This is a genomic window from Wenzhouxiangella sp. YN1, assembly GCF_056324145.1.
On record NZ_JBJNIO010000125.1, the window covers coordinates 115,343 to 170,867 of the forward strand.

The 55,525-nt window shown below is 65.8% G+C and carries 54 protein-coding genes and 1 riboswitch (2 of these 55 cut by a window edge); of the genes, 27 read left to right on the top strand and 27 right to left on the bottom strand.

The features are described 5' to 3' along the window. Positions 1 to 254, bottom strand: partial view of a c-type cytochrome gene (locus ACEWQZ_RS05250; RefSeq protein ID WP_476482019.1) — the 5' portion only. Its footprint begins 97 nt before the window's first position; the window shows 254 of its 351 coding nt (coding positions 1–254); its start codon is at positions 252 to 254; its stop codon lies beyond the left edge, outside the window. A 237-nt stretch (positions 255 to 491) separates the two neighbouring features. Between ACEWQZ_RS05250 and ACEWQZ_RS05255 the strand changes: the two genes are divergently transcribed. After that, positions 492 to 1,556 carry a COX15/CtaA family protein gene (locus ACEWQZ_RS05255; protein ID WP_476482020.1) on the top strand — a complete coding sequence of 355 codons (1,065 nt, stop codon included), beginning with the start codon at positions 492 to 494 and terminating at the stop codon, positions 1,554 to 1,556. A gap of 6 nt (positions 1,557 to 1,562) precedes the next feature. On the opposite strand, the gene ACEWQZ_RS05260 is transcribed toward ACEWQZ_RS05255, so the two are convergent. Beyond that, on the bottom strand, positions 1,563 to 2,264 hold the full coding sequence (locus ACEWQZ_RS05260; protein ID WP_476482021.1) for a Crp/Fnr family transcriptional regulator: 702 nt from the start codon (positions 2,262 to 2,264) through the stop codon (positions 1,563 to 1,565). A 168-nt stretch (positions 2,265 to 2,432) separates the two neighbouring features. Between ACEWQZ_RS05260 and ACEWQZ_RS05265 the strand changes: the two genes are divergently transcribed. Continuing rightward, positions 2,433 to 4,451, top strand: a complete 2,019-nt coding sequence (locus tag ACEWQZ_RS05265) for a pyridoxal phosphate-dependent decarboxylase family protein (RefSeq protein WP_476482022.1) — start codon at positions 2,433 to 2,435, stop codon at positions 4,449 to 4,451. Positions 4,452 to 4,492: 41 nt separating this feature from the next. Further along, positions 4,493 to 4,993, top strand: coding sequence for a hypothetical protein (locus ACEWQZ_RS05270; protein ID WP_476482023.1), 501 nt, complete (start codon positions 4,493 to 4,495; stop codon positions 4,991 to 4,993). Here ACEWQZ_RS05270 and ACEWQZ_RS05275 read toward each other — a convergent pair. Continuing rightward, on the bottom strand, positions 4,966 to 6,141 hold the full coding sequence (locus tag ACEWQZ_RS05275) for an NnrS family protein (RefSeq protein ID WP_476482024.1): 1,176 nt from the start codon (positions 6,139 to 6,141) through the stop codon (positions 4,966 to 4,968). The genes ACEWQZ_RS05270 and ACEWQZ_RS05275 overlap by 28 nt on opposite strands. 95 nt (positions 6,142 to 6,236) lie before the next feature. On the opposite strand from ACEWQZ_RS05275, the gene ACEWQZ_RS05280 reads away from it, so the two are divergent. From ACEWQZ_RS05280 to ACEWQZ_RS05300, 5 genes are all read left to right on the top strand, one after another. Further along, positions 6,237 to 6,536, top strand: coding sequence for a hypothetical protein (locus tag ACEWQZ_RS05280; RefSeq protein ID WP_476482025.1), 300 nt, complete (start codon positions 6,237 to 6,239; stop codon positions 6,534 to 6,536). Between the two features lie 32 nt (positions 6,537 to 6,568). Then, positions 6,569 to 7,813 carry a threonine ammonia-lyase gene (gene ilvA, locus ACEWQZ_RS05285; protein ID WP_476482026.1) on the top strand — a complete coding sequence of 415 codons (1,245 nt, stop codon included), beginning with the start codon at positions 6,569 to 6,571 and terminating at the stop codon, positions 7,811 to 7,813. A 66-nt stretch (positions 7,814 to 7,879) separates the two neighbouring features. Then, positions 7,880 to 8,191, top strand: a complete 312-nt coding sequence (locus ACEWQZ_RS05290; RefSeq protein WP_476482027.1) for a hypothetical protein — start codon at positions 7,880 to 7,882, stop codon at positions 8,189 to 8,191. Positions 8,192 to 8,295: 104 nt separating this feature from the next. Further along, the gene (locus ACEWQZ_RS05295; protein WP_476482102.1) at positions 8,296 to 9,045 is read left to right on the top strand and encodes a succinate dehydrogenase iron-sulfur subunit; all 750 of its coding nucleotides are present in this window, start codon (positions 8,296 to 8,298) and stop codon (positions 9,043 to 9,045) included. A 119-nt stretch (positions 9,046 to 9,164) separates the two neighbouring features. Then, positions 9,165 to 9,533 (top strand): DUF488 domain-containing protein, encoded by a 369-nt coding sequence (locus tag ACEWQZ_RS05300; protein WP_476482028.1) that lies wholly within the window; start codon positions 9,165 to 9,167, stop codon positions 9,531 to 9,533. 280 nt (positions 9,534 to 9,813) lie between these two features. Here the strand turns inward: ACEWQZ_RS05300 and ACEWQZ_RS05305 are convergent, their stop codons facing one another. The 3 genes from ACEWQZ_RS05305 to ACEWQZ_RS05315 form a co-directional block, all read right to left on the bottom strand. Beyond that, a complete protein-coding gene (locus ACEWQZ_RS05305) occupies positions 9,814 to 10,122 on the bottom strand; it encodes a hexameric tyrosine-coordinated heme protein (RefSeq protein WP_476482029.1) in 309 nt (102 codons plus the stop codon). Between the two features lie 106 nt (positions 10,123 to 10,228). Further along, the gene (locus ACEWQZ_RS05310) at positions 10,229 to 12,976 is read right to left on the bottom strand and encodes a hypothetical protein (RefSeq protein ID WP_476482030.1); all 2,748 of its coding nucleotides are present in this window, start codon (positions 12,974 to 12,976) and stop codon (positions 10,229 to 10,231) included. A gap of 342 nt (positions 12,977 to 13,318) precedes the next feature. Further along, entirely contained in the window at positions 13,319 to 13,624 is a 306-nt protein-coding gene (locus ACEWQZ_RS05315; protein WP_476482031.1) for a zinc-finger domain-containing protein, read from the bottom strand. Positions 13,625 to 13,804: 180 nt separating this feature from the next. On the opposite strand from ACEWQZ_RS05315, the gene ubiM reads away from it, so the two are divergent. Beyond that, on the top strand, positions 13,805 to 14,992 hold the full coding sequence (ubiM, locus tag ACEWQZ_RS05320; protein ID WP_476482032.1) for a 5-demethoxyubiquinol-8 5-hydroxylase UbiM: 1,188 nt from the start codon (positions 13,805 to 13,807) through the stop codon (positions 14,990 to 14,992). Positions 14,993 to 15,198: 206 nt separating this feature from the next. Here ubiM and ACEWQZ_RS05325 read toward each other — a convergent pair whose 3' ends face one another. Then, positions 15,199 to 16,314 carry an META domain-containing protein gene (locus ACEWQZ_RS05325; RefSeq protein ID WP_476482033.1) on the bottom strand — a complete coding sequence of 372 codons (1,116 nt, stop codon included), beginning with the start codon at positions 16,312 to 16,314 and terminating at the stop codon, positions 15,199 to 15,201. Positions 16,315 to 16,414: 100 nt separating this feature from the next. Then, the gene (gene fdxA / locus ACEWQZ_RS05330; protein WP_476482034.1) at positions 16,415 to 16,738 is read right to left on the bottom strand and encodes a ferredoxin FdxA; all 324 of its coding nucleotides are present in this window, start codon (positions 16,736 to 16,738) and stop codon (positions 16,415 to 16,417) included. A 93-nt stretch (positions 16,739 to 16,831) separates the two neighbouring features. On the opposite strand from fdxA, the gene ACEWQZ_RS05335 reads away from it, so the two are divergent. Next, positions 16,832 to 18,286, top strand: coding sequence for an FAD-binding oxidoreductase (locus tag ACEWQZ_RS05335; protein ID WP_476482035.1), 1,455 nt, complete (start codon positions 16,832 to 16,834; stop codon positions 18,284 to 18,286). Beyond that, positions 18,277 to 19,536 carry an FAD-dependent oxidoreductase gene (locus ACEWQZ_RS05340; protein WP_476482036.1) on the top strand — a complete coding sequence of 420 codons (1,260 nt, stop codon included), beginning with the start codon at positions 18,277 to 18,279 and terminating at the stop codon, positions 19,534 to 19,536. Before ACEWQZ_RS05335 ends, ACEWQZ_RS05340 begins: the two co-directional genes overlap by 10 nt. Before the next feature lie 202 nt (positions 19,537 to 19,738). Here the strand turns inward: ACEWQZ_RS05340 and ACEWQZ_RS05345 are convergent, their stop codons facing one another. From ACEWQZ_RS05345 to ACEWQZ_RS05365, 5 genes are all read right to left on the bottom strand, one after another. Continuing rightward, positions 19,739 to 20,032, bottom strand: a complete 294-nt coding sequence (locus ACEWQZ_RS05345; RefSeq protein ID WP_476482037.1) for a type II toxin-antitoxin system RelE/ParE family toxin — start codon at positions 20,030 to 20,032, stop codon at positions 19,739 to 19,741. After that, positions 20,029 to 20,253 (bottom strand): addiction module protein, encoded by a 225-nt coding sequence (locus tag ACEWQZ_RS05350; protein WP_476482038.1) that lies wholly within the window; start codon positions 20,251 to 20,253, stop codon positions 20,029 to 20,031. Before ACEWQZ_RS05350 ends, ACEWQZ_RS05345 begins: the two co-directional genes overlap by 4 nt. A 119-nt stretch (positions 20,254 to 20,372) precedes the next feature. Then, positions 20,373 to 21,608 (bottom strand): efflux RND transporter periplasmic adaptor subunit, encoded by a 1,236-nt coding sequence (locus ACEWQZ_RS05355; protein ID WP_476482039.1) that lies wholly within the window; start codon positions 21,606 to 21,608, stop codon positions 20,373 to 20,375. Between the two features lie 6 nt (positions 21,609 to 21,614). After that, the gene (locus ACEWQZ_RS05360; RefSeq protein ID WP_476482040.1) at positions 21,615 to 23,978 is read right to left on the bottom strand and encodes an ABC transporter permease; all 2,364 of its coding nucleotides are present in this window, start codon (positions 23,976 to 23,978) and stop codon (positions 21,615 to 21,617) included. A gap of 7 nt (positions 23,979 to 23,985) precedes the next feature. Further along, the gene (locus ACEWQZ_RS05365; RefSeq protein WP_476482041.1) at positions 23,986 to 24,714 is read right to left on the bottom strand and encodes an ABC transporter ATP-binding protein; all 729 of its coding nucleotides are present in this window, start codon (positions 24,712 to 24,714) and stop codon (positions 23,986 to 23,988) included. Between the two features lie 288 nt (positions 24,715 to 25,002). Between ACEWQZ_RS05365 and ACEWQZ_RS05370 the strand changes: the two genes are divergently transcribed. From ACEWQZ_RS05370 to ACEWQZ_RS05380, 3 genes are all read left to right on the top strand, one after another. Continuing rightward, positions 25,003 to 26,496 (top strand): UbiD family decarboxylase, encoded by a 1,494-nt coding sequence (locus ACEWQZ_RS05370; protein WP_476482042.1) that lies wholly within the window; start codon positions 25,003 to 25,005, stop codon positions 26,494 to 26,496. Between the two features lie 322 nt (positions 26,497 to 26,818). Beyond that, on the top strand, positions 26,819 to 28,378 hold the full coding sequence (locus ACEWQZ_RS05375; protein WP_476482043.1) for a tetrathionate reductase family octaheme c-type cytochrome: 1,560 nt from the start codon (positions 26,819 to 26,821) through the stop codon (positions 28,376 to 28,378). Between the two features lie 3 nt (positions 28,379 to 28,381). Further along, positions 28,382 to 28,987 (top strand): cytochrome b/b6 domain-containing protein, encoded by a 606-nt coding sequence (locus ACEWQZ_RS05380; protein ID WP_476482044.1) that lies wholly within the window; start codon positions 28,382 to 28,384, stop codon positions 28,985 to 28,987. 70 nt (positions 28,988 to 29,057) lie between these two features. On the opposite strand, the gene ACEWQZ_RS05385 is transcribed toward ACEWQZ_RS05380, so the two are convergent. Next, complete coding sequence (locus tag ACEWQZ_RS05385) at positions 29,058 to 30,167, bottom strand: GGDEF domain-containing protein (RefSeq protein ID WP_476482045.1); 1,110 nt, start codon at positions 30,165 to 30,167, stop codon at positions 29,058 to 29,060. A gap of 155 nt (positions 30,168 to 30,322) precedes the next feature. On the opposite strand from ACEWQZ_RS05385, the gene ACEWQZ_RS05390 reads away from it, so the two are divergent. Further along, a complete protein-coding gene (locus ACEWQZ_RS05390) occupies positions 30,323 to 31,531 on the top strand; it encodes an aminotransferase class V-fold PLP-dependent enzyme (protein WP_476482046.1) in 1,209 nt (402 codons plus the stop codon). Between the two features lie 34 nt (positions 31,532 to 31,565). Here the strand turns inward: ACEWQZ_RS05390 and ACEWQZ_RS05395 are convergent, their stop codons facing one another. Further along, a complete protein-coding gene (locus tag ACEWQZ_RS05395) occupies positions 31,566 to 31,832 on the bottom strand; it encodes a type II toxin-antitoxin system RelE family toxin (protein ID WP_476482047.1) in 267 nt (88 codons plus the stop codon). Next, positions 31,816 to 32,049, bottom strand: a complete 234-nt coding sequence (gene relB, locus ACEWQZ_RS05400; RefSeq protein WP_476482048.1) for a type II toxin-antitoxin system RelB family antitoxin — start codon at positions 32,047 to 32,049, stop codon at positions 31,816 to 31,818. The genes ACEWQZ_RS05395 and relB overlap by 17 nt, the downstream gene beginning before the upstream one ends. Positions 32,050 to 32,272: 223 nt before the next feature. Between relB and ubiU the strand changes: the two genes are divergently transcribed. Beyond that, positions 32,273 to 33,268: a ubiquinone anaerobic biosynthesis protein UbiU gene (gene ubiU / locus ACEWQZ_RS05405; protein ID WP_476482103.1), complete on the top strand. Its 996-nt coding sequence runs from the start codon at positions 32,273 to 32,275 to the stop codon at positions 33,266 to 33,268. After that, the gene (locus ACEWQZ_RS05410; protein WP_476482049.1) at positions 33,265 to 34,134 is read left to right on the top strand and encodes a U32 family peptidase; all 870 of its coding nucleotides are present in this window, start codon (positions 33,265 to 33,267) and stop codon (positions 34,132 to 34,134) included. Before ubiU ends, ACEWQZ_RS05410 begins: the two co-directional genes overlap by 4 nt. A gap of 6 nt (positions 34,135 to 34,140) precedes the next feature. Here ACEWQZ_RS05410 and ACEWQZ_RS05415 read toward each other — a convergent pair whose 3' ends face one another. The 9 genes from ACEWQZ_RS05415 to modA form a co-directional block, all read right to left on the bottom strand. Beyond that, positions 34,141 to 35,181: a ThiF family adenylyltransferase gene (locus ACEWQZ_RS05415; protein WP_476482050.1), complete on the bottom strand. Its 1,041-nt coding sequence runs from the start codon at positions 35,179 to 35,181 to the stop codon at positions 34,141 to 34,143. Then, positions 35,178 to 35,756, bottom strand: a complete 579-nt coding sequence (mobA, locus tag ACEWQZ_RS05420) for a molybdenum cofactor guanylyltransferase (RefSeq protein ID WP_476482051.1) — start codon at positions 35,754 to 35,756, stop codon at positions 35,178 to 35,180. Before mobA ends, ACEWQZ_RS05415 begins: the two co-directional genes overlap by 4 nt. Positions 35,757 to 35,918: 162 nt before the next feature. Further along, entirely contained in the window at positions 35,919 to 36,368 is a 450-nt protein-coding gene (locus tag ACEWQZ_RS05425) for a molybdenum cofactor biosynthesis protein MoaE (protein ID WP_476482052.1), read from the bottom strand. Between the two features lie 2 nt (positions 36,369 to 36,370). Continuing rightward, on the bottom strand, positions 36,371 to 36,628 hold the full coding sequence (locus ACEWQZ_RS05430) for a MoaD/ThiS family protein (RefSeq protein WP_476482053.1): 258 nt from the start codon (positions 36,626 to 36,628) through the stop codon (positions 36,371 to 36,373). 59 nt (positions 36,629 to 36,687) lie between these two features. Beyond that, complete coding sequence (gene moaC, locus ACEWQZ_RS05435) at positions 36,688 to 37,185, bottom strand: cyclic pyranopterin monophosphate synthase MoaC (protein ID WP_476482104.1); 498 nt, start codon at positions 37,183 to 37,185, stop codon at positions 36,688 to 36,690. A 106-nt stretch (positions 37,186 to 37,291) separates the two neighbouring features. Further along, a complete protein-coding gene (gene moaA / locus ACEWQZ_RS05440; RefSeq protein ID WP_476482054.1) occupies positions 37,292 to 38,269 on the bottom strand; it encodes a GTP 3',8-cyclase MoaA in 978 nt (325 codons plus the stop codon). Next, positions 38,259 to 38,411: riboswitch (molybdenum cofactor riboswitch) on the bottom strand. (Overlaps the previous gene by 11 nt.) Positions 38,412 to 38,473: 62 nt before the next feature. Further along, positions 38,474 to 39,559: a molybdenum ABC transporter ATP-binding protein gene (modC, locus tag ACEWQZ_RS05445; RefSeq protein WP_476482055.1), complete on the bottom strand. Its 1,086-nt coding sequence runs from the start codon at positions 39,557 to 39,559 to the stop codon at positions 38,474 to 38,476. Then, entirely contained in the window at positions 39,556 to 40,233 is a 678-nt protein-coding gene (gene modB / locus ACEWQZ_RS05450; RefSeq protein WP_476482056.1) for a molybdate ABC transporter permease subunit, read from the bottom strand. The genes modC and modB overlap by 4 nt, the downstream gene beginning before the upstream one ends. 4 nt (positions 40,234 to 40,237) lie before the next feature. Further along, a complete protein-coding gene (gene modA, locus ACEWQZ_RS05455; protein ID WP_476482057.1) occupies positions 40,238 to 41,026 on the bottom strand; it encodes a molybdate ABC transporter substrate-binding protein in 789 nt (262 codons plus the stop codon). A gap of 318 nt (positions 41,027 to 41,344) precedes the next feature. Here modA and ACEWQZ_RS05460 point away from each other — a divergent pair, with 318 nt between their 5' ends. The 10 genes from ACEWQZ_RS05460 (at position 41,345) to moaB (ending at position 54,201) form a co-directional block, all read left to right on the top strand. Beyond that, complete coding sequence (locus ACEWQZ_RS05460; RefSeq protein WP_476482058.1) at positions 41,345 to 42,400, top strand: tellurite resistance/C4-dicarboxylate transporter family protein; 1,056 nt, start codon at positions 41,345 to 41,347, stop codon at positions 42,398 to 42,400. A gap of 123 nt (positions 42,401 to 42,523) precedes the next feature. Next, the gene (locus ACEWQZ_RS05465) at positions 42,524 to 43,843 is read left to right on the top strand and encodes an MFS transporter (protein WP_476482059.1); all 1,320 of its coding nucleotides are present in this window, start codon (positions 42,524 to 42,526) and stop codon (positions 43,841 to 43,843) included. 16 nt (positions 43,844 to 43,859) lie between these two features. Further along, complete coding sequence (locus tag ACEWQZ_RS05470; protein ID WP_476482060.1) at positions 43,860 to 47,609, top strand: nitrate reductase subunit alpha; 3,750 nt, start codon at positions 43,860 to 43,862, stop codon at positions 47,607 to 47,609. Further along, positions 47,609 to 49,207, top strand: a complete 1,599-nt coding sequence (gene narH / locus ACEWQZ_RS05475; RefSeq protein WP_476482061.1) for a nitrate reductase subunit beta — start codon at positions 47,609 to 47,611, stop codon at positions 49,205 to 49,207. The genes ACEWQZ_RS05470 and narH overlap by 1 nt, the downstream gene beginning before the upstream one ends. Beyond that, positions 49,204 to 49,893 carry a nitrate reductase molybdenum cofactor assembly chaperone gene (narJ, locus tag ACEWQZ_RS05480; protein WP_476482062.1) on the top strand — a complete coding sequence of 230 codons (690 nt, stop codon included), beginning with the start codon at positions 49,204 to 49,206 and terminating at the stop codon, positions 49,891 to 49,893. Before narH ends, narJ begins: the two co-directional genes overlap by 4 nt. A gap of 2 nt (positions 49,894 to 49,895) precedes the next feature. Further along, positions 49,896 to 50,603 carry a respiratory nitrate reductase subunit gamma gene (gene narI, locus ACEWQZ_RS05485; RefSeq protein ID WP_476482063.1) on the top strand — a complete coding sequence of 236 codons (708 nt, stop codon included), beginning with the start codon at positions 49,896 to 49,898 and terminating at the stop codon, positions 50,601 to 50,603. A 34-nt stretch (positions 50,604 to 50,637) separates the two neighbouring features. After that, positions 50,638 to 51,459, top strand: a complete 822-nt coding sequence (locus ACEWQZ_RS05490; RefSeq protein WP_476482064.1) for a peptidylprolyl isomerase — start codon at positions 50,638 to 50,640, stop codon at positions 51,457 to 51,459. 241 nt (positions 51,460 to 51,700) lie between these two features. Then, positions 51,701 to 52,129, top strand: a complete 429-nt coding sequence (locus tag ACEWQZ_RS05495; RefSeq protein ID WP_476482065.1) for a hypothetical protein — start codon at positions 51,701 to 51,703, stop codon at positions 52,127 to 52,129. 271 nt (positions 52,130 to 52,400) lie between these two features. After that, on the top strand, positions 52,401 to 53,621 hold the full coding sequence (locus tag ACEWQZ_RS05500) for a molybdopterin molybdotransferase MoeA (RefSeq protein WP_476482066.1): 1,221 nt from the start codon (positions 52,401 to 52,403) through the stop codon (positions 53,619 to 53,621). A 34-nt stretch (positions 53,622 to 53,655) separates the two neighbouring features. Then, a complete protein-coding gene (gene moaB / locus ACEWQZ_RS05505; RefSeq protein ID WP_476482067.1) occupies positions 53,656 to 54,201 on the top strand; it encodes a molybdenum cofactor biosynthesis protein B in 546 nt (181 codons plus the stop codon). A 142-nt stretch (positions 54,202 to 54,343) separates the two neighbouring features. Here the strand turns inward: moaB and ACEWQZ_RS05510 are convergent, their stop codons facing one another. Then, on the bottom strand, positions 54,344 to 54,901 hold the full coding sequence (locus ACEWQZ_RS05510) for a protein tyrosine phosphatase family protein (RefSeq protein WP_476482068.1): 558 nt from the start codon (positions 54,899 to 54,901) through the stop codon (positions 54,344 to 54,346). Between the two features lie 60 nt (positions 54,902 to 54,961). After that, on the bottom strand, positions 54,962 to 55,525 hold the 3' portion of the coding sequence (locus ACEWQZ_RS05515) for a bifunctional diguanylate cyclase/phosphodiesterase (RefSeq protein ID WP_476482069.1). 2,142 nt of this gene lie beyond the right edge of the window; only the last 564 of its 2,706 coding nucleotides appear in the window; the start codon falls outside the window, past its right edge; its stop codon occupies positions 54,962 to 54,964.

A 55,525-nucleotide genomic window follows, 5' to 3' on the forward strand; every position in this document is an offset into this window, starting at 1 on the left:
GCGGCGCCGCCGTCCTTGATGACGGTGTGCAGATGCTCGTCATCGACCGAGGCCTGCCATTCGGCGTCGCTCATGTCGCGCGGCGAGGGATTGAGCGCGGCCGATGCCGGGCCATCGCCCTGTCCGCTCGGGCCGTGGCAGGTGGCGCAGAGCTGCTTGAACTTTGCTTCACCGGCTTCGGCGTCGGCGGCCAGCGACGAGTGGGCCAGCAGGGCGCCGGCGGAAAAAACGATTGCAGTCAACAGAACACGCATTTTTGACTCTCCTGTGGGTCTTGGTTGTTGCGTCGGCTTATTCTAGGGCCGATCGTTCCGCTTGCGCTGAATCAAAGCTGAATCAGCCACAAAGATGGATTCATTATACCGCTATGAGAGGCAGCCGGAAGGACCTGGCAGCGATGCACCCGGCCGCGCGCTGACCGCTCAGCATCTATACTGTCGCTCGGGCTGATGCACCGCAGTGCCCGCCACAAGAACAGAATGACACACAGCATGAATCTGATCGAAAGACATCATCAGCGTCGCGTCGGCATCTGGCTGCTTATCTGCTGCCTGGTGCTGTTTTCCCTGATCATGCTCGGCGGCGCCACGCGCCTGACCGGTTCGGGGCTGTCGATGGTCGAGTGGCAGCCGGTAACCGGCGTTCTGCCGCCCACCGGCGAGGCCACCTGGATGCGCGAGTTCGACGCCTACCGGGCCAGCCCGGAGTATCAGAAGGTCAACCGCGGCATGTCGCTTGACGAGTTCAAGGTGATCTACTGGTTCGAGTTTGGCCACCGCATGCTGGCGCGTTCGCTCGGCCTGGTCTTTGCCCTGCCGCTGGCCTGGTTTTTCTGGCGCGGCTGGATTCCGCGGCGCCTGCGCTGGCCGCTGATCGGCATCCTTGGTCTGGGGGCGCTGCAGGGCTGGATGGGCTGGTTCATGGTGCAAAGCGGGCTGGTCGACATCCCGCGCGTCAGCCCCTACCGCCTGGCCGCCCATCTGAGCCTGGCGATGCTCATTTTCTCGCTGATGTTCCGCCTGGCGCTGGGCCTGCTGATGCCGGCGGTGCACCGGCCGCATCCGCTGCGGCGCTGGACCATCGCCCTGCTGTTCATGGTCCCGCTGACGGTGTTCGTTGGCGCCTTTGTCGCCGGCCTGCACGCCGGCCTTGTCTACAACGATTTTCCCTTCATGGCCGGGCGGCTGGTCCCCGAAGGCATCCTGGGGCTGGAACCATGGTGGCGCAACTTCTTCGAGAACACCGCTACCGTGCAGTTCATGCACCGGCTGCTGGCGCTGTCGACGCTGGCGGTGGTTCTTGCGGCGTGGCTGCGCCAGCGTGGGCGGGCACCGGATGCCGGCAGCCGGCGCGCGTTTCACATTCTGCTGGTGGTCTTGGGCGTGCAGGTGGCGCTGGGAATCACCACGCTGATGCTCTATGTGCCGGTGGTTCTGGGCACGCTCCATCAGGGCGTGGCGGTGCTGGTACTGGCGGCGCTGATTGCTGCCGATTATCGCGTCAGCCACGCGCCGCAGCCGGTACATTCGGGCCGTCTGGCGCCGGCGCCGGGCTGAGGCGAGTCAGACCGTCAGCGTGCCGCGGGCGGCCTGCTCGAGCCGCGCCGCGTCCCTGATCGTGATGTAGCGTGCGTCCATGTCCAGCGCGCCCTCCTGCTGCAGAGCCGCCAGGCTTCTCGACAGGGTTTCGGGCTGCACTGCCAGCAGCCCGGCAATGTGCTTCTTGCTCGCCTCCAGGCGAAAGCTTGTCGGCTCGCCGCGGTCGCGATACTGGTCCAGCAGATAATGGGCCACGCGCAGATGGGCGTTCTGCAGCGCCAGCGATTCGATCTGGTTGATCTTTTCGTGCATGCGCCGGCTCAGCGTGCCCAGCAGGCGGAAGCAGGCCTGCGGATCGTTGTTCAGGGTCTCGACCAGGTCGTCGGCATCGAACCCGATCAGCTCGCTGGGTTTGAGGGCGGCACAGTGCACGGGGTAGACCCGCTTGGACATGAACAAGGTGGCCTCGGCGAAGCTGCGCCCCGGATTGATGATGGCGATGATCTTCTCCTGGCCCAATTCCGACAGGCGGTAGAGCTTGAGCTGGCCGCGCCGGCACAGCCAGATCCGGCGGGCCGGGTCGCCGTGGTGAAACAGATGCTCGTTGCGCTCGACGGTCACGATGCGGGCCTTGTCCAGAACGCGCCCGGACTCGGCCTCGTTGAGGCCGGCCAGCAGCGCAAACTGCTGCAGCTCGTCGACGCCGGGCTGTTGGGTCTTGCTCATGGCAGGATGCTCTTGTACGGCCCGTCGGGCGAGCCGATATTGACGTATAGTGAGTAAAGCAGCATCTGTCATGCCTCTTATTGATCACGATCAAAGATCGGTCGGGCCAAGTTCGGCCGCCCCATGAATCCGGAAACAATGCACTCGAGAACAGTGAACTGACGAGCAATGAACGACAAACAACAAGATGAAGCCGAGCTGATCGACTGGCTCAGCCCGCTGTTTCTCGGCGCCTACGCCGAAAACAACGAGCTGTTCGAAAAGGTTCTGGTGGAGCTGCTGCGCGACCATGTCTACTGGCGCCGCAACATCCACCCCGAAGACCGGCCGCAGATTCCCGTGCTGGCCGACACCGGTCCGGAGTACCGGCGCTTTGTCGGCCGCATGAAAAGCGAACTCCATGGCCTGACCGCGCGGCTGAAGAACTCCGCGCCGTTCTTCAACCCGCGCTACATTGGCCACATGGCCTCGGACCTGCTGCTGCCCGGCCTGATCGCCCAGCTGGTCACGACGCTCTACAACCCGAACAACGTCACCGACGAGTCCTCGCCGGTAACCCTGCCGCTGGAGCTCGACCTGGGCCGGCAGCTCGCTGCCATGTTCGGCTACAACACCGACCCCGAAGTCGAGCCCTGCGCCTGGGGCCACGCCACCTCCGGCGGCACCATCGCCAACGACGAGGCGCTGTGGTATTTCCGCGCCGTGCGTTACTGGCCGCTGGCGGCCGCCCGGGCGATGCGCGAGGCGGGTTTCGATCCCGGCGAGTTGCCAGGCGGGCCGAGCGACTTCCTTCAGGCCAGCGCGCCCGAGCTGTTCAACCTGTCGATCGACCGCGTCATCCGGCTCCGCCGCGATCTGCTGGCCGCCGTTGACCGCAAGCTCGATCAGCGCGCCGCGCGTGATCTTGCCGAAGCCATCGAGAACGAGCGCGTCGAGTCCCTCGGCATGGCCGAGTTTCACCTGCGCCACCCGGAGCTGGGCACGCCGGTGGTGCTGGTGCCGGATACCGCGCATTACTCCTGGGAAAAGGCGCTCAAGCTGCTCGGCCTGGGCAGCGCCCAGCTGGTGCCCGTGGCCGTCAACGAGCGCATGCGCCTGGACGCCGACGCGCTCGACGACAAGCTCGCGGCCCTGCACGAGAGCAAGCGCCCGGTGCTGGCGGCAATCGGCATTCTCGGCACTACCGAGTTCGGCTCGATCGACCCGGTCCACGAGATCGTCGCTGCGCGTCAGCGCTGGCGCCGCCGCGGGCTGGATTTCGCCATCCACATCGACGCGGCCTGGGGCGGATATCTGGCCAGCATGTTCCGCCACCCCGACGGCACCCTGATCGACCGCGACGACATGCGGCGCGACTTTCACTACTTTCCCACGCCCCGCGTCTATCAGGCCTTCGCGGCGCTGCGCCACGCCGACTCGATCACCGTCGACCCGCACAAGCTGGGCTATGTGCCCTTCGGCTGCGGCGCCTACGTGGCACGCGACCGCGGCATGACCGACTTCATCAGTCAGAAGGCCGCCTACGTGTTCGACGAATCCGAAGCCACCGCCGATTCGGAATACGAGCGCCGCTTCCGCAACCTGGGTCAGTACATTCTCGAAGGCTCCAAGCCCGGTGCGGTAGCCGCCGGTGCCTGGCTGAGCCATCGCGTGCTGCCGCTCGATGCCGAGCACATGGGCCGGCTGTGCGGTGAGACCATTCGCAACTGCGAATACTTCTTCCGCCACATCGACCGGCTGCGCGACGAGCTCGCCGGCATTGCGCGGGTGGTGCTGCCTTTCGTGCCCGACACCAACCTGGTGTGCCTGGCCATCAACCCCGCCGGCAATCGCTCGCTGGCGAAAATGAACGCCTTCGGCCGCCGCCTCTACGCTCACCTGGACGTCGGCGAGGAGATCGACATCCGCACGCGCGAGTTCTTCGGTTCACGCACGCTGGTCCAGCGCAGCAAGCTCAGCAGCCAGGCCGCCGAACACATCATGACCGAGCTCGATCTGGACCCCGCCAGCTTTACCGAGGCGCCGGACGACTCCGGCGACCAGGCCGACAGCATCTTCCTGCTGCGCCACACGCTGATGAACCCCTGGCTTTCCGGCCGCGACGAAGGCCTGAACTATCTCGATCGCTACAGCCGCTATCTCGCCGCGCTGGTCAAGCGTGAGCTGGCCGATGCCGATGTCGGATAGCCGGTGAATACTACCCCGATGAAACTGCAAGGAGTCTTGACATGAAAAGCGCGATTCACGGCCTTACCCTGCTGATCCTGACGCTGGCGCTGTGCATGCCGGCAGCCGCCGAGAAGGCCGACCACGAACACGAGCACGACCAGGCGCATGATCATCAGGCGATGCAGACCGGCGCCGATCTTGATCTCGAGCGCCCTGAAACCGGCCAGTGGGCCACGGACGCATCGCTGCGCCAGGGCATGGCCGGCATCAGAGACGCCTTCGAGCCGGCCCACGATGCCTACCGCAATGACGAGTTCGACGCCGAATCCGCCGCCGAGCTGGCCGCGACCGTCGACGATCAGGTCAACTTCATGTTTGCCAACTGCCGGCTGCCCGCCGATGCCGACGCCGAGCTGCACAAGCTGCTGGCAGCGGCCCTTGGCGCAGCGCGTTCACTGCGAGAATCCGATGATCTGCACGCCGGCCTGCACCGACTGCACGAAGTGCTGCAAGCCTACGCCGAGCACTTCGATCATCCCGGCTGGGCGGCGCGGCGATAGCTCGACAGCAGCACGAACAGCACGCCCAGCGCCAGCATCCACGCGGCTGCGGCCAGCAGCAGTCCGGCCGCGCTGCCGGTCGATAGCAGCCGGGCGACGGTGGCCAGGCTGATCAGACCGGTCATGGTCATGAAAGCGGGGCCGAAGCGGGTCAGCTCATGGCGCAGGCGCAGCAGCCGGGTGCGCAGCATGATGCAGCTCGTCAGCGTGCCCAGGGCGCCGATGGTGATGGCGTGGGTGGCTGCCGGCCGCGCCAGGCCGAGATCGAAACCACGGCTGAGGCCCAGCAGGATCAGGCCCAGCGCCAGCCAGCCATAGCCAACTCCCAGGCAGAGCAGATCGGGCCGCCCACCGCAGCGCCACAGCTGCCAGCGCAGCAGTCGAATGCTGGCCAGCATGCCGGCGGCGATCAGCAGCAGGCCGTGCAGCATGTCCAGCGCCGCGAGTGATCCGATGAGTGCGGCAAGCGGCCCGGTCAGCGCAGCGCCGATCATCGTCAGCAGAATGGCACCTTCGATACGCGGCTGCACTCTGGCTTCCATGCTGCCGCCGCTGCGTTCGATAACGCCGGCTGCGGCCGGAGCAATCAGGCGCCCGCCGAAGAACAGCATCAGCATGGCGAACAGCACCACCGCCTCGCCTGCCACCACGTAGAGCGCAAAGCCGCCGCCGCGCGCCAGCACCAGGTGAAAGGCCGCTGCGCAGGCGCAGATGGCCAGCACCAGCGGGCCGGTCAGACGGTTGCGCCACTTCTTGGCCGCCTTCATGAAGCGCGGCGCGGCGGTGGCCGCCACCACGCTGGCAAAACCGATGTTGGCGACCGCGGCCAGCACGCTTTCAGGCACAAACAGAAAAGCCAGGCGGGCACAGAACCACAGCGCGAACAGCAGCCCGAGCCGGGTTCCCGGCACGCGGTTGACCAGAAAGCCGCACACCACCGCCAGCGCGTAGCCAAACAGCAGTTCGTGAGCGTGTCCGGCCGGGCTCTGAAGCCCCGGTGGGGCGGTGATCAGCCCGGTCCAGCCGGCCGCAAACAGCGGCAGGGCCAGCGCGCCGTAGAGCGCGGCCAGGGGAAAGAACCAGGTTTCGGTGATGACGCGCTTGACCACGACCGGATTCGGCCGGCCTGCCGGGATGAACTCTGCCATAATATGTATTCTACATACTTAATCGGCGTCATCGTCTCCGCGATGGCGCCAGTCAATGGGGCGGGCGGCCCGCGTTCGTCCCGGGAGCACGCATCATGGCCCGCCAGTTCAATCCTCGTTTCAAGGCCTGGGAGTGTATCGGCTGCGGTCGCATCGAGGCGCCGCAGCCCTGTCTGGGCATCTGTCAGGATCGCGCCGTAGAGCTGGTGCGCGCTGACGACTATCAAGCGCTGGCGGCAGACAACGCACAAATGCGCGAGCTGATCCTGCGGCTGGCGCGCACCCGCCCGCGCGACGGGCAGTGGGAGGCAGGCTATCGTGCCCTGCAGGCGCGCGCCAACGAACTGCTCGACACCCTCGAGCGCCCCGACGGCGCACCGTCGGTGTCAGAATAGCGCCTGTCAACCGCCAGAAAGAAGAAAAACCCATGGCCATCGAACTTGCACTGGAAGACCTGCTTGCTGCGCACAAGCGTATCAAAGAGCGCATCATTGCCACCCCGCTGACCGCCAGCGAAACCCTGAGCGCCCGCTTGGGTTCTTCGCTGTCACTCAAGCACGAGAACCTGCAGCTGACCGGCTCGTTCAAGTTTCGCGGCGCCAGCAACAAGCTCGCCGAACTGAACCGCCTGAGCACCCCGGTGGCCGGCGTGGTCGCGGCCTCGGCCGGCAATCACGCCCAGGCAGTTGCGCACGCCGCCCGCCGATTCGGCTTGCCCGCCACCGTGGTCATGCCCGAAACCGCACCGATGACCAAGGTGGTGGCCTGCCGCGAACTGGGCGCGCGCATCGAGCAGGTCGGCACCAGCCTGGAAGAGGCGACCGAGCGCGCCCGCGCTCTGGCCGACGAACACAACCTGGTGTTCATTTCGCCTTACGACGATCTCGACATCATTGCCGGTCAGGCCAGCTGCGGCCTGGAAATGCTCGCCGCCATGCCGGAGATGACCACCGCCGTGGTGCCGCTGGGCGGCGGCGGCCTGCTTTCCGGCATTGCCCTGGCGATCAAGCTGCAGCGCCCGGACATCCGGCTGATTGGCGTGCAGGCCGACGCGGTGGCCCCGTGGCGGCATTTTCTGGACGACGGCAGCTTCGAGGCCATTGACCCACAGGCCAGAACCATTGCCGACGGCATCAGCGTCAAGGCCCCCGGCGAGCTGACCCGCCAGGTGATCGCCGAGCACGTCGACGAGATCGTCACCGTCGATGACAATGCCATCGCGCGGGCCATCGTCAGCCTGCTCGAAACCACCCGCACCATTGCCGAGGGCGGCGGCGCGGCGGCTCTGGCCGCCCTGCTCGAAGACCGCATCGAACTCGGCTCCGACGAGCGCGTTGCCTGCGTGGTTTCCGGCGGCAATATCGACATGTCGCTGGTCGGGCGCTCAATCGACTACGGCCTGGCCGCCGGCGGACGCCTGCTGAGCCTGGCGGTGACGCTGCCCGACCGTCCCGGCAACCTGGCCGGCCTGATCGAGCGGGTCGCCAAGCTGGGCATGAACGTCCGCGACGTGCGTCACCGCCGCGGCGAGCTGCACGTGCCCGTCGGGCTGACGGAAATCACTCTGGAGCTGGAAACGCGCGACAGCGCCCATCAGCTCGAGCTCTTCGAGCTGCTTGAAAAGGAAGGCCTGGCGGTACAGGCGCTGACCCATCCGGAGCAAAGCCGCTGACTTGCAGGGCCTGCCGGCAAGGCGTATCGTGGATGCATCAATCCAGACAAGCGCCTGGAGGATGCCGTGGATACCGACAGCTACACGCCCGCCATCTCGTTCGAAAAACTGCTTCGGCTGGCGCGCAAGTACGGCCCCGAAACGCTGGCCGGGCAGACTCTGCCTTCCGATCAGGGCAGTCGACAGCAGGTCGAGCAGGCGGTCTGCCCCTGCGTGCGCGGCGAGCCCTGCGTTGTCGAAGCGGTTGCCGACGAGCTCGAGCGCATGACCCGGGTCTTTCGCCAGCAGCAGCACGAGCTCAAGCCCGACGGGGCCCCGAAAGGCAAGGCGTCGCTGCTCGATGACTCCGTTGACGACGCACCGCCGGACGAGCCATGAACCCGCGCCGTCTGATCATTCGCGACTCATCCGATCGCCCGCTCAACGAGCATCCGCGCCGCTTCCCCGTGCCCGCGAACTTCGGCCTCAACCGCCGCTCGCGCATGCGCGAGGGCAAGTGCTGGCCAAGACCGGCAGACGCCGCCGCGCCGCTGGAGCTGTCGGTCTATCGCTACGATCCCGATCAGGACAGCTCGCCGCGCATCGACACCTATACCGTCGATACCGAGCGCTGCGGGCCGATGCTGCTCGACGCGCTGATCCACATCAAGAACCATATCGACCCGACCCTGACCTTCCGGCGCTCCTGCCGCGAGGGCGTGTGCGGCTCGTGCGCCATGAACATCAACGGCCGCAACTGGCTGGCCTGCACCCAGCCGATCGAAGAGCTCAAGGAGCCGGCGCGCGTCTTTCCGCTCAACAACCTGCCGATCATCAAGGATCTGGTCGGCGACCAGACGCATGCCATCGCGCAGTATCAGAGCATTCGCCCGTGGATACGCACGCAAAGCCCGGCCCCGCCCGACCGCGAACGCCTGCAGTCACCCGAAGACCGCGCCCGGCTCGACGGCTTCTACGAGTGCATCCTGTGCTTCTGCTGCACCTCGGGCTGCCCCAGCCACTGGTGGAACGGCGATCGCTTTCTGGGCCCGGCTACCCTGCTGCAGGCCTGGCGCTGGCTGGCCGACAGCCGCGATGAGGCCACCGGCGAACGCCTCGATGAACTCGAAGACCCCTTCCGGCTGTATCGCTGTCACACCATTCTCAACTGCACCCGCACCTGTCCCAAGGGCTTGGAGCCGGGAACCGCAATCGCCCGAATCAAGCAGGAGTTGCTCAAGAGAAAATTCTGATCGACTTTCCTGATCATGTACGCCGTTCAGCCGGCCCGGGGCTTGTTGTTCTTGAAACTGCAGTTTCGAAAGTCACCGATAAACGTACGTAACCAGGCCAACTCTTGAGGTAATCGACAATGAACAAGCGTCAGGTCAACATTCGTCGCGTCTACGACAAAGCGGAAAAGAACGAAGGCACCCGGGTACTGGTCGATGGCGTCTGGCCGCGCGGCGTGTCCAAGGAAGACGCCGGCCACCATCACTGGTACAAGGAGCTGGCGCCCTCCGACGAGCTGCGCAAGTGGTTCGACCACGACCCCAAGCTGTGGGCCGCCTTCAAGCAGAAATACCGCAAGGAACTGCGCGACGACGACGACAAGCAGGAATTGCTCGAAGAGCTGGCCGAAATGGCCCGCGACCACGGTCTGGTGCTGCTCTATGGCGCGAAGGACGAAGAGCACAACCAGGCGGTCGTGCTGCGCGAAGTCATTCAGGAAATGCTCTGACCGCCAGGCAATTCCTGGCTACGCCTTTCACTCAGCCTGCTCGAGGCTTGCTGCTCTTGATCCCGCAGATTCAGTAAAACAGAACCTTGTAACCACGGAAAACACGGAGAGACACGAAAGGAAGTCTGTCGATCGAACTCCTGAGGTTCATGTTCCGTGTGTTTCCGTGGTTTCCAGAATATGGAAAGCCTGGACTGCGGGTCGGAGCGTGGCTGATTTACATACATAATCAGGTTGGCTTCAATCTGTGGTTTCTTCAACCGCAGCTTCAGGTGACGCCCTACTCGCGCCAGTAGTTATTGGCTGCCGCCACCGTCTGGAAGTACATCGCCACGGTCTGCGAGACGGCGATCAGGTCTTCGGCGTCCTGGCTGTAGCGCGGGCGCTGGTCGAACAACACTTCCTTGTCGGGCTGGGTCGTGACCACGGCGCGCCGGGCCAGCGACACGGCCAGGTCGAAGCCCTCGGCCGGCGTGTCGGTCATCAGGCTCAGGGCGTCGGCGCCGTCGGAAGACTTGTCCTCGTCGGCGAAGACCGGCGCGGCCACCAGCGCCAGGGCGGCGATCAGTGCAATCAGGGTGCGTTGCATGCTGCTTCTCCTTATTTCGTGCCGAAAGTCGGATCAGCTTATCATGCAGGGTGAATGAATTAATCAGCCGACGCGGGCGGCCGACGGCCGGCCGCCCGCACGAGGTTCACTGCGACATGTTCGGGTGCGGACTCGACAGCAGTTTGATGTCGATATCCTCGCGCAGCCAGCGGCCGCCGACCGGACCCCGATCGGTCAGGTCCAGGCGCATGATGCGATTGTTCGCATCGGCCTCCATGCGCTGGCTGTTGATCTGCAAATCGAGCGTGCCGGCCGACTGGGTGGTGGTCTCCACCGGCTCGCAGGTGCGGCAGAACCCGGTCACGTGCAGCATGTCGATCTCGATCCCGGCACCCACCGAGCCGTAGGGCAGGGTGTAGTCGGCGCCGGCGGTGCCGATCGACCAGGTCGGCTCGCCGGCATCATCGTAGTAATAGACCACGGTGTTGATGATCGGGCGCGGGCCGTAGTTACGCGTCATCACGCTCAGCCCCCAGCCGGAGTCCTCGGGATCGGCGGCATACCACGAGCCCGAGCCTTCTTCGGGGAAGGCCGGCTCGCGGCCGAACATCAGCGGCTCCAGGCACCAGGTGCCCGACCCGTCGGGCAGGTCGAACTCCAGCACCGCAAACAGCCACTTGGAGTTGCCATCAGGGTGGTACTGGCGGCGCTCGGCGCAGGCCGGATGATCGATGGCCGGGTCGAGGTTGAGGCGGACCGTGCCCGAGCGGCCGGGGTCGGCCTGGGCCTTCGGGTGGCGCCCCTCATCCCAGGTGACATAGTCCAGCCCGGCCTCGAGGACCATGCGGTCGTCCAGCTCGCCGGTGGCGATGTACCACTCGGGGTTGCCGTCGGAGTCATAGGTGTAAAAATGCAGGAAGTGCTGCATCGAGCCATCGGCGCGCTCGACGCGCCGAAAGTCCAGGCCGTGGCCGGAGCGCTCCGGGTCGTACCAGTGCCGCGGCAGGCGCCGGTCCTGGATCGACCAGGTGCCCCGGGCGTAGCCGAGATCGAGCAGAATGTCGCGCTCAATACCCACCTCCTCCTGGGGTGCGTTGACGACGATCCAGGGGCGCATTAAGTCCTTGCGTGGCTCCCACTGCGCCAGCTCGTCGCCATCCTCGTTCATCAGGTGGAATGAGAAGAGGTTTGCGTTAGTTGAATTGGTCGGGTCGTCCAGGCGCGGGCCCGGCTCGGCGGTGTGCCGCCAGGGGTTGTGCTCGCTCGGGCTGGCGATCGGACCGTAGAAGTGCTGCCGCGTGCCGGTCCGGAACCACTCGCCGTCGCGCTGCGCCAGGATGTCGTACGGCCGGTCCAGCCAGGGCCGCGGCGGCTCGAACGAGGCGAGGTAGGCCTGGGATTTGGTCGGCCAGCTGAAGCCCAGGACGTGCATCATCTCGTGCTTGATCAGGGCCGTGATGTTGGGCCGTCTGGGCTTGCTCCAGTCCTTGAGGTTCTTGTCCCAGCGCCACCAGGTACCGGCCCGCGATCCGCTGGTGCGCTCAAAATCACGCAGGATCGTGATGTAGCCGGTCACCGCGCTGACCTGGCCGGGATCGGTGATCAGCGCCTCGTTGGGCTGCTGGACCTGGCCACACAGGCCGACTGACCTGCCTCCGCTCCGGGCGCGGCAGGCGTCGGTGCCGGCCTCACGCTCCCAGACGGTCAGCGGGACCGAGTAGAAGTGGCGGGTGTGCTTGGTAAAGCCGCCGCCGAGGGGGCCGGAGTTGGGCCCGCGCGCGCGCAGGCGCCCCGGCGCCGGGGTCTCGGGCTCGATGAATCCGCGATCGATCCAGCTGGAGGCAGAGCCGGTCGCCCGCAGGTTGTCTTCGAAGGTCGTGGCCAGAATCCGGATGGGCAGAAAACCGTCGAAGTCGAGGTGGTCGAGCAGCTCCTCGGTGGCCTGAAACAGAATCCAGCGCATCGCCTCGCCCTGGGTCGTGCCGGGATTGTCGCCGTCGGGCTCGCGCGGGGTGGGGTCGAAAAAACCGACCTGCTGCGCCTCCTCTTCGGCGTCGTAGTACAGCCGGACCGCCAGCGGGGCGCGATAGGTCGAGCCGCTGAAATACACCCGCACCGTCCCGCTGGTCGGCCAGATACCGAGCTGGCCGATGGCGACGTGCCAGGACTTGCCGGCCGGCGCCGGGTCCATGTCGCGCGTGATTAAGAGGTAGTGATCAATCCCGCGCTCTCTGGCGTTCTCGCTGCGGTAGGCGGCCTGGTTGATAGCGTGAACATCGATCGGCTTGCGGTCGAACGGGCCCTCCGGTTGCGGAAAGCTGCCCTCGACGAACGGGTTATGGGGGCGCAGGTACAGGCCGGTCTGCCCCTGGTCGAGCCCCTGCTCCTCGACCGGCTCGTCGGGGACATACTCAACAAGCATCATCCGGGCCCAGTCCGGGGCCTCAAAGCTCAGGACCTGGACCAGGCGGTTGTTGTTTCTGTTGTCCCAGTCGATCGGGATGTCGACGCGGACCTCATGGCGCAAGTGGCCCTGCTCGCGAACCAGGTCGATGGGATTGATGTAGTCGGCCGGGACCAGCCCAGCCTCTGGATCCTCGGGCCGGGGATGGCCCTCGCGCATCAGGCGGCTGGCGGATTTCGCCAGCGGTGCGGGCTGTGAGCGTGGGCGCGGCATGGGCTTGAGCCGACCTTCGGCCTGCAGCTGGGCCAGCCGATCGCGCATTCGGGTATCGCGGTCGGCACCAGCCTCGCAGCGCAGCGGCCCGGCATCAATGGCCAGCGGGCAGCCGAGCGCGGTGTAATCGCCGGCATGGGCCTGCATGGACAGCAGCAGCCAGGCGCCGGTCGCCAGAAAAACGGGGTTAAGGGTCTTCAGGATCTTGCGGGTCATGGTCTCCCTCGTGGCTCATTCCGGCGGCCCGTCCTCCCGGTCGGGCCGATCAAGGCGTGGCTCACCCGGTGTGCGTACCGGCAGAGGCGGAACGCACACCGGGCGGGCGCGAATGCGAAGGAAGGTATGACGGGGCTCTGGCTAGCGGTTGGCTGTCGCAACGATGGTGATGACAACATCCGGGCGACTGTCGGTCCGGACCCCCTTTGCCTGCTTCGCCATCGGGTTCAAAGCTACGCCGCGGGCGGCCGGGGTGTCAAGCGCGGGCATCATTTCGACCGGGCAGGCGCGGGTGCCGCCTCCCTGGCGCGGGAAGCGGGCGCAACGTCCGGCTGGTTGCACTCAGGCCGATTGGCTCTGCTCTTCGCGCACGCGCTGCTGGGCGCGGCGGAAGGCGTTTTCGATCTCGGCGTTGTCGAACAACGGCATCGGCTGTTCGGGATCGGGGTCACGCAATGTGTAGACGGCGCCGCAGTATGCGCACATCTCGCGCCCGGAGCGGTGAACCGGTATATAGACGCGCGGGTGGGCGTTCCAGACCTTCATTGCGGGCGTGGGGCACGACAGCGGCAGGTCTTCCCAGCCGACTTCATACTCCTGCTGTTGGCAGGCGGGCCCGAGCTCACCTTCCTTGCGCTTGGCGACCATGGGGGTTGTCTCCGCGGTGGTTACATGACAAACCGTACATGATACCGGCTTGCGCAGGCTCATGGTGAAGGGCGGCGGCTTTTTCGTTTCTGATCGGGATCAAGCCCGCCAGCCGCCGCTGCGTGCTACGGTCGGGTGCACGGCATCCCCGGGATGAACACCAGAGGAGTTGCAAGCGACATGACCATCGATGTGGCCATCGTTGGCGCCGGGCCGGCCGGGCTGTGCCTGGCGCGCGCGCTCGACGGGCTGGGGCTCGACATTCGCCTGTTCGACGGCGCGTCGGAAGACAACCTGGCCGAACCGGCCGAGGACGGGCGCGAGATTGCGCTCACCCACGCCTCGCAGACGCTGCTCGAGCGCATCGGCATCTGGCAACGGCTGGACGCCGCCACCCTCAGTGAGTTGCGCGACGCGGCCGTGTTCGACGGCGAATCGCCGCGGCCGATGCGCATCAGCCACGCCGACGGCGGCAGCGACCGGCTGGGCACTCTGGTGGCCAACCACCGCATCAGAAAAGCGGCCTGGGAGGCGGTGGCCGCGCAGCAAGGCGCCAGGGTCGAGGCCGGGGTCAGGGTCGAGGGCACGGCGCTCACGGCGACGGGACGCCGCCTCGAGCTGTCCGACGGCCGTTCGGTCGAGGCCGGCCTGGTGATCGCGGCCGATTCACGCTTTTCGAGCCTGCGCCGCGCGGCCGGCATCGGCGCGCGCATGCGCGATTTCGGCTGCAGCATGTTGCTGGCCCACGTCACCCTCGAGCGCGATCACGAAAACGTCGCCTGGGAGTGGTTCGGCTACGACCGCACCCTGGCGATGCTGCCACTCGTCGGCCGCCGGGCCTCGGCGGTGATTACCCTGCCGCACGAGCAGGCCGGCCGCCTGGCTGAATGCGACGAGGCCGACTACAACCGCGAAGTCACCGCCATGTACCGGCATCGCCTCGGCGAGATGCGTCTCGACAGCCGTCGCCACCTCTATCCGCTAGTCGGCGTGTGGCCCGACCGGACGGTCGCCGAGCGCCTGGCGCTGGTCGGCGACGCCGCGGTGGGCATGCACCCGGTGACCGCGCACGGCTTCAATCTGGGTCTCAAGGGCGTCGAGATCCTGTCTCAGGCGATGCACTCGGCCGCCGGGCGCGGTCTGCCGGTTTCCGATCGCTCGGTGCTGGCCGCCTATCAGCGCCGGCACCGGATGGCCAGCCTGCCGCTGTATCTGGCCACCGCCACGGTGGTGGGGCTGTACACCAACGATCACCTGCCCGCGCGCGTGCTGCGCCGCTCGGTGCTGCGGGTGGCCAACCGCATCGCGCCCTTCCGTCAGGCCGTGGCCGGGCAGCTGACCGGCCGCGGTGTCTTGCCTGGGGCTTGATAGGCTTCAAGCCCTCGAAACCGCAGATGGCGCAGATTTCAAGAAAGTCAGAACCTTGTAACCACGGAAGGCACCGAATACACGGAAACTGAACCCGAGAGATCTGTCGAAAGAGTGGTTTCCCGGTTCTGGCGAGCCCGGCCCGCCATCAACCGGATCAGACCTGCGCAATCTGCGGTTGCAGAAACTCGACGCTGAACCTGCCTTCAGTCCGAATCGGCCGGGCGGGCGCGGATGCGCTCGTTGCCGGAGATCAGCAGCAGGCGGCCTTCGTTGTCCAGTTCAAAGCCGTGAACCGCATCCAGCAGCTCGAACAGGCGCTGATCGAGCGCCATCAGTTCGTCGGCGCAGGCCATCAGGGTCGCGCCGGGGCGCTCGATGTTCAGGCGCTCGGGCGTGAGCTTGTAGTCGGCGAACCACGAGTTGCAGGCGCCGCGGCCGCTGATTCGACCTTTGCCGTCGAATGCCAGCGTCATGCGCGCTTCTTCGCCGGGCTGCATGTTGCCGATTCGCTCGATCACCCAGTCGCCGACGAGCAGGCTTTCGGGCTCGCCGCCGCAGCCGGTCAGGCGTTTGCCGGGCACCTGGGCGCTCACCCGCCAGGGGTGCGGCATGCCGGTGGCGCTGTCGCGGCATGCGGTCTGGTGGAAGGTGGCGGTGATCACGCCGTCCTCGCCGGCGGCGCGGATGCGCTCGCCCTGTTTCAGGCCCTGGCGATCGATCAGCGGCGCCGTGATGCGGGATTGGCCGTAGTCGTAGTCGAGCGTTGCGTGGTCGTCGGTCAGCTCGAGCAGCCAACCCGGCTCGCTGCCGCGCGCCTCGATCGGCGGCTCGAGTCGCGGCCCGGCGCCTGTGGTCAGGCCGTCGTCGAAGGCAAACAGCCGGACCCGGCCGAGATCGATCTGCGTCGATTGCGGGTCGAGCAGCACCGGGCCGCTGTCGCGCAGGAGCTCTTCGTCAGCGCTTACGCTGGCGCGCAGCTCGTGAACGTGGTGGTCGCCCGGGGTCCGTTCAAAGCGCAGCCCCAGCGGGAAGGGCACCTGGCCGCCGTCGAGCTGCTGCTGATATTCGGCAATGGTGACCGCGCCTTGCGGCGTGATTTGCTGCACCTGCAGATGCAGCACCGCCTCGGGGGGCAGGGCGATGCGCTCGGGATAGAACAGTTGCCCGGCCACGGCGGTGGTTACCTTCTGCTCTTCGCCGTCGGCGGGTTCGTCTCCGCCTTGCGGGCGCAGGTTGAAGGTGCAGGCTGACAGCAGCAGCGCGGCGGCTGCGACGCCGGCCTGCTTCAGTGGCGCTTGTTTCAGGAATCCTTTGTTCACGGGCTTCTCCGGGTGCAATGCGATAAAGCTTACCGCTATCGACCCGTGCCCCGTGTGAGGGTTCCGTCGTGGGCGTGCCCGGCGGTTCAGGTCCGGCGGCTCAGCGCTCCAGGTACTCGAGCTTGCCCGGCACGTCTTCCCACTCCTCGGCGTCTTCGGGGGCGGGCTTCATTTCCGTGATCACCGGCCACTGTGGCGACAGCTCTGCGTTGATTTCGAGAAAGTGTCGCTGGTCGGCCGGCAGATCGTCTTCGGGATAGATGGCGTCGACCGGGCATTCTGGCTCGCACAGGGTGCAATCGATGCATTCTTCGGGGTCAATGACCAGAAAGTTGGGGCCCTCGTGAAAGCAGTCCACGGGGCAGACCTCCACGCAATCGGTGTATTTGCACTTGATGCAGTTTTCGGTCACAACGAAGGTCATGGCTTGTCCACCTTGGCTTACAGCACGCTGGAATCTGAAGTAAAGGATAACATGCATATTTGATGCATGTATGCTTTCTGGGATAATGCCGGCATGACAGTCCAGCGCTTTTCGGAAAACCTCGCGCGCTTGCGAAACCTGCTTGGCGCGGCCGGGGTGATCAGCGACACCGCGGATCTGGCCGAGCGCAGCGGCGAGCCGCGCGGACGTTACCACGACCTGCCGCTGGCCATGCTGCGCCCGGCCTCTACCCAGCAGGTGGCCGCTGCGGTGAGCCTCTGCCGCGAAGCCGGCCTGACGATCGTGCCGCGCGGCGGCAACACCGGCCTGGTGGGCGGTCAGTGCGCGCGCGGCACCGGGGCAGAGGTGGTGCTCAGCCTGGAGCGCATGCGCCAGATACGCAGCGTCGACGCCGAGGGCGCCAGCCTGGTGGCCGAGGCCGGCTGCCCGCTGGCGACGGTGCAGCAGGCCGCTGCTGGTGCCGGGCTGGTGTTTCCCATGAGCCTGGCCTCGGAGGGCAGCGCCACCATTGGCGGCAATGTCGCCACCAATGCCGGTGGGCATCTGACCATCCGTTACGGCAACATGCGCCGGCAGGTACTGGGCCTGGAGGTGGTGCTGGCCGACGGCCGCGTGCTGGACGGCCTCAAGGGTCTGCGCAAGGACAACAGCGGCTACGACCTGAATCAGCTGTTCATCGGCAGCGAAGGCACGCTGGGCATCGTTACCGCAGCTTCCCTGGGCCTGGTCGCCACGCCGCGCCAGAGCATGACCGCCCTGATCGGCGCGCCCGATCTGGCGTCCACGCTGACGCTGCTGCGGCTGCTCCGGCACCATCTGGGCGAGACGGTTTCGGCACTGGAACTGATGCCGCGCCTGGCGCTGGATTTCGTGCTCGACTATCTCCCCGACGCGCACGATCCGCTGGTAAGGGCCCACCCCTGGTATCTGCTGCTGCAGGCCGACACGGCGGTGGCCGGCGACTGGCTCGGCGATGCCTGCGTGCAAGCCCTCGAGCGCGCCCGCGACGAAGGCGTGGCCACCGACGCGGTGGTGGCCGCCAACGATATCCGCGCCGGTGAATTGTGGCGCCTGCGCGAGGCAATCTCGCCGGCGCAGAAGCTCGGCGGCGCCAGCCTCAAGCACGATATTTCGGTTCCTGTGGCCGCCATCCCGGGCTTTGTCGAAGACACCTGCCGTGCCCTGGCCGAACGCGTGCCGGGTATCCGCCCCTGCGTGTTCGGGCACGTTGGCGACGGCAATCTGCACTTCAATCTGAGCCCGCCGGAGAACATGAGTGCTGATGCCTTTCGCGCCCTGGAGCCCGACTGCAACCGCATCGTGTTCGACGCCGTCGGCCGCCATCGCGGTTCGATTGCCGCCGAGCACGGCATCGGCCAGCTGCGCGCCGGCGAGCTGGCCGAACGCAGCGATGCGCTGCGGCTCGAAACGATGACCAGAGTAAAGCACGCCCTCGATCCTGAGGGCGTGTTCAATCCCGGCAAGGTGCTGTTGAGCCACAACCGGAGCGAATCCGCATGCACGTAGTGGTTCTGGGTGCCGGCGTGGTCGGCGCGGCCACGGCGCTGGCGCTGGTCGAGCGCGGCTTCGAGGTCAGCCTGGTCGACGCGCGCGAGCGCGTGGCCGACGACACCAGCCACGCCAATGGCGGTGGCGTCACGCCGCTGCATGCCGAGCCCTGGAATGCGCCGGATCTGCTGCCCGTTCTGCTGAAATACCTGGGCCGCAAGGATGCGCCCTGGCGCCTGCCGCCGGGACGCCTGCCCGGGCTTGGCCGCTGGGGCCTGGCGTTTCTGGCCAACGCCCGCGAAAAGCGTTTTGTCGCCAACGCCCGCGCCAATATCCGCCTGGGGCTGTATTCGCTGGCGCAGCTGCGCCGGTGGCGCAATCAATACGACTTGCAGTACGCCCAGACAACGGTTGGTTCGATGCAGGTCCATACCGACGGCAGGGCCTTCGAGCGTGCCCTGAGTCTGCGTCGGCAACTGATCGACGGGATGGGCGAGGTCCAGCCGCTTGCCGTTGACGAGCTGGTTGTCCGCGAGCCGGCGCTGGTGCCGGTCGCCGCGCGATTGGCCGGCGGCCTGTATTACCCCGAACACGAATCCGGCGACGCGGCCGCGTTCGCCAGCGAGGCCGCCAAAATGGCCGAGCAGCAGGGCGCGCACCTGCACCTGGGCGAGCGCGTGTCTGCCGTGATGGTGGAAAAGCGGCGTTTCGTTGGCCTGGAGACTTCGCGCGGGCGGATTCAGGGCGATGCCTGCGTGCTCGCCGCCGGGCCTGAAACCCCGCATCTGCTGCGACCGCTGGGGCTGAAGGTGCCGATCGAGCCGGTGCGCGGCTACTCGGCCACCTTCGAGCTCGAAGACGGCGCCGCGCTGCCGCGGCTGCCCCTGCTCGACACCGCCCGGCGCTTCGTCACCCTGCGCCTGGGCGAGACGCGCCTGCGCGTCGCCGGCCTGGCCGATTTCGCCGGCCACCGCCGCGCCATTCCGCCGGCGCGGATGGACGTGCTGCTCGACAACGCCCGCAGCTTGCTGCCGGCCGTGGCCGAACAGCTGACCCCGGCCGCCGGCCGCTCCTGGGCCGGCCTGCGCCCGCTCACGCCCGACGGGCGGCCGCTGCTGGGCGAGTCGAAAATCGCGGGTCTTTATCTCAACACAGGCCACGGCCCGATGGGCTGGGCCATGGCCTGCGGTTCGGCCAACCTGGTCGCCGACCTGATCGAAGGCCGCCCTCCGGCCATCGACCCCGTGCTCTATCGTCCGGGCCGCTGAAACCTGAAAACCACGGAAAATACGGAAACACACGGAAAATGAACCCTGGAGATCTGTCGAAAGACTTTTTCCTTCCGTGCCCTTCCGTGTTTTCCGTGGTTACAAGGTTTGGTTTTCTTGAATCTGCGTCAATCTGCGCAATCTGTGGTTTCAAAAACAACGGGCCAGAAGCCGGCAGAGCGACGTGCATGATCAGTTGGATTCATTCGACGCGAGAACGCCAATATTCGGGGCGGCGATGCAAATGCGCGACAGCAATGATGACGATCTCGGTCGCTACTGGCTCATAGATGATTCCATACGGAAAGCGTCGCAACTGGCACCGCCGAATGCATCCTCCCAACGGAGACCACGCGTCTGGGAATCTCCGAATACGCTGGATGGCATGCCAGGCTTCCTCCCGGAAATCGTTACCCAGGCCAGCCCGCTCTTTATTGTAGTAATCGATCGTCTCGGCCAACTCACGCTGCGCAGGGTAAAGTAGCCGGGTCTTCAAATCGCCTGACCAAGTTCGGAAAAGGCTATCTCTACATCCACTGCGCCCAGCTCACCGGAACGATAAGCCGCCATGCGATCCTCCGCTTCCTTGAGCCACAAGGCGTCCATGGCCGAGTCAGGTTGATCCAGGCTTCCAATAAGCCCCTCGACCAGCGCCGCACGCTCTGCGGGCGGAAGCTGTAAAGCCTCGTATAGCACCGACTCTGCTGAAGTTGACATGATCCTGTCTCCGTAAAGCGCGAGCTTCATTTTACCCACAGCCGTCAAGCACATCTAACTGGCTGAGTGTCCACTCAATAGTGATTTCGTTAGTAACTGCCAGGTTAGCAATATCCTGCTCAATGGATCTCCCGCTGCGTCACGCGCATGCCATCACTGAGGCCGGAGGCGGGATACAGGATCACGCGATCGCCGCGCTTCAGCCCGCTGAGCACCTGGGCCTGAATGCCGTTGTTGTGCCCGATCTCGACCTGCCGCCGCTGCGCGCTGCCGTTGTCGACCAAAAACACCGACCAGGCTTCTCCATCGCGAAACAGCGCGCTGGAGGGCACGGTCAAGGCATCGCCGTCTTCCCAGATGACGATGCGTGCCTCGACGCGGAAGCCGTGACCCAGGCCTGTGTGTGCCGGCTCAGGATCGGCAAAGCGGATGATTGCGTTGACGCGCTGTTCCTCGACGCCAAGCGCGGAGAACTTGGTGAAACCCCAGGGATCCACCCGTTCCACCACGGCATCGAGCGTGCCCGGGCCACCCCACTGCTCGATGAGAACGCGATCGCCCGGGCTCACTTGCACCGCGTCGGTGGACAGCAGTTCGACGATCACCTCCAGATCGTTGTCGACGTCGCCGACTTCCAGAATTGCCGCTCCGGCCGGAAGGGTGGTTTCGCTTTGTTGCATGAGGCGCAGCACTTGCCCCGTGACTGGCGCATGGATCGGGATTTCTTCTCCCTCCCCTGTCTCGACGATGGCGCTGTCAGGCTGCTGTCGATCGCTGAATCTCACAAGTTGCGCACGCGCGTTTTCCAGCTCGGCCTGACGCATCTCGATGGCGGCCTCGGCGGTGTTGAAGGCGGCTTGCGCAGCGCGCGCGTCCCGAATGGCACGATCAAGCGCGGCCTCGCTGATGGTACCGTCGCGCCGTAGCGTGGAGCTGCGCTCCAGCTCATTGTCGGCCAGTTCCCTGTCGGCGATGGCCCGGTTGAGCTCTGCGCGAGCCAGACGCAGGGCAGCGTCGGCAGCGGCCACCGCGGCTCGTGCCTGCTCGCGGCTGCGCACGTCCAGTGCCGCCGGGTTGCTGGGCAGCATTTGCGCGACAACGGTCTGATGTCGCTCGACCGAATCGCCAGGCTCGACCTCCACACGCAGCAGGCGACCGGCGACCGGCGTCGATACCACATAGGCGTCGTGCACGCGGGTGCGCCCTTCCTCGTCGATGGTCATGATCATGGGCCCGCGCGTGACCTCGCCGATATCGATGCTTGTCGGGCGGGGCCAGAAGGCGAAGATCAGCGCCGCGCCGACGACGGCGACAGCGGCGATTGTCAGAAAGGAGCGTGATCGTTTGCGTGCCATGCAGGTCTACTCCCGAGTTTTCAGGGCAGTGATCAGATCGGCCCGGTCGATATCCCGCTTCACCAGCCAGCCAGACGCCACGGCGGCTGCAATGACCGCCAGCGCCGCCGTACCGTAGCTTTCGGGGGTGAACACGGCCGGGATCTGATAAAGATCGGTGCTGAATCCGGCAGCGATGCCGAAGGAAAGGTAATAGCCCAGAAGCGCGCCTGTCGGCAGCGCGATCAGGGTAATGGCGGCGAGCTCGCCGAGCAGAACGAAGGCAACTTCACCGCGGGTGAAGCCGATCACTCGCAGGCTGGCGAGGTCACGGGCACGCTCCGCGTAGGCAATGCGGGCGGCATTGTAGACGATGCCGAAGGTGATGACGGCGGCGATGGCGGCCATGATATAGCGCATGGCGCCGGCACCGGTATCCACCAGCTTCTGGAACGCATCGCGCGCGTCGGCCTTGAGGCTGACGCCGGCGACGGCGGGCATGTCCTTGAGCCGACGATAGACGCTCTGGCTGTGTGCCGCATCGACCCGCAGGTAGGCACCGGAGACCCGGTTCGGTTCGCGCAGCGCGCGGTTGAGCGCTTCCAGTTCCATGAAGGCGGGGGAACCGAGCAGCGTCTCGGCAATGCCGATGACCGGAATATCGAGCACCGGCTGGCGCCCTTCGCGCACCTCGACGGTCAGCGTCTGGCCCGGTGCGATATCGAGAATATCTGCCAGCGCGGTCGCCAGAATCACGCCTTCTCGCCGCATCGCGATGGTGGTCACGTTCTTGTCCACCGCGCGGTTGAGTCGGGGCTCGGCCACCAGCCCGTTGACTGCGCCGCGATACGACTTGAGCCCGTTGCGCAGCACGGCGGGAATGATACGGACCGGCTCCACTTCGATGACGCCTTGCATGCGCTGCAGTTCGAGGATCGTCTTGTCGGACAGGGCGTCGGTGAAGGTGACGGTCACGTCGCTGCGGTCGATCACATCGAAGGTCAGGGCGAGCGTCCGGTCAAAGCCTGAGAGAATCGAGGTCATGGCGGCCGACAGTGCCATTCCGGCGGCGATGCCGATGGCGGCACCGGCCATGCGCCCGGGCTGCCGGGTCAGGCGCCGCAGCACCATGCGGCTGGGCTGGTCCAGCAGCCGGTTGAGGAACCGGCCAACCCGCCGGGCACGGCTGTAGTCCGGCGGCGCGGGCGGGCGCATGGCGGTGGCGGGAGTCAGCGCAAACACGCCGCGCAGGACAATCAATCCCCCCGCAGAGGCTGCCAGCACGCTGACCGCCACGCCGATGACGAACGACTCCGGATCGAGCCGAAACACCAGCAGGGGAAACTTGAAATACTCCAGATAGACGCCGATCAATGCCCGCCCGGCGGCAATGCCGGCCAGGCAGCCGGCCAGGGCGCCACCGACGGCGATGGCGAGAATCAGTTTCAGGTAATGTGCGCCGACCTCGACGTTGGTGTAGCCGAATGCCTTCATCAGCCCGATCTGTTCGCGCTCGGACTGCACCATGCGCGAGATCACGATGTAGAGCAGAAAGGCCGCCACCGCGAGGAAGATCGGCGGCACGCCTTTGCTTGTGGTCCGCAGGCCGCTGATTTCCTCGCTTACGAAGCGGTTGGATTCCTGATCCTCCAGGCCATAGGCGCCCAGCCCGCCATACGGAGCGAGGAGGCGGTCCACTGCATCGAGCGCGGCCGCCGGCTCGGCCCCGGGGCCAAGGGAGAGGAGCGCCTGGTTGAACGCGCCTTCCATATCGTAGGCAGCGGCGAGCGCCGTGCGGCTCATCCAGATCACGCCGAAACGGCTGTCGTCGGGGGCAAGCTCGCCGGGGGCCGTCGTGTAGAGAAACTCCGGCGACTGCGCGAGTCCGACAATCCGGAAGCTGCGCCGGGCGCCGTGCATGGTGGCCGAAAGCGTGTCACCAGGTTTCAGACCATGGGCGTTCGCGAAGCTGTGAAGCAGCAGAATCTCGCTGGAATGGCCGCTGTCCAGGCGGCGACCGGCACTCAGGTAGACATCATTGAGTCGAGGCTCGCCAAGATCGGGCAGCGAGACCGCCCGCGCCTGCAGCGGCAGATCCAGACCGGGCAGGTCGATCAGCGCGCTGCCGGTCACCCGCCCTTCGACGGCGGAGACGCCGGAAATGGCGGCCAGATCGGCAATCAGGCGGTCCGGTGCGCGGGTCACGGGGGCGAAGACGTCGGCCAGACGGTAGCGTTCGTAGTAAGCGCGCCGGGTTTCTTCCAGGGAGGTGACCAGGCCGGTCATCATGACCAGCATCAGCACACCCACACCGATGACGGCGCCAATGGCGACGGCCTGGCCCTTGATGCGCCACAGGTCGCGCAGGAGCTTGCGATCGAGCGGGCTCATGGCTTGTTCACCATTCAATCTCCTCCGGCGCAAGCTTGCTCGCGTTGACGACCACCTCGCGGATTGCCCCGTCGGCGAAATGGATCACCCGGTCGGCCATGGCCGCCTGCGCCGCAGCGTGGGTGACGATGAGAACCGTCGCGCCCAGCCGCTCGTTGACGTCCTTGAGGACCTTGAGCACCGCGCGGCCTGTCGCGCTGTCCAGGGCGCCGGTCGGCTCGTCGCAGAACAGGACCGTTGGCTGCTTGGCCACGGCTCGAGCGATGGCGACCCGCTGCTGCTCGCCGCCGGACAGTTGTGACGGAAAATGGCTGGTTCGCGCATGCAGGCCCACGAGGGCGAGCGCGGCGTCGGCGTCCATCGGGTTGCGGGCGATCTCGGTGACCAGCTCGACGTTCTCGTGCGCCGTCAGGCTCGGCATGAGGTTGTAGAACTGGAACACGAAGCCGATGTGGTCGCGCCGATAGCGCGTCAGTTGTGCATCGGAAAGCGTCGTCAGCTCCCGGTCCTGGAAGTGCACCTGTCCGCCGGTGGCCCGATCCAGCCCGCCGATGATGTTGAGCAGCGTGGACTTGCCGCTGCCCGAAGGGCCAAGCAGCACGATCAGTTCGCCGGCGGGGATGTCCAGATCGACCCCGCGCAGGGCGTGAACCGCCGCCGGCCCCTCGCCGTAGACCTTGGTCAGACCGCTGATGCGGTAAGCGATGGCGCCTTTGTGGTCCGGTTTGAGGGGCATCCTGTTTGCGCTTTCCGTCAAGGGGTTCAAACCCGCTGCCTGGGCGGGTGATCGAGCCGGTTCAGCTTCGAGCCATGTCCAGGCGCCGACTTGCGGGTCTGCGGTACAGGATCGCATATTGAATCCAGCCCGGCGAGACCGGGCGGGGTTCCGGTTAACCTTGCTGAACGCGACCTGCACGGTCGCCGGGTTGATAATGGCTTGCGGCGCCAAACTTGATAGCCGACAAGGACGCGGGTGTCCGCTTCGCTATAGACTTTGTCTCCCCATCTCCCGGCGAAACCAGCCGTGCCCTATCACGACCTCAGGAGCTTCCTCGAAGCGCTGGAGCGAGACGGCGAGCTCGCGCGCGTCGCCGACCCCGTCGACCCGGTGCTGGTGGCTACCGCGCTGGCGCGTCACGCCCAGGCGCGGGGTGGCCCGGCCCTGCTGATGGACAGCGCAACGGGCAGTGATCATGCGCTGCTGCTCAATCTGTTCGGCCACCGCCGGCGCATCGAGGCGGTGCTGGGCAATCGGCCGGTGCGCAGCCTGGAAGAGCTGGGCGAGCTGTTGGCCCGCCTGCAGCAGCCGCGGCTGCCGCGCACGTTCAGATCCGCGCTGACGGACTGGCCGGAGCTGGGCCAGCTCGCCCTGGTTTCGCCGCGCCGGGTAGAGCGCGGTGATTTTCAGGACAACGTGCTCGAAGGCGAAGAAATCGACCTGGCGCGGCTGCCCCTGCAGCACTGCTGGCCGGGTGATGCCGGGCGTCTGATCACGCTCGGCCTGGTGGTGACCGACAACGCGCGGCTGGGGCGCCAGAATATCGGCATCTACCGCCAGCAGCTGATCGGGCCCAATGTCGTGATCATGCGCTGGCTGGCCCACCGCGGCGGCGCCCAGGACTTTGCCGAGTGGCAGCGCGCCCGCCCGGGCGAGCCGTTTCCGGTCGCCGTGGTCATCGGCGCTGATCCGGCGACCACCCTAGCGGCGGTCGCGCCGGTGCCCGACACGCTCTCGGAGTTCCAGTTCGCCGGCCTGCTGCGCGGGGCGCGCAGCCGTGTGGTGGCCGCACCGCTGACCGGCCTGGAGGTGCCGGCCGGCGCCGAGATCGTGCTCGAAGGGCACATCCATCCCGACGACACGGCGCTCGAAGGACCCTTCGGCGATCATACCGGCCACTACAACGCCGCCGGCGTCTACCCGGTGCTCACCGTCGAGCGGGTGTCACTGCGCGATGGCGCCATCTACCAGGGCAGCTTCATGGGCAAGTCGCCGTACGACGAGCCTTCCATCCTGGCCTCGGCGCTCAATGACCTGTTCGTGCCGATTCTCAAAGGCATCTTTCCCGAGATCCGCGACTTCTACCTGCCGCCGGCGGCGTGCTCGTATCGCATCGCGCTGGTGTCGATCGCCAAGCGCTATCCCGGACACGCGCGCCGGGTAATGATGGGCGTGTGGTCGTACCTGCGCCAGTTCACCTATACAAAGTTCGTGGTGGTGGTCGATGAAGACATCGACGTGCGCGACGGCAACGAAGTGCTGTGGGCGCTGGCCAACCACGTCGACCCGGCGCGCGACAGCCTGATGGTCGAACGCACGCCGGTGGATGTCCTGGACTTTGCCTCCTCGGAGCCTGGCCTGGGGTCCAAGCTCGGTCTCGACGCCACCCGCAAGCTGCCCGGCGAGAGCGATCGCCACTGGCCCGAGCCGATCGTGCCCGACGCGGAAGTCGAAGCGCGCGCTCAAGCCCTCTACGAGGCTCTGGAGCAGCGCCAGGCGTCCGGCGGCGCCGCAGAATAGTTCGCCGAATCAGCGGCCTTTTGTGAGCCCGGCGCTTGCCGGGCTGCGGGCTGGATGGGACAAGGGCGCAAAGGGATAACTCGGTTACTCATGCCACGGCCCGACATGCGGCCGCGGCGGTTGGGGTTGTATAGTGGAGGCATAAGGAGGTGCCGTGATGCGGCAGTTGTTGTTATCCGTACCTATTGCGCTTGTATGCGCGGTGATATTCCAGGTGCCGACGGCAGCGGCACAGGAGCAGGCTCAGATCAGCCCGCCGGCGCTAGAAGGTTCCGAGAAAGCAGGACCGCCTCGGGCATCGTCCGAACCGGAAATTCCCGGGTTGACGGCCGATCACGCCAGATTCAGCGAGCTCGAGGGCCCGTTTGATTCTGCGCCGGAGGTCACCAGGGCCTGCCTGGGCTGCCACAACGACGCGGGGCAGCAGATCATCCACTCCATTCACTGGACCTGGGAAACCGATAACCCGGCCACCGGCCAGACGCTGGGCAAACGGCATGTGATCAACGCTTTCTGCGGCAACCTCGCCACCAACGAGCCGCGCTGCACGTCCTGCCATGCCGGTTATGGCTGGGAAGAGACGGCCAGCTTCGATTTCAGCGACGAGACCGCAATCGACTGCCTGGCCTGCCACGACACCAGCGGCACATACGCCAAATGGCCCACCCAGGCCGGCCATCCGCTGTATACGCCGCGCACCCAGTCGGGCCGCATCGAACCCTATCCCGATGCGCTGGTGGTCGAGCAAGCCGACGGCCAATACACGTATCTGCCGCCGGATCTGGCTGCGGTTGCCGCCAGTGTCGGCCGGCCGACGCGGCGCAACTGCGGCAACTGTCATTTCTTTGGCGGCGGCGGCGACAACGTCAAGCACGGCGACCTGTCCACGGCGCTGCTCGACCCGTCGCCGCACGTCGATGTGCACATGTCGCCCGAGGGTGCGGATCTGGTTTGTGTCGACTGCCACGTTGGCGACCGCCACCAGTGGCCGGGCTCGCGCTACCACGGCACTATCCGCGATACTTCGCGGCAGCGCCCGGGCATGCGCGACACCAATATCCTTGCCTGCGACTCCTGTCATACCGCCAGGCCGCACAACGCGCTATCACTCAAGGGCAACAAGCTCAACGATCACACCGATCGGGTGGCCTGTCAGACCTGCCACATCCCCGAATTTGCCAAGGGCGGTGTGGCGACCAAGACCTGGTGGGACTGGTCAACCGCCGGCAGGCTGAAAGATGGCAAGCCCTATACCGAGCTGAGCGAAGACGGGCTGCCGGTCTACCTGACGATCAAGGGCGATTTTCGCTGGGAGGAGGACGTGGTGCCGACCTATGCCTTCTGGGACGGCATCGTTGAATATACCGCGGTCGGCGAGAAGATCGACCCGGACGGCGTGGTGGGCATCAACCGGCTTGGCGGCGGGGTCGATCAGCCCGGGTCGGTGATCTTCCCGTTCAAGCGCATGCGCGGCAAGCAAGCCTATGACGAGGTCAATGAGCATCTTCTGCAAAGCAACGTCTACGGCCCTGAAGGCGATACGGCGTTCTGGAGCAACTACGACTGGGACAAGGCGCTGCAGGCCGGCATGGCGGGCACGGATGTGCCTTACTCCGGCCAGTATGATTTTGTGGAAACCGAGATGTGGTGGCCAACCACGCACATGGTCGCGCCGGCCGGCGAGGCGCTGCGCTGCGGCGCCTGCCACGCAAGCGATGGCCGCCTGGCCAAACTGGCAGGCTTTTACCTGCCCGGCCGCGACCGCTTTGGCCTGACCGATCAGATCGGGCGGTGGCTGCTGGCGCTGACGCTGGTCGGGATCGCCACGCACGCCATCATTCGCATGGTCATGGGTCGCCGGCGCCGCAGGACGGAGGGTTGAGCGATGGCTGAACGCGAATACGCCAGGATCTTCACCCGCTTCGAGCGCTTCTGGCACTGGACGCAGGCCGTGCTGGTGCTGGGGTTGCTGTTTACCGGCGCGCGCCTGCACGGGCTGATTGGCGGCCTGAACTGGTCGACTGCCTTCAGCCTGCACCTGATCGCGGCCGGCCTGCTGATCGTGCTGTGGATCTTTGCCATCTTCTGGCACTTCACTACCGGGGCGTGGCGGCATTATCTGCCCACCCATCGCAATCTGGCAGCGGTGATTCGCTATTACGCCTGGGGCATCTTCCGCGGCGAGGCGCACCCGGCCCGGCCGACGATCCGGCGCAAGCACAATCCGCTGCAGCGCATCAGCTACCTTTTCCTGAAGCTGATCATCAACCCGGCCATCTGGGTGACCGGCATTCTGTATCTGACCATCGGCCTGACCGGCCTCGATCTCGAGACGGTCGCCTGGTTTCATGTTGTAGCAGCCTATGCCATGGCGCTCTTCGTCGCCATCCACGTCTATATGGCCACCACGGGTGATACGCCGGGCGCTTATCTCAAGGCAATGACGACCGGTTACGAGTGGGTGTACGTGGAAAAGGATCAGACGAAATAAGGTGGTCGCTCGCGCCCTGGCTCAGGGCGCGGGATGCACCTTCGGCCAGCTCGATGGGCTGTCGGAGCGTTCAGGTACACACGCGGTTGCGGCCGCCTGACTTGGCGCGATACATTGCCGCGTCGGCGCGGCCGATCAGATCGGCGGTTTCTTCTTCTTCGCCCAGTTGGGCCACGCCGAAGCTGATGGTGATCGGCACGCTGTGGTCGCGGAATTCGACCGGCTGATCGGCCACGGCAAGCCGGATCTTGTCGGCCACTTGCGCGGCGCTGTCGCGGTCGGTATCGGGCAGCAGCAGCAGAAACTCTTCGTCGCCCCAGCGCACGGCGAAATCCTCGGCGCGCAGGTTGCGGCGGATGCGCACGCCGACGGTGCGCAGCACGTCGTCGCCCACGGCGTGGCCGAACTCGTCGTTGACGCGCTTGAAATGATCGAGGTCGCCGATGGCCACCGACAGGGGCCGTCCGTGACGGCGGCTGCGCGATATCTCCGCGGTCATGCGTTGCTCCAGGCCCCGCCGATTGTGCAGGCCGGTGAGCGCATCGACGCTTGCCAGCAGGCGCAGTCGCCGCTCGAGCCCGAACTGCTCACACCGGATCCGGTAAAACAGTTCCGAGGCGATGATGGCAATTACCAGCATCATCAGGGGATCGGCCATCAGCGCGCTTACCGGCAGGAGATCGGCGCTGCGCCACGCCAGCCACCCGAGGCTGCCGACCAGGGGCACGCTGAACAGCACCAGCAGTTCCCGGCCGCCGCCCAGCGACAGCAGCGAGACGGCGAAAGTGACCATGATGATGCCGCGCACCATCTGCTCCTGATCGCCCAGCGGGTGCAGCGTATCCACGCTGAACAGCGCGAAGATCATGACCATCAGGCTGGCGGCAAGCGCCCGCAACAGCAGCTTGAGCAGCCGCTCCCCGGGCCGGAACAGGCAGGCGGTCAAGCAGGTGGCAGCGATGACGAACACGATCGAGCGCCAGGCGGCGTGCAGCCATAGAAGATCCGGCGGCCTGCGGCCGTCGAAGACATCGATGAGCTGGTATGCGGCAATCACCAGCAGCGCCAGGCCGGCCGCTGCGCAGGTGGTTGCCCGCAACAGCATGCGGCTGCCGTCGCGATCGTTGCCGATCGGCTCCGGGTTGTGGGTCGACGCTTCGCTGTTCGCCCGATCGTTCACCGACGGCTTCTCCTTGTGGCGATGTTGATGTGAGCTTGAAGGCAGTCACACAGTGTCGCGCCCGGCGAACACGGATTCCTGATTGGCAGCAGAAGGCCGTTCGCCTTGTGCCATCCTGTCCAGCAGGAACGAATGCAGGAACGAATGCAGGAACCATGATGATGACGGATCGGGCCGCACTGGGCAGCCGCGCGCTGTTCGAACAACTGGAAGTCGATGTCTACGCCAATCACGCTTCGTTGTCGCCACCCTCGCGCCCGGTTCGGGACGCCGTGGCGGCCACGCTCACCGGCTATGCGGCACAGGGAATGGCCTGGTACGCCGAAGAGGTCGAGCGCCGCGAGCGATTGCGTCATCAGCTCACCCGCCTGATCGGTGCGCGAGAAGACAGCGTGGGGCTGGTCGCAAACACCTCCGCCGGCGTGCTCGCCATTGCTCTGGGTCTGGACTGGCGCCGCGGCGAGCGCATCGTGCTGTTCGACGGCGAATTTCCCACCAACGTGACGCCCTGGCAGCAGGCCGCCCGACGGCACGATCTGGAGCTGGTCTGGCTGCGCGCCGAGGACTTCCGTACGGATCGGGCCGCCGCCCTCGATCGCTTTGAGCACGAATTGCGGCGCGGCGTGCGCCTGGTCGCTGTCAGCGCGGTGCAGTTCACCACCGGCCAGCGCATGCCGCTGGAGGCCATGGGCGCGCTGTGCCGTGCCCACGGCGCCGAGCTGTTCGTCGACGCCATCCAGGCCGCCGGCATCGTGCCGCTGGACGTGGCCTCGATGAAGATCGACTACCTGACCAGCGGCAGCCACAAGTGGCTGATGGCGCCCGAAGGCACCGGCTTTGTGTTTGTGGCGCCCGAGCGCGCCGGAGCCCTGCTGCCGAACATGGCCGCCTGGCTGAGCCACGAGGACGCTTTTGCCTTTCTCTCCCGCGCGCCCGGGGAGCTGCGCTACGACCGCCCGTTCCAGGCTGGCGCGCTGATGGCCGAGGCGGGCACGCCCAACACCATTGGCGCGGCGGGCCTGGAGGCCAGCCTGGGGCTGATCAACGACATCGGCGTGGCGAGCATTCTCGAGCACGTTCAGGCCTGGCATGACGCGCTCGAACCCGGCCTGCTCGAGCGCGGTTTTGAAAGCGCGCGCATGCACGATCCATCCGGGCGCTCGGGCATTCTCAGCGTCCGGCCCGACGATCCGTCGCGCTCGCCGGCCTGGGCCCAGGCACTGGCAGCGCAAGGCATCTCCTGCGCCAGCCCCGACGGCTGGATTCGCTTCTCGCCGCACTGGCCCAACGCGCTCGACGAACCGGCGCGCGTGCTGGCGGCTGTCGACATGGTTATCGAAAGCGGTGGCCCGGCCCCAGGCTGACCTGTGGTGACCACCGTGCCCGGCAAGGCGTCTGTCAGCGGTAGATTTCCTTACGGTGCGCAATCCGCACGACCAGGACTCGGACTTGCTTGTCTTCGAGGCGGCAAATGAGTCGATAAGGGCCAACCCGAAATCGCCAGTATTGGCGCCATTCTCCCTGCAGTGCCTTGGCATGCTGCCGGGGATCGTTCGAGGGGGCAATGCGTTCACGCAGAAAGCGGGTGATGCGCCGAGCCCCGTCCCGGTCGATTTTTCCGAGTGCTTTGGTCGCGCTATCGCTGAGCTCAATCCGCCAGGCCAAGCTCGCGTTCCACTTCTTCCAGGCCGCGCGTCGTCTCTTCGCCGCGCTCCAGGCGATCCATCACCTGGTCGGCCAGATAGATGTCTTCAAGATCCTCGATATGCGATTCTACGGCCTCGCGGACATAAAACGTCTTCGTGCGGCCGGTCAGCCTGGCCAGCCGTTCCAGGCGGGCATGCAGGTCTTCGTCGGCGCGGAAGTTGATCATGCGGGTCATCGCTCAGGGCTCTTGTTGATTTACATGTAAATCATACACCAGGGCATCGGCTGATGACTGTTAGTCCGCGTTTCACGGGCTTTCCGGCAGCATGGCGCCAAATCACCCTCCAGGCTGCTCATGGCGTGAACGCAGCGGGCCTTGATGATCGTCAATGACAACAGGCCCTCAGCGGGTCATCCTGATGCACTTTCGCCCCGGAGCCGACTCGTCTGCCATGTCCATGAAGCTTGTCTGTCCGGCCGGTTCGCTGCCGGCCTTTACCGAGGCGGTCAACAACGGCGCCGATGCCGTCTACCTGGGTTTTCGCGACGCCACCAACGCGCGCGCCTTTCCGGGACTGAACTTTTCCGACCGCGATATCGAAAAGGCCATCGCGCACGCGCACTCGCGCGGCTGCGAGGTCTATGCCGCGCTCAACACCTATCCGACCTCCGACAAGCTCGCGCAGTGGTATTCGGCCGTCGACCGGGCCGCCGATCTGGGCGTGGACGCGCTGATCATCGCCGAGATGGCGGTGCTCGATCACGCCGCCCGGCATCATCCCGGCATTCGCCGTCATCTTTCGGTGCAGGGGTCGGCCACCACGCCGGCGGCGCTGGCCTTCTATCACGAACGCTTCGGCATCGCCCGCGCGGTTCTGCCGCGGGTGCTGGCCATCCAGCAGGTCGAGCGTCTGGCCGAACGCTCGCCGGTCGAGCTGGAGGTCTTCGCCTTCGGCAGCCTGTGCATCATGGTCGAGGGGCGCTGCCAGCTCTCCAGCTACGTCACCGGGCGCTCGCCCAACACCGCCGGCGTGTGCTCGCCGGCCGAGTTCGTCGCCTGGGAGGAAACCCCCGAGGGCAAGACGGCCAGGCTCAACGGCGTGCTCATCGACCGCTTTGCCGACAAAGAGCCCGCCGGCTACCCGGTGGTGTGCAAGGGCCGCTACCGGGTTGGCGGTGACATATTCCACGCTCTCGAGGAGCCGACCAGCCTGAATACCCTGGAATTGTTGCCGAAGTTGAAGAGCATCGGCATCTCCGCGATCAAGATCGAGGGCCGCCAGCGCTCGCCGGCCTACGTCGGCACCGTGACCCACATCTGGCGCGAGGCCATCGACCGCGTCGAGCGCGACCCCGATGCCTTCACCACCGAGGCTAAGTGGCAGCGCGAACTGGCCCGCCTGTCGGAAGGCAGCCAGGTCACTCTTGGCCCCTACGAGAGGGCATGGCAATGAAGTTGTCTTTGGGCGCGCTGCAGTATTTCTGGCCGCGGGAGCAAACCCTGGCCTTCTACGAATCGGTGGCCGAGCTCGACGTCGATATCGTCTATCTGGGCGAAACCGTCTGTTCCAAGCGCCGCGAACTCAAGCTGTCCGACTGGCTGGCGCTTGCCAGAGACCTGAAGTCGGCCGGCCACGAGGTGCTGCTCTCGACCCTGACCCTGATCGAGGCTGCCTCGGAGCTTTCGGCCTGCAAGCGCCTGGTCGAAAACGGCGAGTTCGCCATCGAGGCCGGTGACGTCTCGGCCGTGGAGCTTTGCCGCGAACGCGGCCTGCCGTTTGCCGCCGGGCCGGGGGTCAATATCTACAACCACCGCGCCCTGGCGATCCTTCGCGACGCCGGCCTGTTCCGCATGGCGGTGCCGGTGGAGCTCAGCCGCGAGCACATCCGCGGCCTGTCGGGCACGCATGAAGGTCAGAGCGCAGTCCGGCCCGAAATCGAGCTGCTGGCCTACGGCCGCATTCCACTGGCGCATTCGGCGCGCTGCTTTACCGCCCGCGCGGTGGGCCGCGGCAAGGACCAGTGCGGCTTCGAGTGCATCAAGCACCCCTTCGGCCAGCCGATTGCCACGCGCGAAGACCAGCCTTTCCTCAACATGAACGGCATCCAGACCCAGAGCGCGGCGGTGACCGACCTGAGCCGCTACGTTACCGAGCTGCGCGACGAGCCGGTCGATATCCTCAGGCTGTATCCGCAGGAAGAGCCGATCGTGCAGGTCGTCGAGCGCTTCCGCACCGCCCTGGCCGGCGAGGCGGTGGCGCCGCTCGAGCACTCGGTCAGCGGCTACTGGCGGGGTAGTGCGGGCATGGACAGCAGCTGAGGCGCCTCAGCTGCCGTAGCCGCCGCGCAGGATCCACAGTTGTTCGAGGCCGGCGCGGGCGAGGATCTCGGCGGCGGGTCGACAACGCCCGCCGCTGGCGCAGTAGATGATGGCCCGCTGGGTTTCGGGAAGCTGGAAGTCACCCGCGCGAAGCGTCGACAGGGGCAGGTTGAGCGCGCCGGGAAAGTGCCCGGCGGCGTATTCGTCGGCTTCGCGCACGTCGATCCAGGCGATGTTTTCGAGTGCCCTGGCTTCATTGCGCGAGATTTCGGGCGGGCCGCCGCTGCTGCCTGCGAGCACGATGGCCTCGCGCGGTCCCGAACAGGTCGGACAGTCGCCCCGGCGCGCGATGGCGAGCTGGCGGCTGGACATGTCGCGCGCATCCATCAGCCACAGCCGGCCCGACAGGCTTTCCAGGGTTGCGTTGCCGGTCAGCAGTTTGATCGCCTCGGCGGCCTGAATGGCGCCGGCCGTACCGACCAGCGGACCGAGCACGCCGGCTTCGGCGCAGTTGGGCACCCAGCCCGAGGGCGCCTGCGGGAACAGGCAGCGCAGACAGGGGCCTTTGTTCGCTTCAAAGACCGTCACCATCGCCTCCATGCCGGTCGCCGAGGCGTAGACCAGCGGCCGGCCGAATTTGAGCGCGGCGTCGGCGGCCAGGTACTTGGTGGCGTAGTTGTCGCTGCCGTCGAGGATCAAATCGACTGCCGTGAACAGCCGCTCGACGTTGTCCAGATCCAGACGTGCGCTGAGTGCATCAATCGTGATTTGGCCGTTGATTGCCGTCAGCCGCGCGGCCGCGGCCTCGGCCTTGGGCCGGCCGATGTCGGCTTCGGCAAACAGCACCTGGCGATGCAGGTTGGACAGATCGACGACATCGTGGTCGATGATCACGATGCGCCCGACGCCGGCGGCGGCCAGATAGGGAAGGCTGGCGCAGCCCAGGCCACCGGCGCCGATGCAAAGCACGCTCGCCTCGCCCAGGCGCCGCTGCCCGGCGGGGCCGACTTCGGGCAGGATGGTCTGTCGGACGTAGCGCTCGTTCATGATCGTTCGGGGTCGGCGCCTTTCGATCCGCGCCGGTAATCCTCGGGCGTGTTGATATTGTCGCGCAGCCGGCTGGTCGGTGGATCGACGATGGCCAGATCAAGCGTGTCGCCCAGGGCCTTGAGCGCCCGTCGGCCGGCGCGCAACTGCGCCGTGACCGCCTCGCGGGTTCGTTCGCTGTTGCCGAGCACCATCGGCAGAGGCAGGTCGCTGAACACGGCGCCGTCGCGCCCCGGCGCGGCGCTTTGCAGCGGCGCCAGATCGTCGACCTCGAGCTGTGGCATATCCACCGGCACGATCAGCAGCGGCCCGTTCAGTTCCAAACCGGCCGCCAGCACCGAAGCGATACCGCCCAGCGGACCCTGGTCGGGCCAGCGGTCGGGCACGCAGTCGTAACCGGGTCGCTCACCCGAGACGATCACCCGGGCGCAGCCGGCCTGTTCCAGCAGATCAATGGCCCGGTCGAGAAAGCTGCGGCCGTCGGCCCAGATCAGTCCGGCCTTGTCGCGCCCCATCCGGCTCGACTTGCCGCCGGCCAGCACCAGGCCGGTCCACTGTTCACGCGGGTTGTTCATCGCGGCCGCCGCAAGAGAACACACCATCAGCCACGGAACACTCGGAAAGCACGGAAGAAGAAAAAGCGGTATTGGCGATCCGGGTCGGCATATTTCATTTTGTGCTTTTCCGTGCTTTCCGAGTCTTCCGTGGTCAACCGGCTTTCTTAACGCACCCGGTGCTCAGGCTTCCTGCCCATGGCCGCACAGCGCATGGCCCTTGACCCACTCACTGTCGCCGTCGACGTAGTGCTCCTGCTTCCAGATCGGCGCCCGGTGTTTCATCTGCTCGACCAGGTAGCGGCAGGCGCGGAAGGCCTCGTCGCGGTGGCGCGAGCTGGCCGCGGCAACGACGCTGGCCTCGCCGACTTCGAGCCGGCCGTGGCGGTGTTCCAGCCACAGGTGAATCGCCTCGCCCCACTGCTCGCGCGCCTCGGCGCAGATCTCGGCGAAGACGTTGCGGCACAGCACGGCGTGCAGGTCGTAGCTGACCGCCTTGACCGTGCGGCCCTGGTTGATGTCGCGCACCCGCCCGGCAAACAGATCGACCGCGCCATGACCGGCGTGCGCGCAGTGCGCCAGCGCGGCGGCGGCGTCCAGCGGGCCGTCCTTGACGTCGACGTGGATGCTCATGTCTAGCCTCCGCAGACCGGCGGCAGGATCGACAGCTCGCGGCCCGGCAGCGCGTCGGCTTCGTCGAGCACGGCGCTGTCGGTGGCAAAGGCCGATGATTCGAGCAGCGACAGGGCGTTGTCGTCGCCTTCCAGACGCTCGGCCAGGGCGCGGCGCAGATCGGCCACGCGCGCGTCCCCGGCCACGGATACCTTGATGCGGCCGCCGGCATCGACCTGCCGGAACGCGCCGAACAGCCTGATTTCGATTTCCCGGGTCATGGAGTACTCCATCTGAGAGTCGAGCTGATCATGTTCGTGGTTTCCTCAACCGCAGGCGCTCAGCGCTCGAAGCCTTCCGGCAGCGCCGGCAGGCCGTCGGGGTGGACGTAGCGGCCGGATTTGCCGCCGAGCTTGAGCAGCAGGCGCACGCCGTCGATGGCCAAGTCGGCCTGGACCTGCTTGGCCAGATCCCAGATGGTCAGAAGCGCGCCGTTGACGCCGGCCAGGGCTTCCATTTCCACCCCGGTTTTCGCCGAGGTCGCGGCCTGGCAGAACACCGTGACCGCCGATGCGGCCTCGTCGAGCGCAAAGGCCACGCGTACCTGGTCGAGGCCCAGCGGATGACACAGCGGAATGATCTCCGGCGTCTTCTTGGCCGCCAGCACGCCGGCCACTTCGGCCAGCCTGAGGGGATCGCCCTTGGGCAGGGTGCCGTCGCGCACCATCGCGAAGGTCTCGGCGTTCATCACGATCCGGCCGGTGGCCACGGCCACCCGACGGGTGATCTCCTTGCCGCCGACGTCGACCATCCGGTAGTGCTGTCGTTGTTTGCTCATCGCTTCTCCAGCGGCATGCCCTGGATCCGGGGTCTTGGTGTTCTTGCGTGCTTTGTGGTTCATGACCAATCCATCTGCGCAGACTGCGGTTTCCGACCGGAGCCCGCTACCCGCCGGTCATCGCCAGGTGCGGGGTGTCGCCGTAGTCGCCTTCGTGCAGGAAGTGCGACACGCGCTTGCCGAACAGGGCGGTGAGCACGCTGGCCTTGAGCTCTTCCTTCTGGTCGTCGTCCTGCAGCAGCGGGCGCAGGTTGTGGGCGCCGTTGCCGAACAGGCACAGGCGCAGCCCGCCGCGGGCGGTCACCCGCAGGCGGTTGCAGGTGTCGCAGAAGCCCGGCGCGTAGGGCGCGATCAGGCCGATGCGCCCGGCGTAGTCGGGGTGGGCATACTCCACCGCCGGGCCGGCTGCGGCCTCGCGCTCGATCGGCGCCCAGCCGGCTTGCGCGAGCTGTTCGCGCACCAGATCGCCGCCGACGTGGCGTTTTTCGAAGTATTCACCATTCGTGCCGGTGCGCATCAGCTCGATGAAGCGCACGCTCAGCGGCCGCTCGCGCACGAACTCGAAGAAGTCAGGGAGCTGGTCGTCGTTGAGCCCCTTGAGCAGCACGGTGTTGATCTTGACCGCGTCGAAGTCCTGTTCCAGGCAGGCGTCGATGCCGGCCATGACCTTCTCGAAACGCTTGTCGCCGGTGATGCGCTCGAAGTGCGCAGCATCGAGACCATCGAGGCTGATGTTGATGGCGTCCATGCCCGCGGCCTTGAGCTCGGCGGCGTCGCGCGCCAGGCGGAAAGCGTTGCTGGTCATGGCGATGCGCTTGACACCGGGCACCGCGCGCACGGTACGCACGATATCGGCAAAATCCTTGCGCACGGTGGGCTCGCCGCCGGTCAGGCGGATCTTCCAGGTGCCCAGCTCGGCAAAGGCGGTGACCAAGCGGCGGATCTCGTCGTGGCCGAGAAAGCCCTTGGGATTGCCCTGGTAGCCGTTGGGCAGGCAGTATTCGCAGCGAAAGTTGCAGACGTCGGTGACCGACAGCCTGAGGTAGGAAAAGCGACGACCGAAACCGTCGATCAGCTGGCTCATGTCCGCTCCTTTTCAAAGTCGGAAGGCAGCGCCGTTTCCGGCCTGCTGCCCTGGCTGCCGATGGGGTGTCCTGTCGGCAGCGGCGCGGTTGCCTTGGCTTTGGGCAAGCGGTAGGCAAAAGCGCTCGGAGTGGGTGATTGATGTATCGGATTGTAATCTATCAGCCGGCAAATCCAAGGGCCTTGACCGAAATCAACTCGCGGTTTACTCCACCACGGCCACCGACTTGACCTGCGCCCAGACCGCTTTGCCGGGCGCCAGGCCGAGCGCATCGGCCGAGCGCGCGGTCACCCGCGCCAGCAGCGGCGTGGCGCCAATGTGGAGCTTGACCAGCATCTGCGACGGATGGTCGTGCGCCGCCACTTCGGACACCAGCGCCGGCAGCACGTTGAGAATGCTGGTGCGTTCGGGCTCGACCAGCGACAGACTGACGTCGCGCGCCAGGATGCGCAGCCGCATCCGGCTACTGACCGTCCGGTCCTCGTCGCGCACCCACAGGCTGCCGCCGTCGAACTGCACGCGGGCGAGCTGCCAGTCGCGATCGCGCTCGACGACTTCGGCGTCGAGCGCCACGCCGGCCTCCAGGCTGCGATGAACGGGCAGGTCCAGGCGCGCCAGGGTCTCGCCCACGGGCCCGTTGGCCAGCACCCGTCCGTCGTCGATGATCACCAGCCGATCGGCCAGCCGGGCCACGCTGTCGGGCGAGTGGGTGACGTAGATCACCGGCATGTCGAGCTCGTCGCGCAATCCTTCCAGGTAGGGCAGGATCGCCCGGCGGCTGTCGAGATCCAGCGCCGAGAGCGGCTCGTCCATCAGCAGCAGATCGGGGCTGGCCAGCAGGGCGCGGCCGATGGCCACGCGCTGGCGCTGGCCGCCCGACAGCCCGGCCGGATCGCGCTCGATCAGCGCGCCCAGGCCGAGCCAGTCGACGACCTGATCGAAGGCGATTCGGCGCTGCCGGCGCGGCACGCGGCGCCAGCCGTATTCCAGGTTGCCGCGCACCGAGCGGTGGGCAAACAGGCTGGTTTCCTGAAACACGTAGCCCAGCGCGCGGCGGTGCACGGGCAGGAAATGCCGCTCGTCCTGCCACAGCGCGCCGTTGACGCGCAGGTGACCGCGGGCCCGGTGCAGCCCGGCGATGCAGCGCAAAAGCGTGGTCTTGCCACAGCCCGACGGGCCGAACAGCACGCTGAAGCCCGAGCCGGGAAGCTCGAGGTCGACGTCGAGGCGAAAGCCCGGAAAGCCGGTTTGAAACCGCGCCTCGATGCCGTGGTTCACGTCTGCACTCACGAGCCCAGCATCCGCGCGCGGCGGCCGTTGACCAGATACAGCGTGAGCAGTACCAGGAAGGAAAACACCAGCATGCCGCCGGCCAGCCAGTGCGCGCGGGCGTAGTCGAGGGTCTCGACGTGCTCGAAGATGGCCACCGACAGCACCCGCGTCTCGCCGGGGATGTTGCCGCCGACCATCAGCACCACGCCGAATTCGCCCAGGGTATGGGCAAACGCCAGCACCGCGGCGGTGAGAAAACCGGGGCGCGCCAGCGGCACGGCCACGCTCCAGAAGCGGTCCCAGGGTGAGGCGCGCAGCGTGGCCGAGACCTCCAGCGGGCGCTCGCCGATGGCTTCGAAGGCGTTGCTGAGCGGCTGCACCACGAAGGGAAACGAATACACCACCGAGGCGACCACCAGGCCGGCAAAGGTGAACGGCAGGGTGCCCAGACCCAGCGCCTGCGTGAGCCTGCCGCCGGGGCCGTCGGGCGCCAGCAGGATGAGCAGATAGAAACCGAGCACGGTGGGCGGCAGCACCAGGGGCAGGGTGGTGATCGCCGCAATCGGGCGCTTGAGCCAGTGGCGGGTGCGCGCCAGCCACCAGGCCACCGGCGTGCCCAGCAGCAGCAGGATCAGCGTCGAGATGCTCGCCAGCTTGAGGGTGACGACGATGGGAGACCAGTCGAAGTCCAAGGCGTCAGTCCAGGCCGTAGCCGTGGTCGGTGATGATCTCGCGCGCCGGTGCCGACTTCAGGAAATCGACAAACGCCCGCGCCGCGGGGTTGTTCTCGCCGTGGACGAGCAGTACCCCCTGCTGGATGATCGGCGCGTGCAGCGATTCGGGCACGAGCCACAGCGAGCCGGCTTGCCGGTCCCAGGCCCGCACCTGCGACAGGGCGACAAAACCCGCCTGCACATTGCCGGTGGCGACGAACTGGAAGGTCTGGCCGATGTTGCCGCCGAACACCAGGCGGGGGCCAAGCTCGGCCCACAGATCGAGATGTTCGAGCACCTGCTTTGCGGCCAGCCCGTAGGGCGCCACGGCGGGTCTGGCAATCGCCAGGCGCTTGAAGGCCTGCCGGTCGAGATAAGCGCGGCCGTCGTCGAAGGCTTCGCCCGAACGACTCCACAGCGCGAGTCGGCCGCGGGCATAGGTAAAGCGCGAGCCCGCGACCGCCAGGCCGTGCTGTTCGGCGCGCTGCGGCCGCTGCCGGTCGGCGGCAAGAAAGACGTCGAACGGCGCGCCGTGGTCGATCTGGGCGTACAGCGCGCCGGTCGAGCCGAAGCTGGTTTTCACCGTGTGGCTGCTGCTTTGCTCGAAGCGCTCGACGAGCGCGCCGGTCGCGGCGGTGAAATTGGCCGCCACGGCAAGTTTGAACTCCCCGGCCAGTGCCTGTGGGCCCGTCAGCATGGCCAGCGCGAGAAAGACCGTGCATTTGGCAAGTCGCCGTAAACGGCCGCTGCGGTCGGCAGTGCAGCTGATCATCCCGATTCCTTGTCCCGGCTGGCCGGGCGTTGGCAAGTCCGATACCGGATGGTAAGTGAAACCCGGCCATCGATGGGCCATTACCTGATCGTGTGGGTCGTGCATGAAGCCTGCAAACATGAACTGCGGAAGGCACGGAAGGGCACGGAAACTCACGTTCCTGGAAGAATTCACCAGAGCAGATCCGATCCGGTTTTTTTCCCTTGGTCTTTCCGTGGTTACAGGGTCTTGATCTTCCGCCCCGGGCTGTTGCGCGTTTGACGCGCTCTGCTGCCGCCGTGCATATTGGCGCGGGAGAACCACGCCGGGGAGCGGCCATTGGCCAATGATCGACCATCGCTGCTGGCGACGCTGGATCAGGCGACGCTGCATCTGTTTCCCGGCTACTTCGCGATGGTCATGGCCACCGGCGCGGTCGCGATCGCCGGCCACCTGCTGGCCATGGCCTGGATTGCTGTGCCGCTGGTCTGGCTCAACACCGCCTTCTACCTGGTGCTGGCCGGCCTGACGCTGGCGCGCTTCGTGCGCCACACGCGCGCGTTTGCCGACGACATGCGCGACCACGCCCGCGGGCCGGGTTTTTTCACCATCATTGCCGGCACCTGCATTCTGGCCTCGCAGTACGTGATCATTCTCGAGCGCGATCGCGTCGGCTTCGCGCTCTGGCTGGTGGCCGCCGTGCTGTGGCTGGTGATCACCTACTGGTTTTTCGTGGCCGTGGTCGTGCGCCCGCGCAAACCGACGCTGGAGAAAGGCGTCAACGGTGCCTGGCTGCTGGTGTCGGTGTCCACTCAGGCGCTGTCGGTGCTGACCGCGCTGCTGCCCTGGCCGGAGGCGATGGGCAGCAGCATGCTGTTTCTGGCGCTGAGCCTGCATCTGATCGGCTGCATGCTGTATCTGGCCATCATTCCGTTGATCTTCTATCGGCTGACCTTCCTGCGCCTGGAAATGAGCGCGCTGACCCCGCCGTACTGGATCAACATGGGCGCGGTGGCCATTGCCACCCTGGCCGGTTCGACCCTGCTGATCGAGGGGCGGGCCGATCCGCTCGAGCAGGAGTTTCGCAGCTTCATCCTCGGCTTCACGGTGTTCTTCTGGTCGGCGGCGAGTTGGTGGATTCCGCTGCTGTTCGGGCTCATGACCTGGCGGCATCTGGTGGCGCGCTTTCCGCTGACCTACGACCCGCAGTTCTGGGGCATGGTCTTTCCGCTGGCGATGTACACCACCGGCAGCCTGCGCCTGATCGAGGCGATGGAGCTGGATTTTCTGCGCTTCGTGCCGGCGATCTTCATCTGGGTGGCGCTGGCTGCCTGGCTGGCAACGCTGGCGGCAATGTTTCTGCACCTGTCGAGAGCAGGGAGCAGCCCGGCTTGATCAAGATCAAAGTGAAATATGCAGTTGATGCGTATCTTTATGCACTTGTAAGGCTTGTCCGGGTCGCCGTAGGCTGATCGGGCGTTCGTCAAATCGCAGCAACGGCAGACAAAGAGTAGTGCCATGAACGACGCAAACCCTGCAAACGCTGAACTGCCGCGCGGCGCCAGCCGAATGCTGGGCATGTCGACGTTTGCCTTCACCGCCTGTTTTGCCGTCTGGACGATCTTTTCGATCATCGGTATCCGCATCCAGCAGGAGCTGGGGCTGTCGGAGTCCCAGTTCGGTCTGCTCATTTCCCTGCCCATTCTCACCGGCTCGGTCTCGCGTCTGTTTCTGGGCATTGCCAGCGAGCGCTTCGGCGGTCGCCTGGTGACCTTCCTGACGATGCTGGTCAGCGCCGCCTCGGTCTGGCTTCTGACCTGGGCGACCACTTACGCGCATTTCATGGCCGCGGCTCTGGGCCTGGGCGTGGCCGGTGGCATGTTCGTCACCGGCATTGCCTTTGTCTCGCGCTGGTATCCGAAAGAGCGTCACGGCGCAGCCTTCGGCATTTTCGGGGCCGGCAACGTGGGCGCCGCGGTGACCAACTTCGGCGCGCCGTTCCTGCTGGTGGCCATCGGCTGGCAGGGCACCGCCCGGGTCTACGCGCTCGGCATGGTGGTGGCCGCCATCCTGTTCTACGTTTTCACCCGCGAAGACCCGGAAACGCAGCGTCGTCGCAAGGCCGGCGTCAAGGGCACCACCCTGGCCGCCCAGCTCGAACCGCTGCGGCGGGTGCGGGTATGGCGATTCTCGCTGTACTACTTCCTGACCTTCGGCGGCTTCGTGGCCCTGGCGTCGTGGCTGCCGCGCTACTACATCGGCGTCTATGAGCTCGACATCGGCACGGCCGGGATGCTGACCGCCGTGTTCTCCTTTTCGGCCGCGGTGTTTCGCGCCCTCGGCGGCTGGCTGTCGGACCGCTTCGGTGCCCGACGCGTGCTCTATTGGGTTTTCTGGGCCTGCATGGGCTGCTTGCTGGTGCTTTCCTACCCGCCGACGACCTACATCATCGAGGGCATCAACGGCGACATCCGCTTTCGCATGCAAACCCATATCGGCCTGTTCGTCGCCATGACCTTCGTGCTCGGCTTCTTCATGTCGCTGGGCATGGCGGCGGTGTTCAAGCATATCCCGTCGTATTTTCCGCGCACCGTCGGCTCGGTCAGCGGCCTGGTGGGCATGTTCGGCGGCCTGGGCGGGTTTTTCCTGCCGGTGATCTTCGGCCTGCTCAACGACATGACCAATATCTGGACGACCGCTTTCATGGCGCTGTTTGGCACCACAGCTGCCTGCCTGATCTGGATGCACATCGTCATTCTCAACATGGCCGAGCGCTACGACCGCGACCCGCGCTACACCGACGACAGCAACGAGCCGGCAGCGCTGGCCGAATCCTGAAGCAAGGAGTTTCGAAATGAGCCACTTTCTCGATCATCTGACCTACTTCCGGCGCGAAAAGCAGGACTACGCCGATGGTCACGGCACGCTGACCAACCAGTCGCGGCGCTGGGAGGACGGCTACCGCCAGCGCTGGCAGCACGACAAGGTCGTGCGCTCGACCCACGGGGTCAACTGCACCGGCTCCTGCTCGTGGAAGATCTACGTCAAGAACGGCCTGGTGACCTGGGAAACCCAGCAGACCGACTATCCGCGCACCCGACCGGGCATGCCCAATCACGAGCCGCGTGGCTGCGCGCGCGGTGCCAGCTTCTCGTGGTACATCTACTCGGCCAACCGGGTGAAATTCCCGATGATCCGCCGGCGCCTGATCGAGCTGTGGCGTCAGGCGCGCGCCGAGCACGACGACCCGGTGGCCGCCTGGCAGTCGATCCAGAATGATCCCGAAAAGGTCAAGAGCTACCAGCAGCGCCGCGGCCTGGGCGGCTTCGTGCGTGCCAACTGGGAGGAAGTCAACGAGATCATCGCGGCCTCGAACGTCCACACCGTCAAGCAGTGGGGCCCGGACCGGGTGGCCGGCTTTTCGCCGATTCCGGCCATGTCGATGGTGTCATATGCCGCCGGCACGCGTTACCTTTCGTTGATCGGCGGCACCTGTCTGAGCTTCTACGACTGGTACTGCGACCTGCCGCCGTCGAGCCCCCAGACCTGGGGCGAGCAGACCGACGTGTGCGAATCGGCCGACTGGTTCAACTCCACCTTTTTGATGATGTGGGGCTCGAACGTGCCGCAGACGCGCACGCCCGACGCCCATTTCATGACCGAAGCGCGCTACCGCGGCACCAAGACCGTCACCGTCACCCCGGATTTTTCCGAGGCCTCGAAGTTCGGCGACGTCTGGCTCAATCCGCGCCAGGGCACCGACTCGGCGATGGGTATGGCCATGGGCCACGTCATCTTCAAGGAGTGGCACGTCGAGGGTCAGAGCGAGTACTTCAGCGATTACGTGCGCCGCTACACCGACCTGCCGATGCTGGTGCTGCTCGACGAGGAAAACGGGCGTCTGGTGCCAGGTCGCTACCTGCGCGCCAGTGATCTGGCCGACGACCTCGGCCAGAAAAACAACCCCGACTGGAAGACCCTGTCCTGGGACGAGAACAGCGGCGAGATCGTGGCCCCCAACGGCTCGGTGGGCTTTCGCTGGGGCGAGCGCGAAGCGCGCTGGAACCTCGAGGAAAAGGACGCCGGCGGTCGCGACACCCGGCTGGCGCTGACCCATATCGAAACCTCCGACGAGGTCGGCGAAGTCGGCTTTCCCTACTTTGGCGGCGGCGGCAACGCCTTCTGGGCGCAGACCGAGCACGAGCGCATCCAGACGCGTCGCGTGCCGCTGCGCCACGTCACCCTGGCCGACGGCAGCACCCGCAAGGTGGCCAGCGTGTTCGACCTGATGGCGGCCAACTACGGCATCGACCGCGGCCTGGGCGGTGATCACGTCGCCGCCAGCTACGACGATGACGTGCCCTACACCCCGGCCTGGCAGGAGCGCATCACCGGCGTTGATCGCGAGAAAGTCATCAGCATCGCGCGCCAGTTCGCCGAAAATGCGCACAAGACGAAGGGCAAGTCGATGATCATCATCGGCGCGGGCATGAACCACTGGTATCACATGGACATGAACTACCGCGCGATCATCAAGATGGTGATGATGTGTGGCTGCGTGGGCGTGTCCGGCGGTGGCTGGGCGCACTACGTCGGCCAGGAAAAATTGCGGCCGCAGACCGGCTGGCAGCCGCTGGCCTTCGCGCTTGACTGGCACCGCCCGCCGCGCCACATGAACGGGACCTCGTTCTTTTATGGGCATACGGGGCAGTGGCGTTACGAAAAGCTCGATGTCAGCGAGATCCTCTCGCCGCTGGCCAATCCCGACGACTTCAAGGGCTCGCTGATCGACTACAACGTCAAGGCCGAGCGCATGGGCTGGCTGCCGTCGGCGCCGCAGCTTGGGCGCAACCCGCTCGAGATCGCGCGCGAGGCCAAGGCTGCCGGCAAGGAGGCGAAGGACTTTGTCGTCGAGCAGCTCAAGTCAGGCGATCTGAACTTTGCCTGCGAAGACCCGGACAACCCGGCCAACTTTCCGCGCAACCTGTTCGTATGGCGCTCCAACCTGCTCGGTTCTTCCGGCAAGGGCCACGAGTACTTCCTGCGCCACCTGCTGGGCACCGAAAACGGCGTGCAGGGCAAGGACCTGGGCGACGAAGTCGATCGCCATCCGACAGAGGTCAAGTGGCGTGACGAGGTGCGCGGCAAGCTCGATCTGCTGGTCACGCTCGACTTCCGCATGTCGACGACCTGCATGTATTCCGACATCGTCCTGCCGACCGCGACCTGGTACGAAAAGGACGACATGAACACCTCGGACATGCATCCGTTCATCCACCCGCTGACCGCCGCGGTCGACCCGGCCTGGGAGTCGCGTTCGGACTTCGATATCTACAAGGGCATCTCCAAGCGCTTTTCCGAGCTGGCCGAAGGGCACCTGGGAACCGAGACCGACGTGGTCACCCTGCCGCTGCTGCACGACACCCCGGCGGAGCTGGGCCAGGCAATCGACATTCTCGACTGGAAGAAGGGCGAGTGCGAGCCCGTTCCCGGCAAGACCATGCCGGCGATCATCACCGTCGAACGCGACTATCCCGCCACTTACGACAAGTTCACCGCGCTCGGCCCGCTGATGAACGAACAGGGCAACAACGGCAAGGGCCTGAGCTGGGATACCAAAGAGGAGGTCGAGGCGCTGGGTGACCTCAACGGCCGCCACCGCGGCGACGGCGCCAACGCCGGCATGCCGCGCATCACCTCGGCGATCGACGCCTGCGAGACCATCCTGATGCTCGCCCCGGAGACCAACGGCCACGTGGCCATGAAGGCCTGGGAATCACTCAGCGCCAACACCGGCCGCGAGCACCAGCACCTGGTCGCCGGGCACGCCGACGAGAAGATCCGCTTCCGCGACATCGTCGCCCAGCCGAGAAAGATCTACAGCTCGCCGATCTGGTCGGGCATCGAGTCCGAAAAGGTCAGCTACAACGCCGGCTGGACCAACGTCAACGAACTGATTCCCTGGCGCACGATCTCCGGGCGCCAGCAGTTCTATCAGGACCATGCCTGGATGCGCGCCTTCGGCGAGGGGCTGTGCGTCTACAAGCCGCCGGTCGATCTCAAGACCATCGAGCCGATCAAGGGCCAGCGCGATAACGGCAACCCCGAGGTGGTGCTCAACTTCATCACGCCGCATCAGAAGTGGGGCATTCACAGCACCTACACCGACAACCTGCTGATGCTCACGCTCTCGCGCGGCGGGCCGATCGTTTGGATTTCCGAAGTCGACGCCGCGAAAGGCGACATCAAGGACAACGACTGGATCGAGGCCTACAACATCAACGGTGCGATTACCGCGCGCGCCGTGGTCAGCCAGCGCGTGCCCGAAGGCATGTCGATGATGTATCACGCCCAGGAAAAGATCGTGAACACTCCGGGTTCGGAAATTACCGGCATGCGCGGCGGCATTCACAACTCGGTGACGCGCACGGTACTCAAGCCCACGCACATGATCGGCGGTTACGCGCAGTACAGCTACGGGTTCAACTACTACGGCACGGTCGGCTCCAACCGCGACGAGTTCATCATCGTGCGCAAGATGAACAAGATCGACTGGATGGACGGCACCGAAGCCGAAGACGCCATGCAAGTGGAGGCATCGTAATGAAAATCAGAGCGCAGATCGGCAAGGTGCTCAATCTCGACAAGTGCATCGGCTGCCATACCTGTTCGGTTACCTGCAAGAACGTGTGGACCTCACGCGAGGGCATGCAGTACGCCTGGTTCAACAACGTCGAGAGCAAGCCCGGTATCGGCTACCCCAAGGAATGGGAAAGCCAGGACAAGTGGAACGGCGGCTGGGTGCGCGACGGCCGGGGCAACCTCAAGCCGAGGATGGGTGGGCGCTGGCGCATTCTGGCCAACATCTTTGCCAACCCCGACATGCCCTCGATCGAGGACTACTACGAGCCCTGGGACTACGACTACCACCACATGCAAACGGCGCCGGACGCCAAGACCATGCCCACCGCCCGGCCGCGCTCGGTGATTACCGGCAAGCGCATGAAAAAGATCGAGTGGGGCCCGAACTGGGAAGAGATTCTCGGCAGCGAATTCAAGCATCGCGCCAGGGATTACAACTTCGAGGGCGTGCAGAAGGAAATCTACGGTCAGTTCGAGAACACCTTTTTGATGTATCTGCCGCGCCTGTGCGAGCACTGCCTCAATCCGAGCTGCGTGGCGGTCTGTCCCTCCGGCGCGATCTACAAGCGCGAAGAAGACGGCATCGTGCTGATCGACCAGGACAAGTGCCGCGGCTGGCGCATGTGCGTGTCCGGCTGCCCGTACAAGAAGATCTACTACAACTGGAAATCCGGCAAGTCCGAGAAGTGCACCTTCTGCTACCCGCGTATCGAAGTGGGCCAGCCGACGGTGTGTTCGGAAACCTGCGTCGGGCGCATTCGCTATCTCGGGGTCATGCTCTACGACGCCGATCGCATTCAAGAGGCGGCCAATACGCCCAACGAGCAGGATCTCTACGAAGCGCAGCTCGACATCTTTCTCGATCCGCACGATCCCGAGATCATCGCCGAGGCCCGCCGGCAGGGCATTCCCGAAGACTGGATCGAGGGTGCGCAGAAGTCGCCGGTCTACAAGATGGCGGTTGACTGGAAAGTCGCCTTTCCGCTGCATCCTGAATACCGCACGTTGCCGATGGTGTGGTACTGCCCGCCGCTCTCGCCGATCCAGTCGGCGGCCGAGGCCGGCAAGATCGGCATGAACGGCGAGATTCCGGATGTCGAGAGCCTGCGGATTCCGGTGCGCTATCTGGCCAACATGCTGACCGCCGGGGAAGAGGCTCCGGTGGTTCACGCGATGGAGCGGATGCTGGCCATGCGCGCGTTCATGCGCGGCCGCCATGTCCACGGCGAGGAGCGCACCGAGGTGCTCGAGCGCGTCGGCATGGATGTGGACATGGTCGAGGACATGTATCGCTACATGGCCATTGCCGACTATGAGGACCGCTTCGTCATTCCGACCAACAAGCGCGAGTATTCCAGCTCGATCTACGACGGCTATTCCGAGCGCGGCGGCTGCGGTTTTTCCTTCGGCAGCGGCTGCGAAACCGGCGGCGGCTCCGACGCCGACGTGTTCGGCGGCAAGCCGATCGCCAAACGCAAGTTCTTCCCGATCCGGGTGGAGAAGGCGAGCAAGAGCACCGAGCTGCAGGAGCACAGCCACGACCAGTGGAGCGGATCATGAGCTGCATGACCCTGCGGGTGATCTCGCGGCTGATGAGCTACCCCAGCGCGGAGCTGCAGCAAGCGGTACCGGAAATGACCGACGTCATCCGGCGCGAGTCCGTGCTGTCAGCGCCGCATGCCGAAGCCGTACAGCGTCTTGCGGTGGATCTCGGGCAACGTCCGCTGACCGAAATCCAGGAGGACTACGTCATGCTGTTCGACCGCGGACGAGCGCTGTCGCTGCACCTGTTCGAGCACGTCCACGGCGAGTCGCGCGATCGCGGCCAGGCCATGGTCGACCTGATGGAGCACTACCGCAGCAACGGCCTGGATCTCGACGCCCGTGAGCTGCCCGACTACCTGCCGCTGATGCTCGAATACCTTTCAACCCGCCCGAAAGCCGAGGTCGAAGAGCTGCTGGGCGACGCCATGCCGATCATCGTGCTTCTGGGCGCGCGCCTGCACCATCGTGATTCGGCCTGGTCGGTGCTGTTCGAAGCGCTCGAAGACCTGGTCGGCAGTCCGGAAAACGCCGAGCTGCTGCGCGAGGCCGCCGGCCAGGAAGGCCCGGACCAGACGATCGAGAAGATGGACGAGATCTGGGAGGAGGAGCAGGTCACGTTCATGGGCAACGACGACCCGTCGGGCAGCTGCGGCGCGGCTTCGGCGGCGGTCAGCGGGCTCGAAATCCACCAGAGGAGTTGATCATGGAACCCTACATCAACCAGTTCATCTTCGGCGTCTTTCCGTATATCGCCGGCACGGTGTTCATTTTCGGCTCGCTGCTGCGTTTCGAGCACGGGCAATACACCTGGCGGGCGATGTCGAGCCAGATGCTCACCCCGCGCTCGAAGAACTTCCGGCGCGCCAGCATCGCCTTTCACGTCGGCATCCTGCTGCTGTTCATGGGCCATCTGGTCGGCCTGCTCACGCCCACGCCGATCTATACTGCGCTCGGGCTGTCGCCCGGCGCCAAGCAGGTCATGGCCATGGTCGCCGGCGGCCTGTTCGGCATCCTGTGCTTCTTCGGCCTGACCTATCTTCTGTGGCGCCGGCTGTTCGTGACCTCGGTGCGGGTCAACTCGGCAATCATGGACACTTTCATCATCTGCCTGATCTGGCTGCAGCTGGTCACCGGCCTGTCAACGATCGTGTTCTCCATGGACCATCTCGACGGTGCGGTCATGATGCAGCTCGCGCACTGGGCGCAGCATATCGTCACCTTCCGGTCCGGCGCGCACGAATACATTCTCAACGTCCATCCGGTCTACAAGCTGCACATCTTTCTGGGCCTGATCATGTTCACCGCCTTTCCGTTCAGCCGCCTGGTGCACGTCTGGAGCTGGCCGTGGGGCTACATCCGCCGCAACTACCAGGTGGTTCGCCAGCACGGCGGTTCGCCGAAAATTTCCTGATATGAAGACCCGACCGAGGCCGCAAGAGGAACCCATGCAAGCTCAGGACACACCGCAGGAAACCGACACTCTGCCGCCGCCGATCCGCATAGACGACCGCGTGATCGACCACGAAGAGATTGCCCGCGAGGTGCAGTACCACCCTGCTCCCAGCTTGAAAGAAGCGCGCGCACGCGCGGCTCGCGCGCTGGTGGTGCGTGAACTGCTGCTGGCCGAATGCGACCGGCTCGGTATTGCCGCGGGGGTTGCCGAAGAGGGCGAGACCGCAGAGGAGTCGCGCATCCGCCGTCTGATCGGCGAGCAGATTGACGTGCCCGAACCGACCGAGGCCGACTGCCATCGCTACTATCTGGCCAACGAGCAGCGCCTGCGTACTGCCGATGAACACGAGGTTTCGCACATTCTCATCCCGGCGCCGCCCGACGACGCCGAGCTGCGCGCCGAGGCACGCAAGAAGGCCATGGGCATCAACGCCGAGCTGCGTGCACATCCGGACAAGTTCCTGTCGATGGCGCGCGACTTCTCGAGCTGTCCGTCGAAGGAAGTAGGCGGCCATCTGGGTCTGATCGCGCGCGGCCAGACCGCGCCGGAGTTCGAAAAGGCGCTCTCCCGTCTGACGGTCGGCGAAGTGCCCGAATACCCGGTCGAGACGCGCTTCGGCTTTCACGTCGTGTTGATTCACCAGCGCAAGGAAGGCAAGCCGGTCACCTTCGAGTCCTGCCACGAAAAGATTGCGGGCTATCTGCGCGAACACGTCCGCCGCCGCGCCATCAACCAGTACATTCGTCTGGTCGCCGCCGAGCACGATATCGAAGGCATCGATCTCGATGCGCCTTCGTCACCACTGGTACAGTGAAAGTGAAAGAAAATCCTGGAACCAGGGAAGGCACGGAATACACGGAAAACAAACGAACAGAAACCCCCGCTTGTGCTGACTCTTGAGTTGATCCGGGATCATTCGTCAAGGGTCAATTTGATGCCCGATCAAATGACTCATGCGTTTTTTTTCGTGCATTCCGTGTCTTCCGTGGTTCCCCTGTTTTTCGGCTCAAACGCTTCACCGGATAACCTCGACTGAATGACGATTGGACTGAGCAATGATAGAAACCTTCGATGACCTTTTGACAATGGCGCGCGACGAGCCGGTGCCGGTGCAGCTGCTGACGGTGCTGGTGCGTGCCCAGCCGGTGATGGAAGCCGACGCCGACGGCGCGGAAGCTGCCATCGAAGGCGAGGGCGTGATTACGCCGATCATGGTCAAGGATCACGCCGTTGCCGACGTGCCCGGCTTCGAGTATCTGCGTGCCGACGCTGATGCGGCCAAGAAGGACTGGACGTTCATGATGGTGGGCGTGCTGCCCGGCCAGCCGGGTCAGCCGCCGGCAGCCGATTTCATCGACGAGCAGCTCAAGAACATGGCGCGCGCCATTCACGCCGGCAGCGGCCTCGACCGCTATCTGTTCTTTGATCGCAACGGCATTCCTGTGCAGATCAGCCAGCCCGAAGCCATCGGCGATGCGCATTGATTCCCCTCATGGTTCTTCCATCGGTTCATGTGGGTATATCGCTGGATCAGCGCAGGCGCAATCCGGGAAAAGGAAAACCTTGTAACCATGGAACTACACGGAATACACCGGAAGATGGATGGAAAGCCGTCAATCAGCAGTGCTGGCAAAGCCGTCGTCCGTGCATTCCGTGCAACCCGTAACTTCTGGGTTCCAAGGGCATCCGGCAGATTGGTGCAGACATGAAAGTGTTTTCGCAAGTTGGACGGTCAGCAGGTAGCCGGGGTGGGCGATGACTGAATCCAGTCACGGTATCGGCAAGGGGCTGACGAGCGTGGCCGAGGCGCGTGCGCGCCTGGTCGAGGCTGTCGCGCCGGTGGCCGTCACCGAAACCGTGGCGCTGGACGCCGCTTTGGGACGGGTGCTGGCCGGTGCGGTTTCGGCACGGGTGGACGTGCCGCCGGCCGACAACAGCGCCATGGACGGCTATGCCGTCAACACCGCCGATCTCGAGCGCGCCGGCGACGCGCTGCCGATTTCGGCGCGCATCCAGGCCGGCGACGCCCCGGGTTCGCTCACTGCCGGAAGTGCGGCGCGCATCTTTACCGGCGCGGTCATTCCCGACGGCGCCGATGCGGTCGTCATGCAGGAAAAGGCGCGCGAGGTCGACGGCCAAGTACAGGTCGAAGAACTGCCGCCGCCGGGCAACAATATCCGCCGCGCCGGCGAGGACCTTGGCGCCGGTGAAGAGATTCTTGCCGCCGGCCGCCGTCTGCGGCCGCAGGATCTGGGGCTGCTGGCCTCGACCGGCATCGAACGCGTCGAGCTGCGCCGCCGGCTGACCGTGTCGGTGCTGTCCACCGGCGATGAGCTTGTCGATCCGGGGCGAGCGCTGGCCCCCGGGCAGATCTACAACAGCAACCAGCCGCTGATCAACGGCCTGCTGGCCGCGCTGAGTTGTCAGGTCGTGGCCGTGCGGCACGTGGCCGATACGCCCGAAGCCACGCGCCAGGCACTCGAAGCCGCCGCCGCTGAAGCGGACGTGATCGTCTCCACCGGTGGCGTGAGCGTGGGCGAGGCCGATTACGTCAAGGACGCGGTCGAGGCGCTGGGACGGCTCGACCTTTGGAAGATCGCCGTCAAGCCCGGCAAGCCGCTGGCCTTCGGCCGGGTCGGCGACGCGGTCTTCGTCGGCCTGCCCGGCAACCCGGTTTCGGCCTTGGTCACCTTCAGCCTGTTCGGCGCGCCGGTGATCCGCAAGATGCAGGGCCGTAGCGACACCATGCCCGAAGCCGTTCGCGTTCCCGCCGGCTTTGCCGCGCCGGCGCCCAAGCGCGAAGAGTATCTGCGCGTGCGCCTCCAGCAAGGCCGGCTCGAGCGTTATCCGCACCAGGGCTCGGGCGTGCTCAGCTCGGCGGTGTGGGCCGACGGCCTGGCCAGGCTTGCGGTCGGCCAGGCCGTGGCCGAGGGCGATCCGGTCGACTATCTCGGCTTCGAGCGGCTACTGTATTGATCCTTTCTGCACCCCGCCAATCCTTCGAGAAACCATGTCCAGACAACGCTGCAATGACGACAAGGCCTTCAAGGCGCTCACTTTCGCGGTGCTGACCGTCTCCGACTCGCGCACGCTAGACAACGACAGCTCTGGCGACACGCTGGCTGAACGCATCGAGTCGGCCGGGCACCGACTGGCCGAGCGCAGGCTGCTGCCCGACAACATCTTCAAGCTGCGCGCGGCCGTGTCGGCCTGGATTGCCGACGCTGCGATCGACTGCGTGCTGATTACCGGCGGCACCGGCATTACCGGCCGCGATTCCACGCCCGAGGCAATCCAGCCCTTGCTGGTGCGCGATATTCCGGGCTTCGGCGAGCTGTTCCGCCATTATTCGCTGGAAGAGATCGGTACCTCGACCATTCAGTCCCGGGCCTTCGGCGGCACCGCCAACGCCACGCTGATCTTCGGCCTGCCCGGCTCGACCGGGGCGTGCCGCACGGCCTGGGATCGCATCCTGGGCGAACAGCTCGATTCGCGCACCGGGCCGTGCAACTTCGTCTCGTTGATTCCGCGGCTCAACGAAGGCGCTGCTGACTGAATCCGGGCAGATCAAGACCCTGTAACCACGGAAGAATACGGAATTCACGGAAGGGTTGAGTTCACGATCATCGCAAGCCGGGCTGGCAACACCTCCCGCCGGGCTGATCAGCCATCATCCGTGCATTCCGCAATTTTCGCGGTCAGCAGTTCTCGGCGCAGTCCTGATCGGGCGTATTGGCCACGGAGCGCTGCTCACCCAGCTTCTGGCGCACCGCGCCTTCCAGGCGAGTCAGGCCGTGGGCGCGGCCGATTTCGATGGCCGCCTCGCTGTCCTCGCCGTCGATCCAGGCCGCCCGCAGGGCAAACAGCGCGCCGATGCGGTTGCCCGAGGCGCAGTGCAGCAGGGCCGGTTCGTCGCCGATCTCGTTGAGTATCGCGTCGAAGCGCGCGACCGCCTGGCGGTCAAGATCCTCGGCCCCGGCGATCGGGAGGTGGTGATAGGTCATCCCCAGCTCGTCAAGCAGGCGCGGTTCGTTCCAGGCTTCGAGCTCGCCTTCGCTGCGGGCGTTGACGACGTGCTTCACGCCGGCGTGCGCCAGGGCAGCCAGCTCGTGTGGTTCGGGCTGGCCGGCCACGCGCTGGTGCGGCGTGGGCTGCAGCGCGTCGTCCATCGCCGGCCAGTCAGGGCCTTCGCCGGCGAGCGCGGCCAGCGCCGGCGCGATCAGGAGGGTCAGCAGAATGCTTCTGATGGCCTTCATCGGTCTTGTCCGTTGATGGGTGTGTCTACCAAGGGAGAATGCAGTGCAGGGGCTGGCGATTCAATGGCTACTGCGCCCGAGCTCGAACGTCGCGACCAGATCGGGAATGCGCTCCGGCCCGACCGGCCGGCTGAACAGAAAACCCTGCGCGAAGCGACAGCCCCGGGAGCGCAGGAACTCGAGCTGGTCGCCGTGCTCGATGCCTTCGGCCACGACCTCCATACGCAGATATTCGCTGATGCTGAGCATCGCCGTGACGATGGCGGCATCGTCGGCGTCTTCGGCAATGTCCTCAACGAAGGAGCGGTCGATCTTGAGCAGGTCGATGCGAAACTGCTTGAGATAGCCCAGGCTGGAATAGCCCGTACCGAAGTCGTCGATGGCCAGCGCCACACCCAGCTCCTTGAGCTCGGCGAGCACTTTCCGCGCCGCGGTGACATCCTCCATGATCACGCTCTCGGTCAGCTCGATGACCAGCTGTGATGGCAAAACGCCTGAGTGCCGCAGCGCGTCGTTGACGGTACCGAACAGGTTTCCGCGCCACAGCTGCATGGCCGAAACGTTGACCGCCATCTGGATGTCGCGCATGCCCTGATCGCGCCAGCGGGCGAGCTGCCGGCAGGC

Excerpts from the sequence above, each read along its gene's own strand:
- ACEWQZ_RS05305 (WP_476482029.1), bottom strand. The coding sequence starts at position 10,122 with ATGCAACGCACCCTGATTGCACTGATCGCCGCCCTGGCGCTGGTGGCC.
- ACEWQZ_RS05410 (WP_476482049.1), top strand. The coding sequence starts at position 33,265 with ATGAAGTTGTCTTTGGGCGCGCTGCAGTATTTCTGGCCGCGGGAGCAA.
- moaC (WP_476482104.1), bottom strand. The coding sequence starts at position 37,185 with ATGAGCAAACAACGACAGCACTACCGGATGGTCGACGTCGGCGGCAAG.
- narH (WP_476482061.1), top strand. The coding sequence starts at position 47,609 with ATGAAAATCAGAGCGCAGATCGGCAAGGTGCTCAATCTCGACAAGTGC.
- ACEWQZ_RS05355 (WP_476482039.1), bottom strand. The coding sequence starts at position 21,608 with ATGGCACGCAAACGATCACGCTCCTTTCTGACAATCGCCGCTGTCGCC.
- mobA (WP_476482051.1), bottom strand. The coding sequence starts at position 35,756 with ATGAACAACCCGCGTGAACAGTGGACCGGCCTGGTGCTGGCCGGCGGC.
- modA (WP_476482057.1), bottom strand. The coding sequence starts at position 41,026 with ATGATCAGCTGCACTGCCGACCGCAGCGGCCGTTTACGGCGACTTGCC.
- ACEWQZ_RS05310 (WP_476482030.1), bottom strand. The coding sequence starts at position 12,976 with ATGACCCGCAAGATCCTGAAGACCCTTAACCCCGTTTTTCTGGCGACC.
- ACEWQZ_RS05380 (WP_476482044.1), top strand. The coding sequence starts at position 28,382 with ATGGCTGAACGCGAATACGCCAGGATCTTCACCCGCTTCGAGCGCTTC.
- narJ (WP_476482062.1), top strand. The coding sequence starts at position 49,204 with ATGAGCTGCATGACCCTGCGGGTGATCTCGCGGCTGATGAGCTACCCC.
- moaB (WP_476482067.1), top strand. The coding sequence starts at position 53,656 with ATGTCCAGACAACGCTGCAATGACGACAAGGCCTTCAAGGCGCTCACT.
- ACEWQZ_RS05295 (WP_476482102.1), top strand. The coding sequence starts at position 8,296 with ATGCGCGAGGGCAAGTGCTGGCCAAGACCGGCAGACGCCGCCGCGCCG.
- ubiU (WP_476482103.1), top strand. The coding sequence starts at position 32,273 with ATGAAGCTTGTCTGTCCGGCCGGTTCGCTGCCGGCCTTTACCGAGGCG.
- ACEWQZ_RS05510 (WP_476482068.1), bottom strand. The coding sequence starts at position 54,901 with ATGAAGGCCATCAGAAGCATTCTGCTGACCCTCCTGATCGCGCCGGCG.
- moaA (WP_476482054.1), bottom strand. The coding sequence starts at position 38,269 with ATGAGCCAGCTGATCGACGGTTTCGGTCGTCGCTTTTCCTACCTCAGG.
- ACEWQZ_RS05260 (WP_476482021.1), bottom strand. The coding sequence starts at position 2,264 with ATGAGCAAGACCCAACAGCCCGGCGTCGACGAGCTGCAGCAGTTTGCG.
- ACEWQZ_RS05350 (WP_476482038.1), bottom strand. The coding sequence starts at position 20,253 with ATGTCAACTTCAGCAGAGTCGGTGCTATACGAGGCTTTACAGCTTCCG.
- narI (WP_476482063.1), top strand. The coding sequence starts at position 49,896 with ATGGAACCCTACATCAACCAGTTCATCTTCGGCGTCTTTCCGTATATC.
- ACEWQZ_RS05390 (WP_476482046.1), top strand. The coding sequence starts at position 30,323 with ATGATGATGACGGATCGGGCCGCACTGGGCAGCCGCGCGCTGTTCGAA.
- ACEWQZ_RS05270 (WP_476482023.1), top strand. The coding sequence starts at position 4,493 with ATGAAAAGCGCGATTCACGGCCTTACCCTGCTGATCCTGACGCTGGCG.
- ACEWQZ_RS05315 (WP_476482031.1), bottom strand. The coding sequence starts at position 13,624 with ATGGTCGCCAAGCGCAAGGAAGGTGAGCTCGGGCCCGCCTGCCAACAG.
- ACEWQZ_RS05275 (WP_476482024.1), bottom strand. The coding sequence starts at position 6,141 with ATGGCAGAGTTCATCCCGGCAGGCCGGCCGAATCCGGTCGTGGTCAAG.
- ACEWQZ_RS05360 (WP_476482040.1), bottom strand. The coding sequence starts at position 23,978 with ATGAGCCCGCTCGATCGCAAGCTCCTGCGCGACCTGTGGCGCATCAAG.
- ACEWQZ_RS05425 (WP_476482052.1), bottom strand. The coding sequence starts at position 36,368 with ATGAGCATCCACGTCGACGTCAAGGACGGCCCGCTGGACGCCGCCGCC.
- ACEWQZ_RS05415 (WP_476482050.1), bottom strand. The coding sequence starts at position 35,181 with ATGAACGAGCGCTACGTCCGACAGACCATCCTGCCCGAAGTCGGCCCC.
- ACEWQZ_RS05335 (WP_476482035.1), top strand. The coding sequence starts at position 16,832 with ATGACAGTCCAGCGCTTTTCGGAAAACCTCGCGCGCTTGCGAAACCTG.
- ACEWQZ_RS05490 (WP_476482064.1), top strand. The coding sequence starts at position 50,638 with ATGCAAGCTCAGGACACACCGCAGGAAACCGACACTCTGCCGCCGCCG.
- ACEWQZ_RS05280 (WP_476482025.1), top strand. The coding sequence starts at position 6,237 with ATGGCCCGCCAGTTCAATCCTCGTTTCAAGGCCTGGGAGTGTATCGGC.
- fdxA (WP_476482034.1), bottom strand. The coding sequence starts at position 16,738 with ATGACCTTCGTTGTGACCGAAAACTGCATCAAGTGCAAATACACCGAT.
- ACEWQZ_RS05265 (WP_476482022.1), top strand. The coding sequence starts at position 2,433 with ATGAACGACAAACAACAAGATGAAGCCGAGCTGATCGACTGGCTCAGC.
- ilvA (WP_476482026.1), top strand. The coding sequence starts at position 6,569 with ATGGCCATCGAACTTGCACTGGAAGACCTGCTTGCTGCGCACAAGCGT.
- ACEWQZ_RS05430 (WP_476482053.1), bottom strand. The coding sequence starts at position 36,628 with ATGACCCGGGAAATCGAAATCAGGCTGTTCGGCGCGTTCCGGCAGGTC.
- ACEWQZ_RS05300 (WP_476482028.1), top strand. The coding sequence starts at position 9,165 with ATGAACAAGCGTCAGGTCAACATTCGTCGCGTCTACGACAAAGCGGAA.
- ACEWQZ_RS05495 (WP_476482065.1), top strand. The coding sequence starts at position 51,701 with ATGATAGAAACCTTCGATGACCTTTTGACAATGGCGCGCGACGAGCCG.
- ACEWQZ_RS05500 (WP_476482066.1), top strand. The coding sequence starts at position 52,401 with ATGACTGAATCCAGTCACGGTATCGGCAAGGGGCTGACGAGCGTGGCC.
- ACEWQZ_RS05465 (WP_476482059.1), top strand. The coding sequence starts at position 42,524 with ATGAACGACGCAAACCCTGCAAACGCTGAACTGCCGCGCGGCGCCAGC.
- ACEWQZ_RS05470 (WP_476482060.1), top strand. The coding sequence starts at position 43,860 with ATGAGCCACTTTCTCGATCATCTGACCTACTTCCGGCGCGAAAAGCAG.
- ubiM (WP_476482032.1), top strand. The coding sequence starts at position 13,805 with ATGACCATCGATGTGGCCATCGTTGGCGCCGGGCCGGCCGGGCTGTGC.
- ACEWQZ_RS05365 (WP_476482041.1), bottom strand. The coding sequence starts at position 24,714 with ATGCCCCTCAAACCGGACCACAAAGGCGCCATCGCTTACCGCATCAGC.
- relB (WP_476482048.1), bottom strand. The coding sequence starts at position 32,049 with ATGACCCGCATGATCAACTTCCGCGCCGACGAAGACCTGCATGCCCGC.
- ACEWQZ_RS05255 (WP_476482020.1), top strand. The coding sequence starts at position 492 with ATGAATCTGATCGAAAGACATCATCAGCGTCGCGTCGGCATCTGGCTG.
- ACEWQZ_RS05340 (WP_476482036.1), top strand. The coding sequence starts at position 18,277 with ATGCACGTAGTGGTTCTGGGTGCCGGCGTGGTCGGCGCGGCCACGGCG.